This is a genomic window from Shigella flexneri 2a str. 301 (genome assembly GCF_000006925.2).
Classification (GTDB): domain Bacteria; phylum Pseudomonadota; class Gammaproteobacteria; order Enterobacterales; family Enterobacteriaceae; genus ECMA0423.
Genome location: NC_004337.2, coordinates 2,273,822 through 2,331,492 on the forward strand (window position 1 = coordinate 2,273,822; position 57,671 = coordinate 2,331,492).

A 57,671-nucleotide genomic window follows, 5' to 3' on the forward strand; every position below is an offset into this window, starting at 1 on the left:
GGAAGATAAATCCCGCGTCGGCGTCTGCATTGATACCTGCCATGCTTTCGCTGCCGGGTATGATTTGCGTACTCCAGCCGAATGCGAAAAAACGTTCGCTGATTTTGCCCGTATTGTCGGCTTTAAGTATTTGCGCGGGATGCACCTTAACGATGCGAAAAGTACCTTTGGCAGCCGCGTTGACCGCCATCATAGCCTCGGTGAAGGCAATATCGGTCATGATGCGTTCCGCTGGATTATGCAGAACGACCGTTTCGACGGCATTCCGCTGATCCTTGAAACCATCAACCCGGATATCTGGGCAGAAGAGATCGCCTGGCTGAAAGCGCAACAAACTGAAAAAGCGGTAGCCTGAAGATGAATAACCGGGAAAAGGAGATCCTTGCAATTTTACGGCGTAACCCGCTGATTCAGCAGAACGAAATTGCGGACATGCTGCAAATCAGTCGTTCGCGCGTTGCGGCGCATATTATGGATTTAATGCGCAAAGGCCGGATTAAAGACAAAGGTTACATTCTCACCGAGCAGGAATACTGCGTAGTGGTGGGGACAATCAATATGGATATTCGCGGGATGGCGGATATCCATTACCCGCAAGCGGCTTCTCATCCCGGTACAATTCATTGTTCGGCAGGCGGCGTTGGACGCAATATCGCCCACAATCTGGCGCTGTTAGGCCGTGACGTCCATTTGCTTTCAGTGATTGGCGATGACTTTTATGGCGAAATGCTCCTGGAAGAAACGCGCCGTGCCGGCGTGAATGTCTCCGGCTGCGTTCGTTTGCATGGTCAAAGCACATCGACGTATCTGGCAATTGCCAATCGAGACGATCAAACCGTGCTGGCAATTAACGATACCCATCTGCTGGAACAGTTGACACCGCAACTACTGAACGGGTCGCGCGATTTACTTCGTCATGCGGGCGTGGTACTGGCTGATTGCAACCTGACAGCCGAGGCGCTGGAATGGGTCTTTACCCTCGCTGATGAGATCCCGGTGTTTGTCGATACCGTTTCAGAATTCAAAGCGGGCAAAATCAAACACTGGCTGGCGCATATTCACACCCTGAAACCCACTTTACCGGAGCTGGAAATTTTATGGGGACAGGCGATCACCAGCGATGCTGACCGTAATGCCGCAGTGAATGCATTGCATCAGCAAGGTGTTCAGCAACTGTTTGTTTATTTGCCCGATGAGTCAGTTTATTGCAGCGAAAAGGATGGTGAACAATTTTTGCTGACTGTGCCAGCGCATACGACGGTAGACAGTTTTGGTGCTGACGATGGTTTTATGGCGGGTCTGGTATATAGCTTTCTGGAGGGAAACAATTTCCGTGACAGCGCCCGTTTTGCGATGGCCTGCGCGGCAATTTCACGCGCCAGCGGCAGCTTAAACAACCCTACCCTGTCTGCCGATAACGCGCTGTCATTAGTGCCAATGGTGTAACAATGTTGCCGGATTCGACGCTTGACCGCATCTAATCCGGCTCATAAATTGCACACTACGCTAAACCAATAAAGAACCCGGCAATGGTGGCACTCATCAGATTAGAAAGTGTCGCCGCCGCCAGCGCGCGTAAACCAAGCTGGGCGATTTCCGGCGCACGGTGTGGCGCAACCGCAGAAAACGCCCCCACCACCACCCCGATAGAACCAAAGTTAGCGAAACCGCACAACGCGAAGGAAATAATCGCCACGGTTTTAGCATCCAGAGTGCCAGCCGTTTGCAGATAGGGTGAGAAATTGAGATAAGCGACAAATTCATTTATTGCCAGTTTCTGTCCAATCAAACTCCCGGCAAGATTTGCATCACTCCAGTCAACACCCATTACCCACGCAAGTGGGGCCAGCAGGTAACCTAAAATGGACTCCAGCGAGGCATGTTCAAAACCAAACCAGCCGCCAACGCCGCCGATAATACCGTTAATTAACGCAATGATGGCGACAAATGCCATAACAACTGTCGCTACACCGGCGGCGATTTTCAGCCCGGTCATTGCCCCTGTCGCATCGGCTTCAATAATGCTTTTTGGCGGTGTTTCGGTGAAAGAGAGGTTATTAAAAGAAACCTGCGAAGATTCCGTAGCCGGGCTTAACAGGCGGGCAAACAAGATCCCGCCAGGGATCGCCATTAACGATGCCGCCAGCAAATATTCCACAGGTACGCCCAGTGCGGCGTAACCAATCATTGTCGAACCAGCAATCGAGGCCATGCCACTACAAATCGCTGTAAATAATTCATTGCGATTCAGACGATCGATAAAGGGTTTGACGATCGCCGGAATTTCGTTTTGCCCGAGGAAAATGGTGGTGACCGCGACGAATGACTCGATCTTGCTGATATTTAAAGCTTTCTGGAAGATACCGCCGAGAATGCGAATTAAGATCCCCATCACACCGATGTAGTAGAGAATACTCACCAGTGCAGTGACGAAGATAATTGCCGGTAATACCCTGAAACCAAAGATAAATCCTGCGCCATCAAATAAGGTATCCATTTTCGGTCCGACCAGAGAACCGAAGATAAATGCGCTACCTGCGTCGCTGTACGCCATCACTTTGTGGACGCCAAAAGCGACTTTTTCTGCGACCCAACGCCCTGGCGGTAACCAAAGCATAATCCCGCCAATCACGACCTGTAACACTAACGCCGCGCCAACGGTACGCAGGCTGATCTTCTTCTTGTTTACTGACAGTAAAAACGCAATTGCCAGCAGTACCACCATTCCCAGAACACTTCTCATGACATCCATAGTGATTATCTCTTCATGTCATTTTGGGCGACGGCTTTCTGCCCATCAGAAATAGCCGGGCCTGCATCTTGCGATACTGTCCCGGCTTGTTATCAACACTTAATGGGTTTTGATGTAGCCGCGCACGCACTCTTCGACTAAGCCCCAGAACCAGTCGGTATCAATAGTGATGCCGACTTTGGTATTAGCGGGCTTGCCAAGAACGCCCAGTTCGTCGCAGACCGTACGCCCGTAGCAAGGGCCGCTGTTGACGTCCACTTCGACGTACATATCCTGGGTTTTAATGCCATCAGGGTTGATCAGATAACCAATGCAGGTGGCGTCATGCACCGGGCCGCCAGCCAGGCCGTAGTATTCGAACTGCGTTTTGAGAGTGAAGTTCATGATGTCGCTGAACAGCTCTCCGGCAGGGCCGCCTACCCTTTCCATCCGAGCAATTACATCCGGGGTGCAAACGGTCTGGTTGGTAAGATCGAGGCCCATCATCACTAATGGAACGCCGGAGGTGAACACCACGCGGGCGGCTTCCGGGTCGGCAAAGATATTGAACTCGGCAGATGGGGTGAAGTTGCCTGTACCGTAAGCGCCGCCCATTAGCACAATTTCACGGATTTTGGGCAGGATTGCGGGTTGCATACGCATTGCCACCGCGATATTTGAAAGCGGACCAACCGGCACCAGAGTGATATCGCCATCGCTTGCCATCAGGGTATCGATGATATATTTCACCGCATGGGTACTTTCTGCCTGGCGGGTCAGCGGCTCGAATACCGGGCCATCCAGTCCGGTTTCACCGTGAATATTATCGGCAACGATTTGTTTACGCATAATGGGTTGCGGCATCCCCGCATAAACCGGAACATTAATCTCCAGTTTCTGGCAAACATTCAGGCCATTAATTAATGTTTTATCAAGCGTCTGATTACCCGCTACAATAGTGATGCCTAATAAATCTATTGCCGGATGTTTCGCTGCCATCATCATTGCAATAGCATCATCATGACCCGGCTCACAATCCAGAATAATTTTTCTCTTTTCCATTGTTTATTTCCTCTGTTTCCAGTTGCGTTATTTTTTTCTACAGCAAAGAAAATTCGACCGGGCCAATGATTGAATCTTAACAACAGCGTACGTATGCTAAATATGAGAAATCTCATAGCGGATAAACATCGTGAAAGAAATCCACAATAATGACCTTAAGCAGCAATTGATGAGTGAATCTGCGTTTAAGGATTGCTTTTCAACGGATGTTTCAGCCGATACGCGGCTGTTTCATTTTTTAGCGCGTGACTACATTGTGCAGGAAGGGCAACAGCCGTCATGGCTGTTTTATCTGACGCGAGGCCGCGCCAGGCTTTACGCCACGCTTGCCAATGGTCGCGTGTCGCTGATCGATTTCTTTGCCGCTCCCTGTTTTATTGGCGAGATTGAGTTAATCGACAAAGACCATGAACCGCGTGCGGTGCAGGCTATTGAAGAGTGTTGGTGCCTTGCGCTCCCTATGAAACATTACCGTCCGCTGTTATTAAACGACACCCTATTTTTACGAAAACTTTGCGTCACCTTAAGTCATAAAAATTATCGTAATATTGTTTCTTTAACTCAGAATCAATCATTTCCGTTAGTGAATCGCCTGGCAGCATTTATATTACTCTCACAAGAAGGTGATCTTTATCACGAAAAGCATACGCAAGCGGCAGAGTATTTAGGCGTTTCTTATCGACATCTTTTATATGTTCTCGCGCAATTCATTCACGACGGTTTATTAATTAAAAGAAAGGATATCTAATTAAAAACAGAAAGCAGTTGTCAGGACTGGCGCTGGAGATGGACCCGGAGAATAAATTCTCCGGGATGATGCAGTAAAAATTATTTGCAATAGCGCGATTGCCGGATGCAACGCTTAATACGTTTTATCCGGTCTACAAATCGAGCATTACGCCAGACCAATAAAGAACCCGGCAATAGTCGCACTCATCAGGTTGGAAAGCGTTGCTGCTGCCAGCGCCCGTAAACCAAGCTGGGCGATTTCTGGAGCACGTTTTGGCGAAATAGCCGAAAATGCGCCAACGACAACACCGATAGAACCAAAGTTAGCAAAACCACAAAGCGCAAAGGATATAATCGCCACGGTTTTCACTTCCAGCGTGCCGCCCGTTTGCAGGTATGGGGAGAAACTCAGGTAAGCGACGAATTCGTTAATCGCCAGTTTCTGCCCAATCAGGCTACCAGCAAGGTTGGCATCACTCCAGTCCACACCCATGATCCACGCCAGCGGTGCCAGCACATAGCCAAAAATACTTTCCAGAGAGGCATTGGCGAAACCAAACCAGCCGCCAATTCCGCCGATAATGCCGTTGATCAGCGCAATAATTGCGACAAACGCCATTACCACCGTCGCTACACCAGCGGCGATTTTCAGCCCGGTCATCGCACCGCTCGCCGCCGCTTCGATAAAGCTTTTTGGCGGCGTTTCGCTGAACGACAGATTTTCAAATGTGACCTGCGAAGGCTCGGTTGCCGGGCTAAGAATACGTGCAAACAAAATACCGCCGGGGATCGCCATCAGCGATGCCGCTAACAGGTAGTCAATTGGTACGCCCATTCCGGCATAACCAATCATCACCGAACCAGCAATGGACGCCATCCCGCTACAAATTGCGGTAAACAACTCGTTGCGATTCACGCGATCGATAAACGGTTTAACGATCGCCGGGATCTCATTTTGCCCGAGGAAAATAGTGGTAACCGCAACAAAAGATTCGATTTTGCTGATGTTGAGGGCTTTCTGGAAAATGCTGCCAAGGATGCGAATCAGCAGCCCCATCACGCCAATGTAGTACAGCAGACTGATGAGCGCAGTAACGAAAATAATCGCCGGAAGTACGCGAAAGGCGAAGATAAAACCCGCACCGTCAAACAGGACATCCATTTTCGGCCCAACCAGCGAACCAAAAATGAAGGCGCTACCGGCATCACTGTAAGACATCACTTTATGAACGCCTAATGCCGCCTGTTCTACTGCCCATTTTCCCGGTGGGAAGTAGAGCATGATGCCACCAATAGCGATTTGCAGCAGCAGTGCGGCTCCAACCGTGCGCAAACTGATGCTCTTTTTATTCACTGACAACAGAAATGCTATTGCCAGTAACACCACCATCCCCACAACACTTCTCATTATATCCATAATGATTTTCCCTTCATGCCAGTAAACCCGGCGTCAGCGCCAGGTTTTGGTATGCTTGATGAGTACGGGCGACGGCTTTCTGCCCGTCAGAAATTAACCCGCGAGACGCTGGTATTCTTTGGCAATTTCACTCGCCAGAATGGCGTTGTTGAACACCAGCTGGATATTGGATTTCAGGCTGTCACCGCTGGTCAGCTCAGCAACGCGCGCCAGCAGGAACGGTGTACTTTCTTTACCAATAACGCCCTGCTCTTCGGCTTCGGCGACGGCTTGATCTATGGCTGCATTGATAGATTCCTCCGGCATCGCAAACTGTTCCGGGATCGGGTTCGCTACCACGAGGCCACCGTTCAGCCCGCTTTGCCATTTCACCGCCATTGCACGGGCAATTTCACTGGCGCTGTCGAGACGAATGCTGACGTCAAACGAGCTGGTACGGCAGAAAAACGCAGGCAGCGCTTTAGTCTGATAGCCAATTAACGGCACACCGAAGGTTTCTAAATACTCAGTGGTTAATCCTAAATCGAGAATAGATTTCGCCCCGGCACAAACAACGGTGACATTAGTATTTGCCAGTTCTTGCAAATCGGCAGAAATATCGAAGGTATGTTCCGCCCCGCGATGCACACCACCAATTCCCCCGGTGGCAAATACTTTAATTCCGGCAAGCGCCGCAATAATCATCGTTGAAGCCACAGTGGTTGCGCCATTTTTTCCGGCGGCAACAACAAAAGGTAAATCGCGACGACTAACTTTGGTCACGTTATGCCCTTCACGACCCAGTAATTCAATTTTTTCTTTGCTTAAACCCACTTTCATCACGCCGCCAATAATGGCGATAGTGGCAGGTACTGCGCCCTGTTTACGAATAGTTTCTTCTACTTCAATTGCGGTCTGGGCATTTTGTGGGAACGGCATCCCGTGAGAAATAATGGTCGATTCCAGCGCCACAACCGGTTTTTTGTTTTTTAAAGCGTCCTGCACTTCCGGAGAAATTTGTAATAATTCAGGGGAAATTTTTAATTCAGACATTCTGCGTTCTCCACTAACGATATAACGTTGGCAATCGATAAATCGGGGTTATTGGTGTATTCACAGGAGAGCGCCATTGACGAACATCCCTGTGCGAAACGAACAGATTCGGCAAACGGCATTCCGTCTACCCAACACGAAGCAAGTCCCGCCATCATGGCATCGCCCGCTCCGGTAACATTAATAACATTGGTTTTGATCGGCGCAGACCAGCCATTTTCACCGCTGATATCGCTGTAATAAACGCCGTCGCCGCCCATGCTCAATACCAGTCGGTTCAGGCCATGTTGATGGAACCAGGCAGCAACTTTTGCCACATCGTCACGCCCTGACAGCGCAATCCCACTCAGGGTTTCCGCTTCAAGGCGGTTTGGCTTCAGAGTGTGGTTCTGATTTAGACGGTCGCGCACTTTGACACATTTCCACGCTGAAACCGGATCGACAAATACGGGTACGTTGGCGGCATTATCCAGAATCCATGCCAGTGCCTCTTCACTGATATTACAGTCCGCGACAATGACCTTTGCCCTCTGAATAAATTCACGGTGCTGTGCGAGATATTCAGCTGTAATAGCGTTGCTAATATTCATGTCATTTATAGCAACCAGCATTTCACCGGTATTATCGAGTAATGATAAATAACTCGACGTATTTTCTCCCGGCACAATCAGGCATTTATCGACATAAACACCAGATTGATTGGTTTGCGTTAGCAGCGATTGACCATAAAAATCACTGCCTACGGCGCTCAGTAGCCAGGCTTTGTTACCCAGCAACGCCAGGTTTTGTGCAATATTGCGCCCTACTCCACCAGGCGTAAATTTTATTTTACCTGGATTTGAATCCGCATAATTTAATGATTCATGTGAATATCCGGCGACATCAATATTCGCCGAACCTATAATTACGACATAATCCTTTTCGCGCATAGCACGTCCTCTGGTAAAAAATTACCAACCCTGTCAATCCACAAGAATATAGATACTGCAAAGACGGTTTAAACATGTGTTCATATTTAAACATGTGCTCATAGTATGCATGTTTTACGTAAAGTAAATTACCGCCAGAGAGGCAAAATGGGCAGATTTGAGCAGGCTCACAAAATGCGATTAAATGCCTGAATTACAAAAGCGAGGAATTTGTGACGGGATGCACAGAACAGGAACACTAAAAAAGGGCAGAAAATAATCTGCCCTTGAGGAAATAACCTTAGTGTTTGATGAACGTTTGAAGTTTCTACTGAAAGATAAAACCATTTAAATTCATAAAATTACATTCACAAGCTGGTCATTCTCTTTGCGCTCATCAAATGTTACAGGGCAGGAAATTTCTGCCCTGTAACACACCTTTTATTACGCTGCTTTCGCTACTGCGTCCACTTCCGGACGTTTCAGGAAGGCATAGGCCAAACCCGCCACCAGCGTACCGGCAATAATTGCTACCAGGTAACCCAATACCGGCGTAATAGCGCCAGGGATCAGCAGAACAAACAGACCACCGTGCGGTGCCATCAGTTTCGCACCAATCGCCATTGAGATTGCGCCAGTCAGCGCCCCACCCACGATACAGCACGGCAGCACACGCATCGGATCACGAGCAGCAAACGGAATTGCACCTTCCGAAATGAAGCACAGTCCCAATACCAGAGCGGCTTTGCCACCTTCCTGCTGCGCTTTGTCGAATTTGCGACGCGCCACCATTGTTGCCAGGCCCATTGCCAGCGGTGGCACCATACCTGCCGCCATAATCGCCGCCATCGGGCCATAGGTTTGAGTACTCAGCAGACCCACACCGAATGCGTACGCTGCTTTGTTTACCGGACCGCCCATGTCAGTACACATCATGCCACCGAGGATCGCCCCCAGCAGAACCGCATTCGCAGTCCCCATGGTCTGCAGCCAGTGAGTCAGCCCTTCGAGAATGCCAGCAACTGGTTTACCGATCAGGTAGATCATCGCCAGACCGACCACCAGACTGGAAATTAGCGGAATGATCAGGATCGGTTTCAGCGCCTCCATACTCTGCGGCAGTTTCAGTTGCGTACTGATTAACTTCGCAATGTAACCAGCCAGGAAGCCCGCAATAATACCGCCAATGAAGCCAGAACCGGTGCTGACCGCCAGCATACCGCCAATCAGACCCGGCGTGAGGCCCGGACGATCGGCAATGGAGAAGGCAATATAACCTGCCAGTACCGGCACCATCAGCGCAAAGGCTGAACCACCACCAATCTGCATCAGCGCCGCTGCCAACGTACCCGGCTCTTTAAACGCTTCGATACCAAAAGCAAAAGAAAGCGCGATACACAGACCACCAGCAACGACCATCGGCAGCATGTAAGAGACGCCCGTTAGCAAGTGACGATAAGCGCCTGCACTCTCTTTCTTACCTTCAGTGGTCGCCGTTTGAGCTTTGCCCGCCGGTTCATACGGCGTTGCTTCAGCAACCGCTTTATCCAGTTCCTGCGAGGTTTTCTTCAGCGCCAGACCGGTAGAGGTACGATACATCGGTTTACCAGCAAATTTCGCCAGATCCACTTCGATATCTGCCGCCACAATCACCAGATCCGCTGCGGCTACTTCCTCGGGAGTGATTGCATTACCCGCGCCAACAGAACCACGGGTTTCAACTTTCACCCACCAGCCACGTTTTTTCGCTTCGGTTTCAATGGCTTCAGCCGCCATAAAGGTGTGTGCTACGCCAGTCGGGCAAGCAGTCACCGCAACTACGCGTTTCGGACCGCTGGCGGCAACCGGTGCTGTCGCAGTGACCGGCGCAGTGTAAGGTTTCGCATGGCCTTTGGCTTCACTCAGGAACAGCTCAGGGTGCGCAACTGCCCGGGAAATATCACCCAGCCAGACATTTTTACCGTTCAGCGCGCTGTCATTCGGGATGGAATCACCGAGAACAATCGCCATTTCTGCGTCGTTCGGATTGTCGATGATTTCCAGTTTTGCTTTTCGCGCCGCCGCGCCCAGCAGGGTCTTCGCCATATAGGCGCGTGCCTGACCGAGATTAGCGTCAATAATCAGCAGCGTTTTCATTATGCCTCTCCTGCTGTCAGTTAAAAGGTTGTAAGTCGACGCGCGCCATCATTGCGGCCAACTGCGGACGATCGGTAATACCCACATTGCTTTGACTTACCGCCAGGGCTGCAACAGCTGTCGCCAGACGCAGTGTGTGTTCACTGGATTCACGCATCAGCAAGCCATAAATCAGGCCACCAACCATAGAATCCCCTGCGCCAACGGTGCTTACGACATCGACTGACGGTGGTTTAGCGATCCATTCGCCGGAGGCATTAACCCAAAGCGCGCCTTCGGCACCCAGTGAAATAACAACATGCGCAATACCTTGTTCACGTAGCGCATGTGCAGCTTCAATCACATCTTTCATTTCAGGCAGTTTACGGCCTGCCCAGATTTCCAACTCGCGGCGGTTAGGTTTCACCAGCCACGGTGCCGCTTTCAAACCTGCTACTAACGCTTCACGGCTACTATCAAAGATAATGCAAGGACACTGACTACGCAGGCGAGTCATCCAGTCGGTGAACGCTTCCGGGCTGACGCCTGACGGTAAGCTTCCGCTGACACAGACCATATCGAACTGACCGAGCCAGCTCAGAGAATCAGTCACAAAGCGTTCCCAGTCGGCGGGGGTGACTTCGAAACCCGAGAAGTTGAAGTCGGTCACTTCGCCGTCTTTTTCCGTCAGCTTAACGTTAATTCGGGTGCGCCCCTGTACAACCTGGAAACGGTTGGCAATGCCCAGCTCGCTGAACAGTTGCTGAAAACCATCCTGATTGTCTTTACCCAGGAAGCCGCCAACGGTGACATCAATTCCCAGGTCTTTTAATACTTTGGCCACGTTGATGCCTTTACCCGCCGCATGCAGACCGGTGGTTTTCACCAGGTTCACTTCGCCGCGTTCAATTTCCGGGCAGAAACCAACAAGGTCATAAGCCGGATTAAGGGTGATCGTAGCAACACGTCTGCTCATTATGCGCCCTCCCCAAGACCAGCAGCGATAGCGTCGCCAATGGCTTTCAGCGCCTGTTCAGCATCTGCACCCTGGGCGGTAAAGCGTAGGCGATGACCTTTCTTAACGCCAAGTGCCACAACTTTCATCAGACTACGTCCGTTTGCCGGTTTGCCGGTGCCATCAAGGTTTGTCACGGTAATATCACTGTTAAATTGTTTAATGGTATTGACCAGCATGGTACCTGGACGAGCATGCAGGCCGTGTTCATTGCGCACCACAAACTCCGCGCTTAACACGTCGTCGGTCGGCGCATCATCGCTGGTCAGCAGCGCCAGCAACGTTGCCGCATCCGCTTTCAGCAAGCGGTCAGCTTTATTGTCGAGCAACAAATCAGCGAGACGCTTAAGAACCGCGATGGGCTGATCGTCATTCATCGCCACACTCACCAGCATGGCTGCCGTTTCGCCGTCCACATCAAAAGCATTTGCCGCACGGCTTACCGCAATCGCACTACGCAGATTGCCTTCGGCGCTATCGCTCAGCCAGATACCCTGTCCGAGATTCAGCGGTTGTTCATTGATGGCTTTGGTGACGAAAGTGGCGTCAACTGCCCTCGCCTCTTTCAGACGCGCAGCGTTCAGCGCCTGAAGAGTCAGCAGATCGCTGGCGACGATATCCAGCGTCAGCATTTCGTTGTCGAGCTTCAGCTGCTCACTCTGCTTTTCGCCCATCAGTAATGCGCGAAGTTCTTCTGCTGTTGTTGCTGACTTCAGTTGTTCAGCAACGGAATCATCGCTCAGTACGTGGGTCAGCTGGCGTAGCAGGCCCAGATGTTTATCCGAGCTGGCAGCAATACCGATTGCCACGTACGCTACCTGACCGTCACCCCAGGTGACGCCTTCCGGGAACTGAAATACCTGAACGCCGGTTTTCAGCACCTGATCGCGGGTGTCGGTAGTGCCGTGTGGAATAGCAATACCATTGCCGAGGAACGTTGAGGTTTGCTGTTCGCGCGCCAGCATGCCATTGACGTAGCCTTCTGCTACATTACCGGCCTGCACCAGCGCCGCAGCGACCTGGCGAATCGCCTCTTCTTTGTCTCCGGCCTTTTCGCCCGGATGGATGTCCTGTACGGATAACTGGAACATAGTTCTCCTCTCTTGCTGAATTGAAACGATTCAGCCTCTATGAGAAAAAAAGCGCCAACCTAGCTTAGGGTTAAAGACAAGATCGCGCTGAAACGTTTCAAGAAAGCATAATACTTCTGTTTCAGCACGCAAGGAAAGCCGTAAAGTTATGAGCAAAAGTTTGATGTGCTGCACAATTTTTTGTCATTTTTCCTAATTGCTGATGGGAAAATCCGTTATCAGCAATTTCATTTCAGCAGCGTCAGCAGCCAATCAGCAACAGTGAAATGGCATTTTGATTATTCGTGGCGCTTTTGATTTCGCTGTCTGTTTATTTTCTGACAAGCAGCGTAAACTCCGCGTCTTCCTCTTCCAGTGATCGACCAGCATGCATAACTCCCCCGCAGTCTCCAGCGCGAAATCGTTTGACCTGACCTCGACGGCGTTTTTAATCGTTGCCTTTCTCACCGGTATTGCGGGTGCTCTGCAAACCCCGACACTCAGTATTTTCCTTACCGATGAAGTACATGCCCGTCCGGCGATGGTGGGATTCTTCTTTACCGGCAGCGCTGTCATTGGGATTCTGGTAAGTCAGTTTCTCGCTGGGCGCTCTGATAAGCGCGGCGATCGCAAATCGCTGATTGTCTTTTGCTGCCTGTTAGGCGTGCTGGCCTGCACCCTTTTTGCTTGGAATCGCAACTACTTTGTTTTGCTATTCGTTGGCGTCTTTCTTAGCAGCTTTGGCTCGACCGCTAACCCGCAAATGTTTGCCCTTGCCCGTGAACATGCCGACAAAACCGGACGTGAGGCGGTGATGTTCAGCTCTTTTTTACGCGCTCAGGTTTCACTGGCATGGGTCATTGGCCCACCGCTGGCTTATGCGTTAGCGATGGGTTTCAGCTTTACGGTAATGTATCTGAGCGCAGCGGTAGCGTTTATTGTTTGCGGCGTGATGGTGTGGCTGTTTTTACCGTCGATGCAAAAAGAGCTTCCGCTGGCGACCGGCACGGTTGAAGCGCCGCGCCGTAACCGTCGCGATACGCTACTGCTGTTTGTCATTTGTACATTGATGTGGGGCTCGAACAGCCTGTACATCATCAACATGCCGCTATTTATTATCAACGAACTGCATCTTCCCGAGAAACTGGCCGGTGTGATGATGGGGACCGCCGCCGGGCTGGAAATCCCGACGATGTTGATTGCCGGATATTTCGCCAAACGTCTGGGTAAGCGTTTCTTAATGCGCGTTGCTGCCGTGGGTGGCGTCTGTTTTTACGCAGGAATGCTGATGGCGCATTCACCTGCCATTCTGTTGGGCTTGCAGCTGCTAAATGCTATTTTTATTGGCATTCTGGGCGGCATCGGGATGCTCTATTTTCAGGATTTGATGCCCGGTCAGGCAGGTTCAGCCACCACGCTCTATACCAACACGTCGCGCGTGGGCTGGATCATCGCAGGATCAGTGGCGGGCATCGTCGCCGAGATCTGGAATTATCACGCTGTGTTCTGGTTTGCGATGGTGATGATTATCGCCACTCTGTTTTGGGTAATGACTCCAACTTACTGATAGTGTTTTATGTTCAGATAATGCCCGATGACCTTGTCATGCAGCTCCACCGATTTTGAGAACGACAGTGACTTCCGTCCCAGCCTTGCCAGATGTTGTCTCAGATTCAGATTATGTCGTTCAATGCGCTGAGTGTAACGCTTGCTGATAACGTGCAGCTTTCCCTTCAGGCGTGATTCATACAGCGGACAGCCATCCGTCATCCATACCACGACCTCAAAGGCCGACAGCAGGCTCAGAAGACGCTCCAGTGTGGCCAGAGTGCGTTCACCGAAGACGTGCGCCACAACCGTCCTCCGTATCCTGTCATACGCGTAAAACAGCCAGCGCTGACGTGATTTAGCACCGACGTAGCCCCAATGTTCGTCCATTTCAGCGCAGACAATCACATCACTGCCCGGTTGTATGCGCGAGGTTACCGACTGCGGCCTGAGTTTTTTAAGTGACGTAAAACCGTGTTGAGGCCAACGCCCATAATGCGTGCACTGGCGCGACATCCGACGCCATTCATGACCATATCAATGATTTTCTGGTGCGTACCGGGCTGAGAGGCGGTGTAAGTGAACTGTAGTTGCCATGTTTTACGGCAATGAGAGCAGAGATAGCGCTGATGTCCGGCAGTGCTTTTGCCGTTACGCACCACGCCTTCAGTAGCGGAGCAGGAAGGACATCTGATGGAAATGGAAGCCACGCAAGCACCTTAAAATCACCATCATACACTAAATCAGTAAGTTGGCAGCATTACCCTGTTTTGCTTACTGCGGATTAAAGATGTTTAAGGCGCGGTCAGCATTTCCAGATCGATAAGCCAGGTCATGGCCTGCTGACGCGAGTTACCGCACATTTCAGCGCTGGCTTGTAAGCCTGCACAGACTTTCGGTCGCAGTGGCGAGGTGAAAATTTTACAGCGTTGCTGTTCATCAAGCTGAATGCAGGGCGTATTGGCGGGCTTGCCATCTGGCATACCGGGAATAGGGCTGGAAATTGAAGGGGCAGTGCAACACGCCCCGCAACCCGGACGGCATTCCATACGTTGTTCTCTTAAGGTTAACCACCGGATTGATGAGCGCGCACAGTACCACCTTTTTTGCACCAGCAAAAGTGCGAATACCACTTGCCCGAAAGGCCCGTCGCGAGTACTTTGTCGCGATATTTTTGACATTTTCGACTACAGGAATTTTTCGATGCCAAGAGCGAACGAAATTAAAAAAGGTATGGTACTGAATTACAACGGCAAACTGCTGCTGGCTAAGGATATTGATATTCAGTCGCCCACTGCCCGCGGTGCCGCTACGCTGTACAAAATGCGTTTTTCTGATGTCCGTACCGGGCTGAAAGTAGAAGAGCGTTTCAAAGGTGATGATATCGTTGACACCGTGACGCTGACCCGCCGTTACGTTGACTTCTCCTATGTCGATGGCAACGAATATGTCTTTATGGATAAAGAAGACTATACCCCGTATACCTTCACCAAAGATCAGATTGAAGAAGAGTTGCTGTTTATGCCAGAGGGCGGCATGCCGGACATGCAGGTGCTGACCTGGGACGGTCAACTGCTGGCGCTTGAGCTGCCGCAGACCGTTGATCTGGAAATCGTTGAAACCGCACCAGGCATCAAAGGGGCATCTGCCAGCGCCCGTAACAAACCGGCGACATTGAGCACTGGTCTGGTGATTCAGGTACCAGAATACTTAAGCCCGGGCGAAAAAATTCGTATCCATATCGAAGAACGCCGTTATATGGGGCGTGCTGACTAACTTCAGCCGCATGCAGAAAAGGGATAGCTCAGGCTGTCCCTTTTTTAATTTATTATACCAATCTTCTATTTTGCGCTTCCTGAACACCTTACGCCCTCAATTTTCACTCGTTGATTGATCGCCCTCACACTTCATCGCATTAACAATCCAGACCAATTTCAATTGCTGTCATATAACTTTACACTGTCATTGTTAATTTATCGTTACTAAGACGTGACTCCTATGAAGACAATTGCCTCCGTTACGCTCCCGCATCATGTACACGCTCCACGCTACGATCGCCAGCAGTTGCAATCACGTATCGTTCATTTTGGCTTTGGCGCCTTTCACCGCGCTCATCAGGCGTTACTGACCGATCGTGTGCTGAATGCCCAGGGCGGCGACTGGGGGATCTGTGAAATCAGCTTGTTCAGCGGTGATCAACTGATGAGCCAGCTCCGCGCACAGAACCATTTATATACCGTGCTGGAGAAAGGTGCGGACGGCAATCAGGTGATAATTGTCGGTGCCGTTCACGAATGCCTTAATGCAAAACTGGATTCCTTAGCGGCAATTATTGAGAAATTTTGCGAGCCACAGGTGGCAATTGTTTCCCTGACGATTACCGAAAAAGGCTATTGTATTGACCCGGCCACCGGTGCACTCGACACCAGTAATCCGCGGATTATTCACGATCTACAAACCCCTGAAGAACCTCACTCCGCACCGGGTATTCTCGTCGAAGCACTGAAACGCCGCCGTGAGCGCAGCCTTACACCGTTTACCGTGCTCTCCTGCGACAATATTCCCGACAATGGCCATGTGGTGAAAAACGCGGTGCTGAGAATGGCAGAAAAACGTTCGCCAGAACTCGCCGGGTGGATAAAAGAACACGTCAGTTTTCCGGGAACCATGGTCGACCGCATTGTTCCGGCTGCAACCGACGAATCACTGGCAGAAATCAGCCAGCATCTGGGGGTAAATGATCCCTGCGCGATTAGCTGCGAACCGTTTATCCAGTGGGTGGTTGAAGATAACTTCATCGCTGGGCGTCCTGCCTGGGAAGTCGCAGGTGTACAAATGGTGAATGATGTCCTGCCATGGGAAGAGATGAAACTGCGTATGCTTAATGGCAGCCACTCTTTTCTCGCTTATCTGGGTTACCTCTCAGGATTCGCCTATATCAGTGATTGCATGCAGGATCGCGTATTTCGCTATGCTGCCAGAACATTAATGCTGGATGAGCAAGCGCCGACACTGCAAATTAAAGATGTCGATTTAACACAATATGCGGATAAGTTAATTGCACGTTTTGCTAATCCGTCGCTGAAACATAAGACCTGGCAAATCGCGATGGATGGCAGCCAGAAATTACCGCAACGTATGCTGGCAGGTATTCGCATACATCTGGGGCGTGAAACGGACTGGTCGTTGCTGGCATTAGGCGTTGCTGGCTGGATGCGTTACGTCAGCGGCGTTGATGATGCCGGAAATGCCATTGATGTTCGCGATCCGCTTAGCGATAAAATTCGCGAACTTGTTGCGGGCAGCAGCAGTGAACAACGCGTAACCGCCCTGCTTTCCCTGCGTGAAGTTTTCGGTGATGATCTGCCAGATAACCCGCATTTTGTGCAGGCCATCGAACAAGCCTGGCAACAAATCGTACAATTCGGCGCACATCAGGCGCTATTAAACACCCTCAAAATTTAACGATTTCTGCGGTTAAAGCGGATGAAGCTCACCTTCGTCCGCTCTCCCCTTCTCTTTTCTGCCTTTTTTAGCCAGGATTAACGCTCAGTTAACTTACCAGAGTATTGCGGAGCCGTTGTGACCAGGACCAACCTCATCACCGGTTTTCTCGGCAGCGGGAAAACCACGTCGATTCTTCATCTGTTAGCCCATAAAGATCCCAACGAAAAATGGGCGGTACTGGTTAATGAATTTGGGGAAGTCGGAATTGATGGTGCTTTGCTCGCCGATAGCGGCGCATTGCTGAAAGAGATCCCCGGCGGCTGCATGTGCTGCGTTAATGGTTTACCCATGCAGGTAGGGTTGAATACCTTACTGCGTCAGGGAAAACCAGACCGCTTGTTGATAGAGCCGACCGGGCTGGGCCATCCGAAACAGATCCTCGATCTGTTAACCGCACCAGTCTATGAACCGTGGATAGATCTGCGCGCCACCTTGTGCATTCTCGATCCACGCCTGCTGCTGGACGAAAAAAGCGCCAGCAATGAAAACTTCCGTGACCAGCTGGCTGCCGCAGACATCATTGTCGCCAATAAATCCGACCGTGCGACGCCCGAAAGTGAGCAAGCGCTACAGCGTTGGTGGCAGCAAAATGGTGGCGATCGACAATTAATTCACAGTGAGCATGGGAAAGTTGACGGTCATCTTCTGGATTTGCCGCGTCGCAATTTAGCCGAGTTGCCCGCCAGCGCCGCGCATTCTCATCAGCATGTCGTGAAAAAAGGGTTAGCAGCGTTAAGCCTGCCAGAGCATCAACGCTGGCGTCGCAGTCTGAACAGCGGGCAAGGATATCAGGCCTGCGGCTGGATATTCGACGCTGATACGGTATTCGACACCATTGGCATTCTGGAATGGGCGCGACTTGCACCGGTGGAACGCGTCAAAGGCGTGCTGCGTATTCCCGAAGGGCTGGTACGAATCAACCGTCAGGGCGATGACCTGCACATTGAAACGCAAAACGTTGCGCCACCGGACAGCCGTATTGAGCTGATTTCCAGCAGCGAAGCTGACTGGAATGCCTTGCAGAGCGCGCTGTTGAAGCTTCGTTTAGCGACTACCGCGTAAGGTTGCCTGCGTTTTTCAGTAAGATAATTAGAGAAAATATGATTAAAAATTTGCCGCAAATAGTGTTGTTGAATATTGTCGGCCCCGCGCTGTTTCTTTCCTGGTATATTCCCGTTAATCATGGATTCTGGTTGCCGATTGATGCGGATATTTTTTATTTCTTTAATCAGAAACTGGTCGAAAGTAAGGCCTTTTTATGGCTGGTTGCATTGACTAACAATCGCGCCTTCGACGGTTGTTCACTGCTGGCGATGGGTATGTTGATGCTGAGTTTCTGGCTGAAAGAAAACGCCCCTGGCAGACGACGTATCGTGATTATGGGTCTGGTCATGCTATTAACTGCAGTGGTATTAAACCAGCTGGGTCAGGCATTAATTCCTGTAAAACGGGCCAGCCCAACATTGACTTTTACCGATATTAACCGCGTCAGCGAACTGCTCTCTGTTCCCACGAAAGATGCCTCACGAGATAGCTTTCCCGGCGATCACGGCATGATGCTGCTTATTTTTTCGGCATTCATGTGGCGTTATTTCGGCAAAGTTGCAGGCCTTATCGCCCTTATTATTTTTATGGTTTTTGCATTTCCCAGAGTAATGATTGGCGCACACTGGTTTACTGACATCATTGTCGGTTCGATGACCGTGATATTGATCGGTTTGCCCTGGGTGTTGCTGACGCCATTAAGTGATCGATTAATCACCTTTTTTGACAAATCACTACCAGGAAAAAACAAACATTTCCAAAACAAATAACTCACAGTAATTAACATCATCAGGGTTATTTTTATAGTGAGGATAATCCTGATGATGCGCACCGTGCTTTCATCTATCGAACGCAAAAATCATTCTCTAAGTAAATGAATGGATTGCATGCGTTTCACTCAATTGTACTTTAATTGACCAACCCCGCTTATTAACTTTCTGTATCACTTTTTCTTATAAAAAATCATGTAAAACCGCTCGCCAAGACCGCACCAATCGGGTAATCTCGAACTCGTTTTGCCTCGGCGGTAGATTATCCTCACAGCATATAATTTTGTGCGTTAGTCCACAGATTTGGCCTTAAGGAATTGTTTCAACATGCCCAGGTAATTAGTCTCGTGTCGCTTGGCATTTTTTTATAACGATATTTGTCGTTAAGGACTTCAAGGGAAAACAAACAACATGGTCAAATCTCAACCGATTTTGAGATATATCTTGCGCGGGATTCCCGCGATTGCAGTAGCGGTTCTGCTTTCTGCATGTAGTGCAAATAACACCGCAAAGAATATGCATCCTGAGACACGTGCAGTGGGTAGTGAAACATCATCACTGCAAGCTTCTCAGGATGAATTTGAAAACCTGGTTCGTAATGTCGACGTAAAATCGCGAATTATGGATCAGTATGCTGACTGGAAAGGCGTACGTTATCGTCTGGGCGGCAGCACTAAAAAAGGTATCGATTGTTCTGGTTTCGTACAGCGTACATTCCGTGAGCAATTTGGCTTAGAACTTCCGCGTTCGACTTACGAACAGCAGGAAATGGGTAAATCTGTTTCCCGCAGTAATTTGCGTACGGGTGATTTAGTTCTGTTCCGTGCCGGTTCAACGGGACGCCATGTCGGTATTTATATCGGCAACAATCAGTTTGTCCATGCTTCCACCAGCAGTGGTGTTATTATTTCCAGCATGAATGAACCGTACTGGAAGAAGCGTTACAACGAAGCACGCCGGGTTCTCAGCCGCAGCTAATAAACCGTTTGGATGCAATCCCTTGGCTATCCTGACGAGTTAACTGAAAGCACTGCTTAGGCAGTGCTTTTTTGTTTTCATTCATCAGAGAAAATGATGTTTCCGCGTCTTGATCCAGGCTATAGTCCGGTCATTGTTATCTTTTAAATGTTGTCGTAATTTCAGGAAATTAACGGAATCATGTTCATACGCGCTCCCAATTCTGGACGTAAGCTCCTGCTTACCTGCATTGTAGCAGGCGTGATGATTGCGATACTGGTTAGCTGCCTTCAGTTTTTAGTGGCCTGGCATAAGCACGAAGTCAAATACGACACACTGATTATCGACGTACAAAAGTATCTCGATACCTATTTTGCCGACCTGAAATCCACTACTGACCGGCTTCAGCCGCTGACCTTAGATACCTGCCAGCAGGCTAACCCCGAACTGACCGCTCGCGCGGCGTTTAGCATGAATGTCCGTACGTTTGTGCTGGTGAAAGATAAAAAAACATTCTGTTCATCTGCGACTGGTGAGATGGACATTCCACTCAATGAATTGATTCCGGCGCTCGACATTAATAAAAACGTCGATATGGCGATCTTACCCGGCACGCCGATGGTGCCGAACAAACCCGCAATCGTCATCTGGTATCGCAACCCTTTGCTGAAAAATAGCGGTGTGTTTGCCGCTCTGAATCTCAACCTGACGCCTTCTCTCTTTTATAGTTCACGGCAGGAAGATTACGATGGCGTCGCCCTCATTATTGGCAATACTGCGCTATCTACCTTTTCTTCACGTTTGATGAACGTTAATGAATTAACCGACATGCCGGTCCGTGAAACTAAAATTGCGGGCATTCCTCTGACCGTTCGGCTTTATGCGGATGACTGGACATGGAACGATGTGTGGTACGCATTTTTACTGGGCGGCATGAGTGGAACTGTCGTTGGCCTGCTTTGCTATTACCTGATGAGCGTACGTATGCGCCCCGACAGAGAAATCATGACCGCCATCAAGCGCGAACAATTTTACGTGGCGTATCAACCGGTGGTGGATACACAAGCTTTGCGGGTAACGGGCCTGGAAGTACTGCTACGCTGGCGGCATCCTGTAGCGGGAGAAATTCCCCCGGATGCCTTCATTAACTTTGCCGAATCGCAAAAGATGATTGTGCCGCTGACTCAGCACCTGTTTGAGTTAATTGCCCGCGATGCCGCAGAATTAGAAAAAGTACTGCCGGTAGGCGTCAAATTTGGCATTAACATTGCGCCGGACCATCTGCACAGCGAAAGCTTTAAAGCAGATATCCAGAAACTGCTCACTTCCCTGCCCGCACACCATTTCCAGATTGTGCTGGAAATTACCGAGCGCGATATGCTGAAAGAGCAAGAAGCCACACAACTCTTCGCCTGGCTGCACTCGGTCGGCGTAGAAATTGCTATTGATGACTTCGGCACCGGGCACAGCGCGCTTATCTATCTTGAGCGTTTTACGCTCGATTATCTGAAAATTGACCGTGGATTTATCAACGCCATCGGTACGGAAACGATCACTTCACCCGTACTTGACGCGGTGCTGACGCTGGCGAAACGTCTCAATATGCTGACAGTTACTGAAGGGGTCGAAACGCCGGAACAAGCGCGATGGCTAAGCGAACGCGGCGTTAATTTCATGCAAGGCTACTGGATTAGTCACCCGTTACCGCTGGACGATTTTGTTCGCTGGCTGAAGAAACCGTATACGCCGCAGTGGTAAGGTGTGCTTACGTCCCTTATTATTCATAGTGAAAGCATGCCGGATTGCGGCTAATGATGAGTAAAAGGAAATCCGTTGCAGATGATTGTGCGCATACTGCTGCTGTTTATCGCTCTGTTCACCTTCGGTGCGCAGGCGCAGGCTATCAAGGAAAGCTATACCTTTGCCGTGCTGGGCGAACCCCGGTACGCGTTTAATTTCAACCATTTTGATTATGTGAACCCCGCCGCGCCAAAAGGTGGGCAGATAACGTTGTCAGCCCTCGGTACCTTCGATAATTTCAACCGCTATGCACTGCGCGGCAACCCGGGCGCACGCACCGAGCAGCTGTACGACACGTTATTTACGACTTCCGATGACGAACCAGGCAGTTATTACCCGCTGATTGCTGAAAGTGCACGCTATGCTGACGATTATTCCTGGGTGGAGGTCGCTATTAATCCGCGCGCCCGTTTTCATGATGGTTCTCCCATTACTGCCCGCGATGTAGAGTTTACTTTTCAAAAATTTCTGACCGAAGGCGTGCCGCAATTTCGTCTGGTCTACAAAGGCACCACCGTCAAAGCCATTGCGCCGTTAACCGTGCGCATTGAGTTAGCTAAACCCGGCAAAGAAGATATGTTGAGTCTGTTTTCGCTGCCGGTATTTCCAGAAAAGTACTGGAAGGATCACAAACTTAGCGACCCGCTCGCCACGCCTCCGCTTGCCAGTGGTCCGTACCACGTTACGTCCTGGAAAATGGGGCAAAATATTGTCTATTCCCGCGTGAAAGATTACTGGGCAGCAAACTTACCGGTAAACCGTGGACGCTGGAATTTCGACACCATTCGCTACGATTATTACCTCGATGATAATGTCGCCTTTGAAGCGTTTAAAGCAGGTGCCTTTGATTTGCGTATGGAAAACGACGCTAAAAACTGGGCCACGCGTTATACCGGTAAAAATTTCGATAAAAAATACATCATCAAAGATGAGCAAAAGAACGAATCAGCCCAGGATACGCGCTGGCTGGCGTTTAATATCCAACGTGCGGTATTCAGCGATCGCCGGGTGCGGGAAGCAATCACTCTCGCCTTTGACTTTGAATGGATGAACAAGGCGTTGTTTTACAACGCCTGGAGTCGCACGAACAGTTATTTTCAAAATACCGAATACGCGGCCAGAAATTACCCCGACGCCGCGGAGCTGGTGCTTCTGGCACCAATGAAAAAAGATCTACCGCCAGAAGTCTTCACACAAATCTACCAGCCGCCGGTATCTAAAGGCGATGGCTACGATCGTGACAACCTGTTAAAAGCCGACAAACTTCTCAACGAAGCGGGCTGGGTGCTGAAGGGTCAGCAACGCGTTAATGCCACAACGGGTCAGCCGCTCAGCTTTGAATTATTGCTTCCCGCAAGCAGCAATAGTCAGTGGGTATTGCCGTTCCAGCACAGCCTGCAACGGCTGGGTATCAATATGGACATTCGCAAGGTGGATAACTCGCAAATCACTAACCGCATGCGCAATCGCGACTATGACATGATGCCGCGACTATGGCGGGCGATGCCGTGGCCCAGTTCCGATTTACAGATTTCCTGGTCATCGGAATATATCAATTCCACTTATAATGCCCCCGGCGTGCAAAGCCCGGTTATCGACTCACTGATCAACCAAATTATTGCCGCGCAGGGAAATAAAGAAAAATTACTGCCGTTGGGGCGAGCACTGGATCGCGTATTAACGTGGAATTATTACATGCTGCCAATGTGGTACATGGCGGAAGACCGTCTCGCCTGGTGGGATAAATTCTCCCAACCCGCTGTACGCCCTGTTTACAGCCTGGGTATCGATACCTGGTGGTATGACGTTAATAAAGCGGCCAAACTGCCGTCAGCCAGACAACAGGGAGAGTAGATGGGCGCTTACCTGATTCGCCGTCTGTTGCTGGTGATCCCAACGTTATGGGCTATTATCACTATCAACTTTTTCATCGTGCAAATTGCGCCTGGCGGTCCGGTCGATCAGGCCATCGCCGCCATTGAGTTTGGTAATGCCGGAGTATTACCCGGCGCAGGCGGTGAAGGTGTTCGTGCCAGCCATGCGCAAACGGGTGTCGGCAATATCAGCGACAGTAATTACCGTGGCGGACGCGGATTAGATCCAGAAGTGATCGCTGAGATCACTCATCGCTACGGTTTCGATAAGCCGATCCACGAACGTTACTTCAAAATGCTCTGGGACTACATCCGCTTTGATTTTGGTGATAGCCTGTTTCGCAGCGCCTCGGTGCTGACGCTGATTAAAGACAGTCTGCCGGTTTCCATCACCCTCGGATTGTGGAGCACGCTGATTATCTATCTGGTGTCGATTCCGTTAGGCATTCGCAAAGCTGTTTATAATGGGAGTCGCTTTGACGTCTGGAGTAGCGCATTTATCATCATCGGCTACGCCATTCCGGCCTTTTTGTTTGCCATCCTGCTGATTGTCTTCTTCGCGGGCGGCAGCTATTTCGACCTGTTCCCTCTACGCGGCCTGGTTTCCGCTAACTTTGATTCGCTGCCGTGGTATCAGAAAATCACCGATTATCTGTGGCATATCACGCTACCGGTGCTGGCGACAGTGATTGGTGGCTTTGCGGCGCTGACCATGCTGACCAAAAACTCATTCCTTGATGAAGTGCGCAAGCAATACGTGGTGACCGCGCGTGCGAAAGGGGTAAGTGAGAAAAACATTCTCTGGAAACATATGTTCCGCAACGCCATGCTGCTGGTGATTGCCGGTTTTCCGGCGACGTTTATCAGCATGTTTTTTACCGGCTCGCTGCTGATTGAGGTGATGTTTTCACTCAATGGTCTTGGCTTACTGGGCTACGAAGCGACCGTCTCGCGCGATTATCCTGTAATGTTTGGTACCTTGTATATTTTCACCCTGATTGGCCTGCTGCTGAATATTGTCAGTGATATCAGCTATACGCTGGTTGATCCGCGTATAGATTTTGAGGGACGTTAATGTCGCGACTCAGCCCCGTCAATCAGGCCCGTTGGGCGCGTTTTCGTCATAACCGTCGCGGCTACTGGTCGTTATGGATTTTCCTCGTTTTGTTTGGTTTGAGTTTGTGTTCTGAACTTATCGCTAACGATAAACCGTTGCTGGTGCGTTATGACGGCAGTTGGTATTTCCCGTTGTTGAAAAACTACAGCGAAAGCGATTTTGGCGGCCCGCTGGCAAGTCAGGCTGATTATCAGGACCCGTGGCTGAAACAACGGCTGGAAAATAACGGCTGGGTACTGTGGGCACCGATTCGCTTTGGTGCTACCAGTATCAACTTTGCTACCGATAAGCCCTTCCCTTCTCCACCCTCCCGGCAAAACTGGCTGGGAACGGATGCAAACGGCGGCGATGTGCTGGCACGCATTCTCTATGGCACGCGGATCTCGGTTCTGTTTGGCCTGATGCTGACTCTCTGTTCCAGCGTGATGGGCGTGCTGGCGGGGGCGCTACAAGGCTATTACGGCGGTAAAGTCGATCTCTGGGGGCAACGCTTTATTGAAGTATGGTCGGGGATGCCGACGCTGTTTTTGATTATTTTACTTTCCAGCGTCGTACAGCCTAACTTCTGGTGGCTGCTGGCAATTACTGTCTTGTTTGGCTGGATGAGTCTGGTCGGCGTGGTGCGGGCGGAGTTTTTACGTACTCGTAATTTCGACTACATTCGTGCGGCACAGGCGCTTGGCGTCAGCGATCGCAGTATCATCCTGCGTCATATGTTGCCTAATGCCATGGTCGCGACCCTCACCTTTTTACCGTTTATTTTATGTAGTTCGATAACCACCCTGACCTCGCTCGATTTCCTCGGCTTCGGTCTACCGCTCGGTTCACCGTCACTCGGTGAACTGCTGTTACAAGGGAAAAATAACCTTCAGGCCCCGTGGCTTGGGATCACCGCCTTCTTGTCGGTGGCGATATTATTGTCTTTGCTGATCTTTATTGGTGAAGCCGTCCGCGACGCATTTGATCCTAATAAGGCGGTGTAGCATGACGCAAACTCTGTTAGCGATTGAAAATTTGTCGGTGGGTTTTCGCCATCAGCAAACCGTACGTACAGTAGTCAATGATGTTTCACTACAGATTGAGGCTGGCGAAACGCTGGCGCTGGTGGGTGAGTCAGGTTCAGGCAAAAGCGTTACCGCGCTGTCAATTTTACGCCTGCTCCCTTCCCCGCCGGTTGAATATCTCTCCGGCGATATTCGTTTTCATGGCGAATCGCTGCTTCATGCCAGCGATCAAACGTTGCGCGGTGTACGCGGTAATAAGATCGCCATGATTTTTCAGGAACCGATGGTGTCGTTAAATCCATTGCATACCCTGGAAAAACAGCTTTATGAAGTGCTTTCACTCCACCGCGGGATGCGTCGGGAAGCGGCTCGTGGCGAAATTCTTAACTGCCTTGATCGCGTCGGTATCCGCCAGGCGGCAAAACGGCTGACAGATTATCCGCATCAGCTCTCCGGCGGCGAACGCCAGCGGGTGATGATTGCGATGGCGCTGTTAACGCGACCGGAATTATTAATTGCCGATGAACCGACCACCGCACTGGACGTCTCTGTCCAGGCGCAGATTTTACAGCTGTTGCGCGAACTGCAAGGCGAGCTGAATATGGGCATGCTGTTTATTACTCATAACCTCAGCATTGTCAGAAAACTGGCCCACCGCGTGGCGGTAATGCAAAACGGTCGCTGTGTCGAGCAAAATAACGCCGCTACGCTATTTGCCTCACCCACTCATCCTTACACACAAAAGCTACTCAACAGTGAACCGTCAGGCGATCCGGTACCGTTGCCAGAACCTGCCTCAACGTTGCTGGATGTTGAACAGCTTCAGGTTGCCTTCCCCATTCGCAAAGGGATTTTGAAGCGCATTGTGGATCATAATGTGGTGGTGAAAAACATCAGTTTTACGCTACGGGCGGGTGAAACACTGGGTTTAGTGGGCGAGTCTGGTTCCGGGAAAAGCACGACGGGACTGGCGCTGCTGCGACTGATTACCTCTCAGGGCAGCATCGTCTTTGACGGTCAGCCACTGCAAGATTTAAATCGCCGCCAGCTGTTACCTACTCGTCATCGTATTCAGGTGGTATTTCAGGATCCAAACTCCTCGCTCAACCCACGACTCAACGTTTTGCAGATTATTGAGGAAGGCTTACGGGTTCACCAGCCGACGCTTTCTGCCGCACAACGCGAACAACAAGTGATAGCCGTGATGCATGAAGTGGGATTAGATCCTGAAACACGCCACCGTTATCCGGCGGAGTTCTCTGGTGGTCAGCGACAACGTATTGCGATTGCCAGGGCATTAATTCTTAAGCCCTCGCTGATCATACTTGATGAACCGACATCATCACTCGACAAAACGGTACAGGCGCAAATATTGACGCTTTTGAAATCATTGCAACAAAAGCATCAACTGGCCTATTTGTTTATCAGCCACGATTTGCACGTTGTCCGCGCGTTATGTCATCAGGTTATCGTACTGCGACAAGGGGAAGTAGTGGAACAAGGACCGTGCGCGCGCGTGTTTGCCACACCGCAGCAGGAGTATACGCGTCAGTTACTGGCGTTGAGCTGACGCTTAAAAAGGATTGTAGTTTGAAAAGGGTTCGGCAATTGCCACACCAAAATTTTTCAATCGGCATGTTGCAGCAAACTCGTCCTGGCGATTTACAAACAGGCACGGCTCACCTTCACACTCCAACACCGAACATGGAACTTCGATGTCGCTTAACGCCTGGCTTAGTTTATACATCACCGACCATGCATTATCACCATCCGGGCTAAGCAATTTAAGCGCCACCAGGCTGTTGTCACCGCACGGTCCATTTTGCGGAATCGGTTCAACCTTCGAACCTGCGAAACCAGCAGACCAGCGATAGTTCTGCGGCAGTCGATGGACGATTGAGAGTTGTAATGAAGTCACTTATTTTCCCCGGAAGTACATTCACTTCACAATTTGTTTACATCAATTTTAACACATCATCAACAATCCGTCTTTATACAGATCGTAAAGATTGATGCCTCGCCTGCGTGGCCTCTATGGCTCTGATTTAAGTAATATCTGCGGGCGTGGTCACGTTTGCGGGGCTATATGTACCCGTTTCTGCGATCTAACTCAACCTTTTTAACTACAATGATGTGACTTTTTACATAAATTGATTTTACATAAAATAAACATATATCGGGGAAATGATAGATTTGTGGTTGACATGCATCAACAAAGGAAGCCTTTTACCTTCCTCGTTGTGCAATAGATCACCGTTTTTTCGGCCGACTGGCGTACAGACAGAAGAGAATGGAGCTGGTTGCGCAGAATGCAATTGACCAAATCATCGGCCATGCAGAGTTAAAGGTCGCAAGAGAAAGCAATGCGCCAACAATTGCCCCTATGCCAAAACGGAAGGTTCCTGCCAGCGAAGATGCCGTTCCCGCCATATGGGGAAACTCATCAAGAATGACCGCCATCGCATTGGATGACACCATCGACACGCAGCCCACAAACGCCGCAACGCCAACCACCAGCGACCAGAATCCCAGCCCCAGCGGCGCACTGATGACCATCCACGCAGCCATAATAAATTGTATCCACAACCCCGAGCGGAACATATTTAACGCGCCAATGCGGCGGACGAAGCGGCTGTTAAAGATGGTCATCACGAACAGAAAAACAATGTTTAGCGCAAAGTAATAACCAAAGTTTTCCGGCGCGACGTGGTTAATTTCAATATAAACAAACGGTCCGGCGCTTAAGAATGAGAACATCCCGGCAAAGCTGAAACCACTGGCAAGCATGTAGCTCAGGACACGTTTATGGCGGAACAGCGCCGCAAAGTTACCAATAGTGGTACGAATGTGAAATGGCTGACGACGCTCCGGTGGTAAGGTTTCTTTAATCAGGAAGAAAATCATTGCCGAAGCCAGAATCGCCGCTAATGCCAGGATCCAGAAGATGTAATGCCAGCTCAGCCACACCAGCACCCAGCCGCCAACTATCGGTGCCATCAGCAGTGCAATGGTCGTCACCAGCATGACAAACGACATCATCCGCGAGAACTCTTCTTTCGGGTAAATATCACGCATCAAAGCGTTGATAACCACGCTGGCCGCAGCCGCAGCCAGCCCGTGGAAGAAACGCATCACAATCAGCTGATCGATGGTTTGTGCCAACGCACACGCCACCGCGGCGGCGGCAAACACCAGCGTCCCGCCAAGAACCACCGGCTTACGCCCGAAGCTGTCTGCCATCGGCCCGTAGATTAACTGCCCCAACGCAAAGCCCAGAATATAAGTACTGAGGGTCATCTGCGTACTGCCCGCCGATACGCCAAACTGCGCTGAAATTACCGGTAGCGCGGGCAGATACATATCAATCGACAGCGGCATCAACATGGCCAGCAGGCCAAGGATAAAAACAATAGCAAACGACGAATGCTGTCGGGTGGTCACAACGGGCTCCTGAAAGTCATTGAAAAGTTAGACGACGCTGGCAATTTCTTCTTCAGTTAACGGACGATATTCACCGGGGGCTAAATCAGCATCCAGCGTAATACCGCCAATACGTTCACGATGCAGCTCAACCACGTGGTTACCCACGGCGGCGAACATGCGTTTCACCTGATGATAACGCCCTTCGCTGATGGTCAGACGAACCTGCGTTGGGGTAATCACTTCAAGCACCGCCGGCTTAGTGAGATCTTTTTCGTTATGCAGCTGCACGCCTTTAGCAAATTGCTCTGCCGTATCGTCAGCTACAGGTGATTCCAGTGTCACCAGATAGGTCTTCTCGCAATGATGGCGCGGAGAAGTAATGCGGTGCGACCACTGACCATCATCAGTCATCAGCACCAGACCGGTGGTATCGATATCCAGACGTCCTGCGGCGTGCAGTTTCCACGCTACCGGTTCATCCAGAAAATAGAGCACCGTCGGGTGATCCGGGTCGTCCGTGGAGCAAACATAGCCCTGAGGCTTATTGAGCATGAAGTAACGTGGACCGTGTTGCTGCGCCAGCGGGTTGCCATCGTAAGCGACATCATGTTCAGGGAGCAGTTTGAACGCTGCATTACGAACGATTTCGCCATCGACGGTGACACGATTGCCGCGGATTTCACGCCCGGCAATAGCACGGCTAACGCCGAGTTGCTGTGCGATAAATTTATCAAGTCGCATGTGTGTGATTTTGCCTGTAAAAAACGGAGGTCGGGTAATGACCCGAAAATCTGAACTGTTGTCTGCCCAGTATAGCGGTCTAATAACTTCCCTCAAGGGAAAAAGAACCGTGGCATACTATTAGCAGAATAATCTACCTACGCGAAACCATGATTTTTACACTCCGCCCATATCAGCAAGAAGCCGTGGATGCCACGCTCAACCATTTTCGTCGTCATAAAACCCCTGCCGTTATCGTGCTGCCCACCGGCGCAGGTAAAAGCCTGGTGATAGCGGAACTGGCACGGCTGGCGCGTGGTCGCGTACTGGTGCTGGCACACGTTAAAGAACTGGTGGCGCAAAACCATGCAAAGTATCAGGCGCTGGGGCTGGAAGCCGATATTTTTGCCGCCGGGCTAAAGCGCAAAGAGAGCCACGGTAAAGTGGTATTTGGCAGCGTTCAGTCGGTCGCCCGTAATCTTGATGCCTTTCAGGGTGAATTTTCGCTGTTGATTGTCGATGAATGCCACCGTATTGGTGACGATGAAGAGAGCCAGTATCAGCAAATCCTCACTCACCTGACTAAAGTGAATCCCCACTTACGCCTGCTGGGGCTGACTGCCACGCCTTTTCGATTGGGCAAAGGCTGGATCTACCAGTTCCATTATCACGGCATGGTACGCGGCGATGAGAAAGCCCTTTTCCGTGACTGCATTTATGAGCTGCCGCTGCGTTATATGATTAAACACGGCTATCTGACGCCGCCAGAACGACTGGATATGCCAGTAGTGCAATACGATTTCAGCCGCTTGCAGGCACAGAGTAACGGGCTGTTCAGCGAAGCTGATCTCAACCGTGAGCTGAAAAAACAGCAACGCATTACGCCACATATCATCAGCCAGATCATGGAGTTCGCCGAAAAGCGCAAAGGGGTAATGATTTTCGCCGCCACCGTTGAACACGCAAAAGAGATTGTGGGATTACTGCCTGCCGAAGATGCTGCACTGATTACTGGCGACAACCCCGGCGCTGAGCGCGATGTGTTAATTGAAGATTTTAAAGCCCAGCGTTTTCGCTATCTGGTCAACGTCGCAGTACTGACCACCGGATTTGACGCCCCGCACGTCGATCTTATCGCCATTCTGCGCCCTACCGAATCAGTGAGTCTTTACCAACAAATTGTCGGGCGCGGTCTGCGTCTCGCTCCGGGCAAGACTGATTGTTTAATTCTTGATTATGCGGGTAATCCTCACGATCTCTACGCGCCGGAAGTTGGTACACCGAAAGGCAAAAGTGACAACGTTCCGGTACAGGTTTTCTGCCCTGCCTGCGGTTTTGCCAACACCTTTTGGGGGAAAACGACCGCCGACGGGACATTGATTGAACACTTTGGTCGCCGCTGTCAGGGATGGTTTGAAGATGACGACGGTCATCGCGAACAGTGTGACTTCCGTTTCCGTTTTAAAAATTGCCCGCAATGTAACGCAGAAAATGATATTGCCGCTCGCCGCTGCCGCGAATGTGACACGGTACTGGTTGATCCGGATGATATGTTAAAAGCGGCGCTACGACTGAAAGATGCGCTGGTATTACGCTGTAGCGGCATGTCTTTGCAGCATGGGCACGACGAGAAAGGCGAATGGTTGAAAATCACCTATTACGATGAAGACGGCGCGGATGTGAGTGAGCGTTTCCGTCTGCAAACGCCCGCCCAGCGTACCGCCTTCGAGCAGCTTTTTATCCGCCCGCATACGCGCACACCGGGCATCCCTCTGCGCTGGATCACCGCCGCCGATATCCTCGCCCAGCAAGCCTTACTGCGACATCCGGATTTTGTCGTCGCCCGCATGAAAGGTCAGTACTGGCAAGTGCGTGAAAAAGTGTTCGATTACGAAGGTCGTTTTCGTCGGGCGCACGAATTACGCGGTTAATGGTAGTTTTGATTGATGTATAAGGCGATTGAGTATAGAATCTCGCCCGCTTTTGCATACGCAAAGCAGATCACTTACCTGTTGCTGGGTCGCCTGTAGCAGGATTAATTTAAGAGAGAAAGAAATGTTTACTATCAACGCAGAAGTACGTAAAGAGCAGGGTAAGGGTGCGAGCCGCCGCCTGCGTGCCGCTAACAAGTTCCCGGCAATCATCTACGGTGGCAAAGAAGCACCGCTGGCTATCGAGCTGGATCACGACAAAGTCATGAACATGCAAGCTAAAGCTGAATTCTACAGCGAAGTTCTAACCATCGTTGTTGACGGTAAAGAAATCAAAGTTAAAGCTCAGGACGTACAGCGTCACCCGTACAAACCGAAGCTGCAGCACATCGACTTCGTTCGCGCTTAATTGCTGAATAAGTTGTAAAAAACCCCGCTCCGGCGGGGTTTTTTGTATCTGCAGATTATGCCTGATTACGGTATTGCTATTTTTTGCAGGCCAGATAAGGCGTTCACGCCGCATCTGGCATTCAGAACACAAAACCGATTAATTGCCGCCAGACGTCCGGCGCTGCAATTGGTCGCGCAAATTCGGCGGCGTGCCTTTAATGGTCAAGGTATCGGTTGCTGGATCCCAGAAGATGCGTTCACCTAACAGCATCGCATCAAAGTTAATAGTCAAGCCACCGCCGCTACCGGCAAACTTCGTCAACTGACGCAGTGTGCTACGGTCTGCCGGGAAGCTCTCTTCCAGTTCGTAGCCTTTTTCAGCCGCAAACTCCGTGAAGCTCACTTCGCTTACGCCTGCCAGCTCTTTCGACAGCGATTCCAGTTCGATCTCTTCGCCTGCCTGCAGCTGCTCATTACAGTAGCTATAAACCTGCTGGCGCACGTTCTGTCGCTCTGCTTTATCCAGTTGTGCTTCGGCAGTGAAATCATCAACCGCTTGCAACAGCCCACGGTTTTGCGCTTTCGCGTTCAATCCTTCGCTGGCCCCGAGGAAATCCATAAAGAAATCCGCCACTTTGCGCCCTACTCGCCCTTTCAGGAAAGTGAGATAGCGGGTGGACTCTGGATTGGTTTCCCATTCGGTTAAATCGATACGCGCAACAATATCCGCATGATTGATATCAAGATAATGGGTTGGGTTGATGTCGAGATTTTCGTTAACGCGCATACTGCTCAGGTTGCTCAGAACTGCCACCAGCAAATACTCCACCGCCAGATAACGGTAGTGGCAAAACAGCACGAATCCACCGTCAGCAAAAGGATATTTCGCTAATTCGTCACGCAGGCGACCGGTTGCCGCGCGGCTAAATGCCAGAAAGTCCTCTTCGCCCTGACGCTGTAAGCGCAGCGTCTGCGCCAGTTCACTCTCTTCGCTAAACAAGCCGTAAGCTTTATTTTTGGCGCTATAGACCCGATGCAGTTCTGCCACCATCTCAACGACGGTTTCTGTCGGTTCCAGCAATGAATCGCGCAACACCAGCTCAAGGTTCTGCTCATCACGCTTGATAAGCTGGTGCAGAGCAATGTGGTTGATATCCAGACTCATGATAAACTCTCCTTTAAGACCGGGCGGTATTCAACCACCGCCAGTTAAGCGACGCAATAAAAGATGGCGGTCATTTTACAGAAGGCAGCGTAACGAGAATGATTTAACGCATAAAAAAGCAGAAAAAAAACCGTTGCTACGGTAATATGTTGCCCTTTCATCAACTAACTGATTTCGATTTATGCCACAAATTTCCCGCTACAGTAATGAACAGGTTGAACAATTGCTCGCAGAGCTGCTCAACGTACTGGAAAAACATAAGGCTCCGACCGACCTTTCCCTGATGGTGTTAGGCAACATGGTCACTAACCTTATCAACACCAGCATTGCCCCGGCCCAACGCCAGGCAATTGCCAACTCTTTTGCCAGCGCCTTACAGTCCTCTATCAACGAAGACAAAGCGCACTAAGGGAAACAGATAACAGGTTATGGTAACTCATCGTCAGCGCTACCGTGAAAAAGTCTCCCAGATGGTCAGTTGGGGGCACTGGTTTGCACTGTTCAATATTCTGCTTTCGCTCGTCATTGGCAGCCGTTACCTGTTTATCGCCGACTGGCCGACAACGCTTGCTGGTCGCATTTATTCCTACGTAAGCATTATCGGCCATTTCAGCTTCCTAGTGTTCGCCACCTACTTGCTGATCCTCTTCCCGCTGACCTTTATCGTCGGCTCCCAGAGGCTGATGAGGTTTTTGTCCGTCATTCTGGCGACGGCGGGAATGACGCTATTACTGATCGATAGCGAAGTCTTTACTCGTTTCCATCTCCATCTTAATCCCATCGTCTGGCAGTTGGTTATCAACCCAGACGAAAATGAGATGGCGCGCGACTGGCAGCTGATGTTCATCAGCGTGCCGGTTATTTTATTGCTTGAACTGGTGTTTGCGACGTGGAGCTGGCAAAAGCTGCGCAGCCTGACGCGTCGTCGACGCTTCGCGCGCCCGCTGGCCGCATTCTTATTTATCGCCTTTATCGCCTCGCATGTGGTGTATATCTGGGCCGATGCCAACTTCTATCGCCCGATCACCATGCAGCGCGCTAACCTGCCGCTTTCGTACCCGATGACGGCGCGACGTTTCCTTGAGAAGCATGGCCTGCTTGATGCGCAGGAGTATCAACGCCGTCTTATTGAGCAAGGTAATCCAGACGCCGTTTCCGTACAGTATCCGTTAAGCGAACTGCGCTATCGCGATATGGGCACCGGGCAGAATGTGCTGTTGATTACTGTCGATGGCCTGAACTACTCACGCTTCGAGAAGCAGATGCCTGCGCTGGCAGGTTTTGCTGAGCAAAATATTTCGTTCACGCGCCATATGAGCTCCGGCAACACTACAGACAACGGCATCTTTGGCCTGTTCTATGGCATCTCGCCGAGCTATATGGACGGCATTCTGTCGACCCGTACGCCTGCGGCATTAATTACTGCGCTTAATCAGCAAGGCTATCAGCTGGGGTTATTCTCATCAGATGGCTTTACCAGCCCGCTGTATCGCCAGGCATTGTTGTCAGATTTCTCGATGCCGAGCGTACGCACCCAATCTGACGATCAGACCGCCACGCAGTGGATCAACTGGCTGGGCCGCTACGCACAAGAAGATAACCGCTGGTTCTCGTGGGTTTCTTTCAATGGCACTAACATTGACGACAGCAATCAGCAGGCATTTGCACGGAAATATAGCCGGGCGGCAGGCAATGTCGATGACCAGATCAAACGCGTGCTCAATGCACTGCGTGATTCTGGCAAACTGGACAATACGGTGGTGATTATCACTGCCGGTCGGGGTATTCCACTGAGCGAAGAGGAAGAAACCTTTGACTGGTCCCACGGTCATCTGCAGGTGCCATTAGTGATTCACTGGCCAGGCACGCCGGCGCAGCGTATTAATGCTCTGACTGATCATACCGATCTGATGACGACGCTGATGCAACGCCTGCTGCATGTCAGCACACCTGCCAGCGAATATTCGCAAGGTCAGGATTTGTTCAACCCTCAACGCCGTCATTACTGGGTTACTGCTGCGGATAACGATACGCTGGCAATTACCACCCCGAAAAAGACGCTGGTGCTGAACAATAACGGTAAATACCGCACTTACAACTTACGTGGTGAAAGAGTGAAAGATGAAAAACCACAGTTAAGTTTGTTATTGCAAGTGCTGACAGACGAGAAGCGTTTTATCGCTAACTGATTAATTATAAATCAGTTAGCGAAATATCTTACTTGCAATCGGTGTGGAAAACGGTAGTATTAGCAGCCACGAGTCGGCACGTAGCGCAGCCTGGTAGCGCACCGTCATGGGGTGTCGGGGGGTCGGAGGTTCAAATCCTCTCGTGCCGACCAAAAATCCCAAGAAAAAACCAACCCTTACGGTTGGTTTTTTTATATCTGCAATTAATTCGATAAACAGACCGTGACACATCACATTTATTTTCTGTTATCAGAACGTCCAGACCACACCCGCCTGAGTATTCCACGGCGATTCTACCCCTGCGCCATTGCCATAGCTGACTGACAAATGACCGCTTAACGTCGGGGTAAACGATGACCTTATCCCAGCCTGATAAACGCCACTGGTTCCAGCCACATCATTATTAAATTTGCCATCGTCATTAACTTTCACCTGGTTAGAATCGGCGTATTCCTGACGCACGGCGGCTTTCAGCCAGGGTTCCAGCGTCGTACCGTTTTGCAGGTCCATGTGATAGCTTACCGCCGTTCCCGCTTCAGCGCGTAATATCCGGGTATTTCCCACATCCGCGCGCATGCCGTTTGATAACGTGTAGTCCTGACCATCTGTGGTAAAGCCGGTAAAGGCCAGATAGGGTCTAACACTCCACAATCCGTCAACCCAACGGAACCCGCTCTCAACATGAGCACCCGCGCCGTTACTATTGTAATCGCCAAACGCTGTTGCCCCATTACTCATCTTGCCATGGATGGTGTTGGCAAAACGGTCAACTTTCACCACCCCATCAACATAGGCACCGTTCTGATGCTCCCAACCGGCATAAGCCCCCAGGGTATAGCTATCGATATTACCTTTTCCGCCGCGATCAAAACCAATATCAGAATGAGAGTAACCAAAGAACAAGCCGCGAATTGTACTGCTTTCTTCACGGGAGAAACGGCTATCGATACCGAGCGTCAGGCCCGTCAATGTTTGCTCAAAACCAGCTCCCGCATCAGTGGTCACGTTGTTGCGGGTGTTAATTGCCGAACTCCACATCACCGTATCGTAACTAACGCCTTTTACGCTACCAAGACGCTCACGCACGGTGTCCAGTTCTGCATCAAATACCAGCGGTTGTGCGGCTGCCATGTTCAGCACATCAGTGGTTGAAGGGGTAATTTGCGCGCGATTCTCTGCGAGGCTCCAGCTATGGTTGCCATTATCCAGCAAGGTATATTCATACGTACCGATATCAACAACGCCTCCGGCATTGCCCAACGTAAATGCAGCATCACCGCCGCCCGTTGTTACCAGTGTAAGGCTATCTCCTGCTGCCGGGCTGGCACCGGTGTCCGTCACGAATATTTTGAAATCACCTGTTGCCTGACCGGTGACGTTGAGCTGATCGCTCTGATGATTGGCCATATCGGTACGCATATAAAAATTGCCGTTTCCCGACAGGGTATTGGTGGTCAACGTAATGAAATTTTCCGCACTTGCCGTCACAGATGAACGAGTCACTGGCTCAGCCATCATAATCACATTTGCGCCGGACATCGCAAGGTTGGCTAAGTTGAGGCGAGTGTTTTGGTTCGTCGTAGTGATATCGGCAATGATGGTCCATGCGCTATTTTCGAGCGAAACGTCCGCTTTGCTGGTATCCACGGCACCATGCGTTCTAAAAGAAGCGCCCTCAGAAACCACTACCTTACCCACCAACATAGCGGGTGCATAATTTATTTGCGGCTTCATGACCTCAAGAATGCCATCATTCCCTCTGACTGACACGTTAACCATTGTGCCAGCCCAGACATTAGCGCGGCCATTGTTGATTACCATATTTTCAGAGATGGCTTTTGAGGAATACGTGATACTTCCATTCTGGTCTGATCGACCGAGATCATATACCGCATTTGCCTGCACTTTCGTACCAGTATCCTTTCCCAGCGATTGCATAGTGGCATGCTCATCAAGGATAGTGTCAATGGCCTGCGTGTCCTCCATAACAATGAGCCCGGAACCATCATCCAGTTCATAATTTTTTGACACACCATCCTTTATACTAAATTGGCCTTTACTGTTTGTACCACTCACTTCCAGCGCATTCGTTGAGACAATTAATTTCCCGCCTGCTTTTTTATCAACGCCAGTTGCAGTCCCGCCATCCATAACCTCCAGTAAGCCGCCACTATCCACAGTAGTATTATAAGCGAAGTCATTTTCTTCAACTCGCAAACTTCCGCCGTTTTCCAACAACATATTATTAGCAATACCATTCTTGATATCGAACTGACCGAGACGGTTTGTTCCGAATACCTCCATGGCCCGCGTGGTTGTTTTAATAGCACCGCCTGTTTTCTGATCTACCGCAAGCGCAAATCCCCCCTCTTTAACCTCCAGTAGTCCTCCCTTTTCGATAGCGGCAAAAACGGCCCCCCCATCTTTTTCAACGATTAAGCGCCCGCCTTTAATCGTGGTATCATTCGCTGGGCCATAAACCTGTAGCACACCATTATTGAGGGTAGTCTGGTTTGCCGCGCCACCCATTTGAACAATTTGATAACCATCATTTAATACTGAGTATTCTGCGGTACCATTCATTTCAATGTATTGATACCCTCCGTTAATTTCAGTATTACTACTTACACCAAATTCTTTTATATGCTGTTCTCCGCCAGGATTGATTTTCGTATTATTGGCGGTCCCATAAACCAGCTGGATATCTTTTTCCAGGATAACACCATCAACTGTCTCACCATACTCAACTGTTGATGCCAATGCTATGGGTGAATATAACGCTGTAGCCACCAGAACAGATATTGCGGAACGACAAAGAGAAACAGAACCAGATTGATGCATTGAGCTTTCATCCTATGAAATTAATTGCAGTTAAAAGCATTGGGTACAGAAAATACCCATAGCTCCATACCCGGAGTCAGTTTTTAAAAACTGTTTAAAGAAATGCACAAGTATTGTGATTGATTTTTTAGTTGTTTTTCTTGATGAGAAGCTGATGCAAAATTCCGTCTTTATAATAAAAATGATGCCAAAGCGAACGACAAGGTTGTAGTTTTCACTACATGTCCATACATAAAATGGGGTAACATTCACGCGCCTGGTAGCGTTACCAACGCTACGCTCAAACATAATGATTCTAATAAAACCTCAGGAGACTACTATGCCTGAAGCAACGCCTTTTCAGGTGATGATTGTGGATGATCATCCACTTATGCGACGCGGTGTTCGTCAGTTACTGGAGCTTGATCCTGGCTTTGAAGTGGTCGCCGAAGCGGGCGAAGGCGCGAGCGCGATCGATCTGGCGAATAGACTGGATATCGACGTGATCTTGCTGGATCTCAATATGAAAGGTATGAGTGGCCTGGATACCCTCAATGCCTTGCGCAGGGATGGCGTTACCGCGCAAATTATTATCCTGACCGTATCCGATGCCTCCAGCGATGTCTTTGCGCTGATAGACGCAGGCGCAGACGGTTATCTGTTGAAAGACAGCGACCCGGAAGTATTGCTGGAAGCGATTCGTACCGGAGCGAAAGGCAGCAAAGTCTTTAGCGAACGCGTCAATCAGTACTTACGTGAACGTGAAATGTTTGGCGCGGAAGAAGATCCCTTCAGCGTGCTGACGGAGCGCGAGCTGGATGTTCTGCACGAGCTGGCACAGGGGCTGTCAAATAAACAGATTGCATCGGTGTTGAATATTTCCGAGCAGACAGTAAAAGTACATATTCGCAATCTGCTGCGTAAACTCAATGTCCGCTCACGCGTGGCGGCCACCATTCTGTTCCTGCAACAACGCGGGGCACAATAAAAATAGCCCGATGGATTTATCATCGGGCTGAGATTTATGACAAACGCAAAACTGCCTGATGCGCTACGCTTATCAGGCCTACGTGGATCGATCAATTTATTGAATTTACACAATTTTGTAGGCCGGATAAGGCGTTCACGCCGCATCCGGCATAAACTAAGCGCACTTTGTCATCAGTCTAGCCCGATGGCATCACCATCGGGCCTCTTTTTATTTACTCTCCTGCGGCGACAAATGTTGCATCGCCTGCGCGATACTACGTTCAATCACCGCACGGCGAGTATCGTTGGCAGGTAAGAGTTTCAACATCATCTCCCACGCGGCAACGGCTTCGCCAAATCGCTGCTGCTCAAAGGCATTAAACGCATACATGCTTAGCACACGGATATTGCTATGGTCCGTTCTCACCAGCTGACGTAGCAGTTCACCGCCGAGGCGGTTGTCGTTGGGATCAGATGAACGAGTCAACGCTTCAGCGTATCCCAGTGCGGCATCGCTGTTCTTCGGATCGAGGCGATACGCAGTAGCGTATGCATCGGTGGCGATACTGGCGTTACCCAGCGCCATGCCAACGCGGCCCAACATAATCCAGCCTTCTATATCTCCCGGATTTTTTTGCAGTTGAGTACGCATCCCCAGCGCAAGGCGCGACATCTCTTCTTCGTTGAGCGGATCGGCTTTCGGGTCCAGCGCCCTGTCCAGCAACGCCGGAGCCTGTGCCGTGGCCTGCTGCCAGATTTTCACCTGCTGATAATTGCCAGTCTGGTAGTAGCTGACGCCAGCCACAATTAACGCCACCACAATACCCGGCAGATAAACAACATATCCGGCACGCTTACCTTCCGGCACGCTTTGTTCAGGAAACGCTTCCGGCACCACGCGTACCCGACGCCGCGAGCGGGCGTATATGACCCAACCGCCAATGCCAATAGCCACTACTGGCAGCACCCACAGCAGCACGGTCAGCGGCGTTAACGGCGGATCGTAAGTGACGAAGTTGCCGTAACGCGCCACCATATAATCGACAATCTCTTTTTTACTTTTACCTTCCTGCATCAGTTCATACACTTTCTGACGCAGGTCGGTGGCAATCATCGAGTTGGAATCGGCAATGCTGTTGTTCTGGCATTTCGGGCAGCGCAGTTCTTCAGTGAGCTGACGGAACTGTTGTTCCTGTGCTTCATCTTTAAACTGCAACACGTCGATGGTCGCCAGCGCTGAGCCGGAGATCATCAGCATCAGCACGCCCAATAAAAACCTCATTGTGCGGCCTCCTTACTGTATTTCTCCCACAGCGGCTTGATCTCTTCTTCCCAGACGCGAGGATTGAGATCGCCCGCATGGCGATAGCGAATGATACCGTTGCCGTCAATAAGGAAGGTTTCTGGCGCGCCATAGACACCGAGATCCAGCCCTAACATGCCGTCGCCATCAAACAGGCTTAGCGCGTAAGGATTGCCCAGCTCTTTCAGCCAGCTGATTGCCTTCTGGCGATCGTCTTTATAGTTCATGCCGACCACGCGAATGCCCTGCGCTGAAAGCTGATTCAGATATTGATGTTCCGCACGGCAGGTCGGACACCAAGTCGCCCAGACGTTAAGCAGTACTGGTTTGCCCTGAGTCAGCACATCCGCCTGATAAAACTGCCCCGGATTGTCCAGTGATTCGAGACGAAACTTCGGCACAGGCTTGCCAATGAGCGCCGATTCCAGATTGGTCGGATCATCCCCTTCGGCATTACGCGCCAGCTGCCACAGCAGCGCCGCGGCAATCGCCAGGAAGATAATCAACGGAATTAACAATACTTTGCGCTTCATACGGCCTCCGGCGCAGTTTTTTGCGGACTCACGCGCTTACGATAGCGAGGATCAAACAGACACAGCAGTCCGCCCAACGCCATCATCAGCCCGCCCGCCCAAATCCAGCGAACAAATGGTTTGTAGTAAAGACGCACGGCCCACGCGCCGTTTTCCAGCTCTTCACCGAGCGCGGCGTACAGGTCACGCGTGATGCCGCCGTCAATTGCCGCTTCGGTCATCATCGACCCGGCAGTGTTGTAATAACGTTTTTCCGCATACAGCACCGTTTCCGGTTTACCCTCTCGCGTTACGCCAATAGTCGCCACACCGCCGCGCCAGTTCGGGCCAGTCACCTCTTTGACATCACGGAAGGTGAAGCGATATTCATGAATATCGACGCTATCGCCGGACTTCATGCGCACATCACGCTCAACGCTATAATTCTGGCTAAAGGCAATGCCAACAATTGTCACTGCCAGCCCCAGGTGAGCCGCCACCATCCCCCAATAACTGAAGGTGGTTTTCGTGCCGCGTGAAATACGCAGCGCAGCTTCCGCAGTTGCCAGCACCGCAATCCAGCAGGCCATTGCCAGGCCGAGCACCGTCATCGCCACAACTTTGCTTTCGAACAGCCACGGCAACAGCAGAGACAGCACCAGCGTAGAGATGAAGGCGATAATCAATAAATTGCGGATTTTACGTGGGCGATCGCGCCCCCAGCGCACCAGAGGACCGACACCAAGCAGTAGCGCAAACGGCACCATCAGCCAGGTAAACATGGTGTTGAAGAACGGTTCGCCAATCGAAATACTGCCCAGTCCAAGTTGCTTGTGCACCAGCGGCAGCAGCGTCCCCAGCAACACCACCAGCATCGCGGCGACCAGCAAAACGTTGTTCGCTAACAGCAAAGATTCCCGCGACCACAGCGCATTGTTTACGCGTGAGCGAACTTTGTGTCCACGCGCGGCAAACAGCAGCAGCGAACCGCCAATCACCAGCACCATAAAGGCGAGGATAAACATACCGCGCGCCGGATCAGACGCAAACGCGTGTACCGATACCAGCACGCCGGAACGCACGAGGAAAGTCCCCAACAGACACAACGAGAAGGCACTGATTGCCAGCAGTAATGTCCACGCTTTGAAGCTGGCGCGTTGTTCAGTGACCGCCAGTGAGTGCATCAGTGCAGTCCCCACCAGCCACGGCATAAACGAGGCGTTTTCTACCGGATCCCAGAACCACCAGCCACCCCAGCCGAGTTCGTAATAGGCCCATGCGGAACCGAGCACAATGCCGAGCGTTAGGAAAATCCACGCCGCCAGCGTCCACGGGCGAGTAAAACGCGCATAAGTGCTGTCCAGACGCCCGCTCAGCAAAGAAGCAATGGCAAAAGCAAACGCCACCGAGAAACCCACGTACCCCATATAAAGCAGAGGCGGATGGAAGATCAGCCCCGGATCCTGTAACAGCGGGTTAAGATCGCGCCCTTCAATCGGGAAGTTCGGCAGCGTGCGTGAGAACGGGTTAGAGGTAAAGAGAATGAACAGCAAAAAGCCGACGCTGACCATCCCCATTATCGCCAGTACACGGGCCACAATATCCAGCGGAATACGCTGACTAAAAATCGCCACCGCAAAGGTCCAGCCGCTCATCAGCAGCACCCACAGCAGAAGCGAACCTTCATGCGCGCCCCAAGTAGCCGCCACGCGATACCACACCGGAAGCTGGGTATTGGAGTTGCTGGCAACATAGGTGACGGTAAAGTCGTTGACCACGAAAGCATTGACCAGCACCAGAAATGCGCCAGCCACAGACATAAACAGCAGCCAGGCAAACAAGCGGGAAGACGCCATCATGCGCGCATCTCCGCGCGCCACGCCCCATAGCGGATACACGGACAGCAGCAGCGCAATCCCTAACGCCAAGCACAGCAGCCCGTTTCCAATTTCCGGCATCATGATGCTGGGTCCTTATAAACACTCGCCGGGCGACGGTGGTTAGCTTCCATCGCTTTCTCAACTTCTGGCGGCGTGTAGTTTTCGTCGTGTTTCGCCAGCACTTCTTTCGCGAGGATATGATTGCCTTTTTCCAGCTCGCCCTGCACCACAACGCCCTGCCCTTCACGGAACAGATCCGGCAAAATGCCTTCGTAAGAGACATCCACTGAGCCTTCAGCATCGTAAATGGTGAAGGTCACTTTCAGCGAATTGGGATCGCGCTGCACGCTACCCGGCATCACCATCCCGCCAACGCGCAGACGCTGACCGACTTCCGGCATCTGCTGAGTTTCACGCTTGCCGTAGAGAATTTCCCCCGGCGTATAAAAGAGATCGATATTCGAGCGCAGCGCATATAGCACCAGACCGATAGTCAGCGCTAGCCCTGCCAACACGGCACAGGCAATCCACAAGCGGTTTTTACGGCGAATATTCATGCAGCCTCCTGCTGTTGCGCAGCACGTAAACGCGCCTCACGCGCCCGCTGTTGCGCCACACCACGCAGAATTGCGCGATGTTGCATCACCGAGTGCACGACCAAAACCACCAGCGGAATAACGGTCATCACCACCGCCAGCCAGACAAAAAAGGCGTAACCGCCCATTGCGAAAAATTCATTCCAGGAAGCAAATGCAGGGGTCATTTACGGCCTCTTTTCAGTATCAGTTCACTCACCCACGGACGGCGTTTTTCCATCAGCAAAATCAAATTACGCATCCGCATCAGCGTCAGCGTGGCAGACAGGAGCAGGAAGCCAAAAATCGACCAGCGCAGCGGCGAACGCATCGCCGGATCGATACTTTGCTGCATCCGCGTTGATCCCTGATGCAGGGTGTTCCACCACTCCACGGAGTAATGAATAATCGGCAGATTCACCACGCCAATCAGCACCAGGATACCTGCCGCACGGCCCGCCAGACGGCGGTCGTCGAAGGCGTGCCACAGGGCAATCACACCCACATACAAAAACAGCAGCACCAGTTCAGAAGTCAGACGTGCATCCCATACCCACCAGGTGCCCCACATCGGTTTTCCCCATGCAGAGCCGGTAACCAGGGCAATAAAGGTAAACACGGCACCAATGGGGGCCATCGCCGCCACCGCCAGGTTGGCCATTTTCATCTGCCAGACAAGGCCAATAAACGCCGCCACCGCCATTGATGCATAAATGCCCATCGACCAGATCGCCGCAGGCACATGCAGGTAGATAATGCGGTAGCTATTTCCCTGCTGATAATCAGCCGGAGCAAAGCCGAATCCCCAGATCCAGCCGACGGTAAGCACGACCACACTGGCAATTGCCAGCCACGGTATAAACCAGCCACAGATTTGATACAGCCGTGGTGGGATCGCCAGTTGATGCAGTGTTTTCCACATAGTTTCGATACCAGACTCGAACAAAAATCAGTAATCCAGCGTTATTGAATGCTGATTCGTAACGCTGCCGCCGTCGCAAAAGGACTTAATGTCGCGGTGCCTGCCAGCAACGCGCCTAAAATTGCCAGATACCCTTCAACGGGCAAATGCATAGAAGCCGCGTCCATCGCGGCGGTGGCAAAGATGAGTAATGGGATAGTCAGCGGTAACACCAGTATGCTGAGCAGCACACCACCGCGCTTAAGTCCCACTGTCAGCGCCACGCCCGGTGCACCGAGAAAGCCAAGCGTAGGCGTTCCCAGCAGCAGCGTCAGCGCCATCACTTGCCAGCCATAAACATCCATTCCCAGTAGCATTGCTACCAGTGGCGAAAGGATGAGTAACGGCAGACCGGTTACCATCCAGTGCGCCATCACCTTCGCCAGCACAACGGCGGGCAAGGGTAACGGCAACAACATCAATTGTTCAAGACTGCCGTCCTGCAAATCGTCACGGAACAGTCGTTCCAGCGCCAGCAAGGATGAAAGCAGCGCAGCAACCCAGATAATGCCCGGTGCAATACGCGCCAGCAGTTGCGGCTCCGGACCGATACTGAGCGGAAAAAGGGTAATTACAATCAGGAAGAACCACAGCGGGTTGGCGATTTCGGCGCTATGGCGAAACGCTACGCGCAGTTCAAGACGGAAAATACGCCAGAACATCATGCGGCCCTCGTTTGCGTCAGTGAAATGCGGCGAATTTTACTTTCAGCAACGTTGAGCGGCTGGTGGGTAGTCAGAATCACAATCCCCCCCTGCTCCGTATGCTGCGCCATACGCTGGGTCAGACGATCGACGCCGTTAACGTCAATCGCGGTAAAAGGCTCGTCGAGGATCCATAATGTGGCACGGGTCAACCACAGACGCGCTAAAGCGACGCGGCGTTGTTGCCCGGCAGAAAGTTGATTTACCGGAATATCTTCGAATCCGGCAAGCCCGGCCTGCGCCAAGGCTTCCAGACATTGTGCGGCATCGCCATCGCGATGATAAAAGTGCAGATTTTCTAACGCCGTCAGCCGGGTTTTGATCCCCGGCTGATGGCCTATCCATAACAGGGTTTGATGGTAGCTGTCGCGTACCTGATGCAAGGGCTGCCCTTGCCAGAGAACCTCGCCAGCGTCAGGGCGAGACAACCCCGTCAGCAAACGGAGAAGCGTTGTCTTCCCCGCGCCGTTGCTACCGGTGATTTGTACCCACTCTCCTGCGTTCAGCGTAAATGACAAGCCACTAAATAAGGTTCGTTCATCCCGCTCACAAAGTAACTCTCTGGCTTCAAGCATACCCACGCAATAACCCTGTTAAAAACCTGGCTCGACTTCACGCATATCGGGCAGCTTGTGCGCGATCCCTTTATGGCAATCAATACAGGTTTGCCCATCTTTCACCGCCTGGTCATGCATCTTCGCGGCAACCGATTTCTGGGCGGTTGTATCCATATACTCGAAGTTGTGACAGTTACGGCACTCCTGCGAGTTATTGTCCTTCATGCGCCGCCACTCATTCTGTGCCATCGTCAGACGATGAGCTTCAAATTTCTGCGGCGTGTCAATAACGCCAAAAATTTTACCATACAGCTCTTTACTTGCTTTGAGCTTGCGTATCATCTTCGGCACAAACTCGTGCGGAACGTGACAATCCGGACAGGTCGCACGGACGCCGCTACGGTTGTTGTAGTGCACGGAATCCATGTATTCCTGATACACCGTGTTGCGCATTTCGTGGCAGCTAATGCAGAACTCTTCGGTATTGGCTTTTTCCATCCCGGTGTTAAAGCCCCCCCAGAAGACGATGCCGCCAACAAAACCGATCAACAGCAGCGTCCCCAGCGCCAGATGGCTGGGGGTACGCCACCATTTCCACAGGCGCTTAATCAGACCAGGCTTACGGTCAGAATTTCCCATAATAACCTCTTATTTCCCGTAACCTTTTGATGGGGTAAAGGTATTCCCCACGATTGGCGCGGTATCGGCCTGCGGTACGTGACATTGCAGACAGAAATAACGACGCGGAGCCACTTCCGCGCCCACTTTGCCGTCGCTGTCCATAAAGTGAGTAGGACTGATACGCGGCGCGCCAGTGGTGCGATAGCTTTCGACACCGTGGCACTGCAAGCAGCGATTGGTATTGGTCGTTACCTGATAACCTTCAACGCTATGCGGGATCATTGGCGGCTGATTCACATAGTTCAGCGGCATCCGATCCTGCTCTTTTGGCATCCGAATGGCCCCTTCCTGCGTCCCGGATACTTCCGGCGACTGGCTAAAATCGACGCCATTAGCCGCCCAAACCGCGCCGCTTACCACCAGGGCCAGCATCGCCGTCCATTGACACAGCGCTTTCTTCAGGTCATGGCTTTTCATGATTTCGCTCCCGAACTCCATCGTGTAGTTATTGTAAATACATCCTCAGAACAGACATCCACGCAGCGACCGCACGTCATGCAATCGCGGCTGGTGACCTGCACCGGGCTTTGTTCATCCAGCACCGGGGCACGTAGCACATGCGGTTCCGGGCAAACATGAAAACAATCCATACAGCGGTTACATTTCTGCCGATCGCTGGCCGCAACGGTAATCACACCTTTGCTACCCAGCACGCCATACAGCGCGCCAACCGGACAAATGTGCCCGCACCAGCCGTGTTCAACGACCAGTAGATCAAATAAAAACAGCGCGAGAATAAGCAGCGCGCCGCTGCCGAAGCCCATTACCAGGCTACGCCCCATCAGAGAAACGGGGTTGATCCATTCCCAAATGAGCGTGCCAGTTAAGGCTGATCCCACCAGAATGACCACCAACAGCACGTAGCGAATGTGGCGAGGGATCGTCGCAGACTGATTGAGGTCAAAGCGCCTGCGTAACCAGTTCGCTAAGTCGGTAATCGGGTTCAGCGGGCAGACCCAGCTGCAAAATAATCGCTTTCCCGCCAGGGCGTAGAGCACGGTGATAATCACCGCACCGGTCAACGCCACCGTGGCAGGCAGATGACCACTGGCAAGACTTTGCAGCGTCATCAGCGGATCGGTCAGCGGAACGGTGTCGAATAACAGGCTACTGCTGTAGTTGCCGTGCAAGATCCACACACCAAACCATGGACCGCTCAAAAACATCCCCAGCACGAAGAACTGACAAAGGCGACGTAACACCAGCCAACGGTGACTGCGCCACCAGCCTTTTTTCTCCAGCGCCTCGCGCCCGGCGTCACGTTTACGATTTGCCATTGTTCCCCTCCAGCCAGCCGAAGCGGTAATGGTGACCTAACTCCCCTTTCGCCAGTGACAGCGGTAACACCTTGATTGCCGGTTGTTCCAGCACGCATACTTTTTCGCACTTACCGCAACCGGTACAGGCGTCGCTGTGAACCGTCGGCAGAAAGCGGGCGTGCTTACCGGTACGCGTGTTGCGCTCCAGCTCCAAGGTGATGGCCTCATCAATTTTCGGGCATTCGCGATAACAAACATCGCAGCGCAGCCCCTGAAAGTTGAGACAGTTTTCCTGGTCCACCAGTACCGCCAGCCCCATCCGCGCGTCGTCGATCGATTCAATCTCACGATCCAGCGCACCGCTTGGGCACACTTTGGCGCACGGAATGTCCTCACACATTTCGCAAGGAATATCCCGTGCGACAAAATATGGCGTGCCCGCCGACAGACCAGAGGCCAGCGTCGCCAGTTTTAAGGTGTCGTAAGGGCAAGCCTGAACACACTGACCGCAACGCACACAGGCACTGGCAAAGGCGTTCTCGTTTATGGCTCCGGGCGGGCGCAACCGCACGCCAGATGCGCGTGCGGTTTGCTGTTGTAACCCCAGCGCCACACCCACGGCAGCCAGCCCGCCTGCTGTGCGAACGACATCGCGCAGAAAGCGGCGGCGACCATTTTGAGGTTTCGCTGACCGGGACATAATGGCTTACACCTTCTCCAGTTTGACCGCGCACTTCTTGAAGTCCGTCTCTTTCGAGAGCGGATCGGTCGCATCCAGCGTCAGTTTGTTAACCAGCTGTGCGGCGTCGAAGAACGGCATGTACACCAGGCCCTGTGGCGGACGGTTACGACCGCGCGTTTCAACAATCGAGATCACTTCGCCACGGCGAGAAACCACTTTCACTTTGTCGCCACGGCGCAGATCGCGCGCTTTCGCATCCAGCGGGTGAATAAACAAGACCGCTTCCGGGAAGGCGCGGTGCAGTTCCGGCACACGGCGAGTCATACTGCCGGTGTGCCAGTGCTCCAGAACGCGTCCGGTAGAGAGCCACAGGTCGTACTCTTCATCCGGTGCTTCCGCCGCCGGTTCGAACGGCAGTGCGAAGATCACCGCTTTGCCATCCGGTTTACCGTAGAACTTATAGCCTTCGCCCGCTTTCACGTACGGGTCGTTACCTTCGCTGTAACGCCACTGTGTTTCTTTACCATTCACCACCGGCCAGCGCAGACCGCGCGCTTTGTGGTAGTCATCGAACGGTGCCAGATCGTGACCGTGACCGCGACCAAACCATGCGTACTCTTCGAACAGCCCTTTTTGCAGATAGAAGCCCAGCTCGCGGGATTCATCGTTCAGCTGATCTTCCGCCAGTTCGGATACCGGGAATTTGCTCACTTCGGGGGTGGCATACAGAACTTCGTACAGCGTTTTGCCACGCAGTTCCGGTTTCTTCGCCAGCAGCTCTTCCGGCCATACTTCTTCAGTTTTGAAGCGGCGGGAGAACTGGACTAACTGCCAGAGATCCGATTTCGCTTCGCCTGGCGCCTGTACCTGCTGACGCCAGAACTGAGTACGGCGTTCGGCGTTACCGTAAGCGCCCTCTTTCTCTACCCACATTGCGGTCGGCAGGATCAAGTCGGCGGCCAGCGCACTGACTGTCGGATACGGATCGGAGACGATGATGAAGTTGCGCGGATCGCGCCAGCCCGGCATACGCTCTTCATTGATGTTCGGCCCGGCCTGCATGTTGTTGGTACACATGGTCCAGTAAACATTCAGCTTGCCGTCTTTCAGCGCACGGTCTTGTGCCACCGCATGAAGACCGATTTTCGCCGGAATGGTGCCGCTCGGGATATTCCACTTCTTCTCACAGATATCACGATGTTTCTCGTTAGTTACCACCATGTCCGCAGGCAGACGGTGAGCAAAGGTGCCCACTTCACGCGCAGTACCACACGCAGAAGGTTGCCCGGTCAGGGAGAACGGACCGCAACCCGGCTGGGAAATTTTGCCGGTCAGCAGGTGCAGGTTGTAGACCAGGTTGTTAGCCCACACACCACGGGTATGCTGGTTGAAGCCCATCGTCCAGTAGGAGATGACTTTCTTGTTCGGATCGGCATACAGCTGCGCCAGTTGTTCTAACTGGTCTTTCGGCACGCCGGTCATTTCAGCGGTTTTTTCCAGCGTATACTCAGCAACGAAGGCTTTGTAATCTTCAAAGCTCATCGGTTCGGAGGCGTCAGAACCCGGATTCTTCGCTGCTTTTTCCAGCGGATGGGTCGGACGTAAACCGTAGCCGATGTCCGTCGCCCCTTTGCGCAGGTTAACGTGCTTGCTGAAGAAGTCCTGATTTATCGCATTGTTTTGAATGATATAGTTGGCGATGTAGTTCAGGATCACCAGGTCAGATTGCGGCGTAAAGATGATGCCGTTATCCGCCAGCTCGAAGCTACGATGCTGGTAGGTAGAAAGCACCGCCACGGTGACGTTCTGGTTAGAGAGACGACTGTTAGTGATGCGTGACCAGAGGATCGGGTGCATCTCCGCCATGTTAGCGCCCCACAGCACAAACGCGTCAGCCTGCTCGATGTCGTCATAGCAGCCCATCGGCTCATCCATACCAAAGGTACGCATAAAGCCAACTACTGCCGACGCCATACAGTGACGTGCGTTCGGGTCGATGTTGTTCGAACGGAAGCCCGCTTTGAACAGCTTGGACGCGGCATAACCTTCCCAGATAGTCCACTGACCAGAACCGAACATACCGATCGATTCCGGCCCTTTTTCTTTCAGGGCGGTTTTGAATTTCTCTTCCATCACATCGAAGGCCTGATCCCAGGTGATTGGGGTAAATTCGCCTTCTTTGTCATATTTACCGTTTTTCATACGCAGCAGCGGCTGCGTCAAACGGTCTTTACCGTACATGATCTTGGGCAGGAAATAGCCCTTAATGCAGTTCAGGCCACGGTTAACCGGTGCGTCCGGGTCGCCCTGACAGGCCACCACACGCCCCTGCTGCGTTCCGACCAGAACGCCGCAACCAGTACCGCAGAAACGGCACGGCGCTTTATCCCATTTAATGGCTTCCTGCTGACCAACAACGGCGCGGGCAACGCCCGGCACGCTGAGACCGGCAGCCGCCGCAGCGGCCGCAACGGCGTTAGCTTTCATAAAGCTACGACGACTGAGTTTCATGGTGTTTCCTCACCTTGCTCTTCCTGCTGGTGATAAACCAGCGACACCGCCAGCACGCCCTCTACGTTGCGTACTGACTCAATGGTTTGGATCAGCGTTTCGCTGTCTTCTGCTTCCACCACCACAATCAACTGACCGCTCGGCGCGTCGCTGACAGCAACTTCACAGCCGGGAAAGGCGTTCAGTTGGGTGCTGATGTCTGAAATTCGTTCGCTTTTGGCCTGCACGACCAGGCTGCAAACTTGCCAGTTAGTGTGCATGGAGATACTCCGCAGTTATGGCTGATACCGGACAGCTGGCTGCACATGCTCCACATCCGTTGCAAAGTTGGCTATTAAGTTGCGCCTGGTAGATCCCGGAGAGCGTCGGGCGAAAGATAATTGCCATTGGCTCACAGCTATCCTGACAGCGGCGGCATTCAACTGACTGATACGCCAGGCACGCGTCCCCGATGGTGAACTGCAAATCCCAGGCCCTGGTGTGGCGCGGAGAAAATAGCGATTCGGGGCAAGCCTGCGCGCAGGCGTAACAGAAGCTGCACTCGTTATTTTTGAAATTAACGCTCGGATAGCCACCCGTGCCGCGTTGCAGAATGTTGTTTTCACAAGCATTAATACAGGCGTCGCAGCGGGTGCAATGGGTCAGAAAATGAGATTCATCACCGGACCAGGGCGGACGGATACCGTTACTGGCTTTGCGCCAGCAACCAGTGAGTATGCCCCGACGGGATGCATCAATCTTCACATTGACCTTCCATCATTAACGCGCTCTGAAAATTGAGAGCGACCAAATAGACCGCATAATTAATAAGCCATTTTTATAGCCGCTAAGATATTAAAGGATGTGTCAAAGATGCATACCCCGATCGGGGTAAAACCTGTAGCAGGATCAAAAGAGTGGCGGGAAGCGTGGCAAAAACGGGCTTTTGCTCACATTTCAAATGGTTATAAACATATTTATATAGCGATTAATTCACCAGAGATATTTCTGCTGGTTTGCTCCCTCATCAGAATTTAACACTAAAAGAGCAGGTAAAATTGTCTGAATGTTCTTTAAGTTATTCATAAAGCAAATTAATAAATCTGATGAATATGTTAACCTTCAGCGACATCATCGGTGAAAACCTATAAATGAAGAAGGAAAGCAAAAAAATGAAGACCATTCTACCTGAAGTATTGTTTGCCGCTTTCGCTACCACTTCCGCCTGGGCGGCAGAAAGCGTCCAGCCACTGGAAAAAATCGCGCCTTATCCACAAGCTGAAACAGGCATGAAGCGTCAGGTGATTCAGTTAACCCCGCAAGAAGATGAATCTACCCTGAAAGTAGAACTGTTAATCGGTCAGACGCTGGAAGTCGATTGCAATTTGCATCGTCTCGGCGGGAAGCTGGAAAGCAAAACGCTGGAAGGCTGGGGCTATGATTATTATGTCTTTGATAAAGTTAGCTCGCCGGTTTCCACGATGATGGCCTGCCCGGATGGCAAGAAAGAGAAGAAATTTGTCACCGCGTATCTGGGCGATGCTGGAATGCTGCGTTACAACAGCAAGCTGCCGATCGTGGTGTATACGCCAGACAATGTAGATGTGAAATACCGCGTCTGGAAGGCGGAAGAGAAAATTGACAACGCGGAAGTTCGCTAAACTGTTGTGAAGTACGGCACCCCGTTGGTTGGATAAGGCGGTTACGCCGCATCCAACATCTAACGCCCGAGCCGGTTGCCTGATGCGACGCTGGCGCGTCTTATCAGTATACGCCACATCATTACAACGCAATATCCGCCACTTCTTTTTGAACGGGTTGCGGTTTCAACTGCGGTTTCGGCGTACTATCTGCTGCTTGCGGTTTGTCGTATTTCAGCCCCAGCACTTCGCTGGTGTACTGCAACTCGCGTTCTGTTGCCGCTACATCACCGTTCAGCTTGCGTCCATAAGACGGAACGATCGCTTTCAACGTAGCCTGCCATTGCGGGCTGGAAACGCGATCGCCAAATACTTTTTCCAGTAGATTCAACATAATCGGCGCGGCGGTTGACGCCCCTGGCGATGCCCCCAGCAGCGCCGCAATGGTCCCTTGCTGGTCACTGACCACTTCGGTACCCAGACGCAGTACGCCACCTTTCTCGGCATCACGCTTGATAATCTGCACACGCTGCCCCGCTTGCCACAAACGCCAGTCCTCTTTTTTCGCTTGCGGATAGTACTCTTTCAACGCTTCAAAACGATCCTCTTCACTCAACATCACCTGACTCACCAGATATTTCACCAGATCGAAATTATCCAGCCCGACGTGCATCATCGGCATCACGTTAGAGGTGGTGGTGGAACTCATCAGATCCCACAATGAACCGTTTTTGAGGAATTTGGTTGAGAAGGTGGCAAATGGCCCAAACAGCACTACGCGTTTACCGTCCAGAACACGGGTATCGATATGCGGAACCGACATCGGTGGTGCGCCAACGGATGCTTTACCGTAAACTTTCGCCAGATGGCGATTAACCACGTCTGGATTTTCCGAAACAAGGAACTGTCCGCCCACCGGGAAACCGGCGTAGTCTTTCGCTTCCGGAATCCCCGATTCCTGTAACAGCTTCAGCGCCGCACCGCCCGCGCCGATAAAGACAAATTTGGCGCGGATGTTCTGTGCAGTGCCGTTTTTCAGATCGGCAACGGTAACGGTCCAGGTGTTATCGTCATTACGCTTTAGGGCGCGGACTTCGCTGCTGAGTTGCAGCGAGAAGTTAGATTTCTTCTGTAAGGAAGCAATTAACTGGCGGGTGATCTCACCATAGTTCACATCAGTGCCAATTTCTGTTGCGGATCGCGCCCTTCCATCACTAACGGTGCCCACTCTTTGATCTGCGCGTGATCTTCAGAGTAACGCATACCGCGAAACAGCGAGCTTTGTTGCAACGCGGCGTAACGGGCGCGCAGGAAATTAACGTTATCCTCGCCCCAGACAAAGCTCATATGCGGAACGGTATTGATAAATGAACGCGGAGTACGCAGCACGCCGCGCTCGACCTGGTGCGCCCAGAACTGGCGGGAAATCTGAAATGCTTCGTTAATGGCGACTGCTTTTTCAATACTGATGCTGCCATCGGCGTTTTGCGGGGTGTAGTTCAGTTCCATCAGTGCAGAATGCCCGGTTCCGGCGTTGTTCTAGCCGTTCGAACTCTCCTGCGCGCCCCCCTCCAGGCGCTCCACCATGGTCATCGACCATTCAGGCTCCAGCTCGCGTCAATAGGTCCCCAACGTGGCGCTCATAATGCCGCCGCCAATCAACAGTACATCAGTTTCCTGCTCCTCGGACGCTTTCGCTTTTGCCGCCATCGAAACGGCATTAAGCCCCACGGCCATCGAGAAGAGCATGGCAGTCACTTTTTTCATCTTGTTAATGCCTTACTTTTAGTCGCTTTATTGCAGGTGAGATTTGCGCGGCATCAACGGTAACACTTAAGTAACAACATTTAAATAATGTTTATAAATTATATTCTAATTTTAGAAACATTATAATTTCGTTGATTAATTATAGGGTTATTAGAAATGAAGGGATTTTTAGCATATTGACCTGACGGCAGCAGTCCGCCAGGTCAGCGTCGTAATATTATGCCGTCCGGGCAACGGCATCACGCGAAGCGGCATCGCGCTCTTCGCCCGTCAGCTCGCTAAGTTGCCCATTGCGCATTTCCAGCAGGCGGTCGGCGTGGATAAAGTAATGATCATCATGACTGATAGCGAAAATAGTTTTACCCATCTCCTGCATCAGCGGCAGCAACACCTGATAAAACTCACGACGGAAGTGTGGATCCTGATCCACCGCCCATTCATCCAGCAGGATAATATCGCGTTCTTCTGCCAGCGCCAGCAACAGCGCCACGCGTTTTTTCTGCCCTTTTGATAACTTCAGGTTAACAATACGCCCGTTGCTTAACTCAAGCTTATGAGCCATTTTCAGCTGCGCCAGCCACTTCTCAACCAGTTGCGGGTTAGCGGGTTGCCCCTCCGGCCCCAGCAGTTGATCAAACAGCCAGACATCGGTAAACACTGCCGAAAACAGTTTGCGATAATCTTCCGGTTGTTCGCCGCTGACAGGTTTGCCATCCAGCAAGATTTCGCCGCTTTGTGGCTGATACAAGCCCGTCAACAACATCGCCAGCGTCGATTTTCCGCTACCGTTACCGCCAATCAGAAACAGCAGCTCGCCACGTTTGATGGTGAGATTAATCGGACCAACGGAAAACGCGTTATCCTGATAAGCAAACGTCACGTTACGCAGCTCCAGCGTTTGCCAGTTGGGAAACGCCTGCGGGCGCGGAAACTCAGCTTTGAAAGGCGCGAGCGCGAATTTGTTCAGCTTGTTAAACGCCACCTGCGCCGTCAGCAGCGTCGGCAATGCGCCAACCGCCGAAAGCAGCGGCGTACGCAGGAATAACAGCGTCAACGAATAGGTCGCAGCAACGTTGGTATCAGCCCAACCGAGACTGTTCGCCATCCAGAACACCAGGCCGATAGCGCCCAGCATCATGATGTTTGACCAGTTCACGGCACTAAGATGGAAGGTGTCTGCGCGAATAATATGATGGCGATACTCTTGCGCATCGGGGATGTAGAGGTTGTTAAACACATACTCGGCGCGTTCCCGGTTCAGAGTCAGCTCTTTGCGCCCTTCAAGTACAGTTTGAAAATCCGTGTACAGCTTGTCTTCGGTTTCACGTAGGGTCGCCATATGTTTGTACACCCGCGCCACCAGCACAAAACCGCCCCAGATGGTGATCGCCATCCAGATAGCCGTTACCAGCAACATTTTGCCCGACAGCATCCACAGATACGCCGATGAACCGATAGTGAGAATGATCCCCTGCCCCAGTTCCGGCAGACGCACAAAAGCAATGGTGATATTGCGCACATCGCTGGTTAATCCCGCCAGCAACGAGGCGCTACCGAGTTGTTCAATGCGCTCGACGTGGGTATCCAGAATCCGCTTGATAAATTCACTACGCAGTCGGTAAACGAAGTGATGCCCCAAAGTGGTGAGCGCCAGTTGCGATCCGAGAGTGACTGCCATCAACAGCAGCAATAATCCCAGAAACTCCGGTAACACCAGCAGACTGGTATCCGCCGTTTCGATAAGGCGCTGATTGATAAAAGCAATTAAGCCAATGCCTAATGCCGCACTGGCGAGGCTTAGCGCCATCACACTGATAAATGGCCAGCGATACTGCCGCCAGACAAGTACAAGAAGTTCCATGCAGAAAACCCGGACAATGAATTACAGCCCGCAGTTTAAACATCTTCGCGCGCACAGCAATAATAATTCTTATTTTTATTCTTTTTTACCTGCCTGACGGAATGTCAGGTTGTAGCGGCAGTCGGTGGTGAGTGGATGAAACCCCGCTTTCAACGGTTGAATACCGTGATAAAACAGCCGCGATTCACCGCCCCATACCACCACATCGCCATGTTCCAACAACAAACGTTTGAGCGGATCATTACGTTTCAGGCCACCAAATTGAAAAATCGCGGGTAAGCCCAGAGAAACAGAAACAATTGGCGCGCGCAGATCCGGTTCGTCTTTATCCTGATGCAGCGACAGTTTCGCGCCAGGAGCGTAGCGGTTGATAAGACAAGCATCTGGCTGGAAATCTGGATAGCCCGCCGCCGTAGCCGCACGTTGACATAAATCATGAAAGCTTTGTGGCATGGCGGGCCACGGTTTATTTGTTTGCGGATCAATGGGCGAATAGAGATAACCTTGCCGATGGGTCGTCCAGCCCAGATGCCCACAGTTGGTCATCGCCACCGACATGGTATATCCGCCTGGAGCGACCATCTGGCGAAACGGCGACTGGCTGGCAACGTCATTAATATCGCGGATTAGTTGCTCCGCAGCATTAAAAGCAAAACGCCGTAAAATTACCGCACCAGCCGCCAGTGGCTCTTGCCACGGTTCAGCATCGGCAAACAGATCCAACATTACCTCTCCTCATTTTCAGCTTCGCGGCGCAGCAGTTGCGCTTTACGCGACACGCCCCAGCGGTAACCGGAAAGTGTGCCATCACCACGGACCACCCGATGACAGGGTATTACGATAGCCAGCTTGTTGGCGGCACAGGCGCTGGCAACGGCCCGTACCGCTTTCGGTTTGCCGATGGCGTTAGCCAGTTGCTGATAACTGACGGTTTCACCACAAGGTATCGTGCGCAGTGCCTGCCAGACTTGTTGCTGAAAAGCAGTGCCGCGAATATCCAGCGGTAACGTCAGCGGCGTATCGCGTTGATTGAGGCTGGCGATCACTTCACGCACATGTTGCTGAAACGTCAGATCGGCAGGCGCGTTGTCGGCAGCGGGAAACATCTGCTGCAACTCGCTGATTAATGTCGCGTCATCATCGCCCAGCAATATCGCGCAAATCCCCCGCTCGCTTTCTGCCACCAGGCAACGACCCAGCTCACAATCAGCCAGCGCGTAACGCACCGCCAGATTTTCGCCACCGTGACGGAATTGTTTAGCCGTCATGCCCAGCGTTTCATCGGCTTTGCGGTAGTAACTGCTGCTGTCGGGGAATCCGGCGTTAAGAATAGACGTCGTCACGCTCTCCCCTTTCGCCAGCGATTCGCGCAAACGGCGAGCGCGCCAGGCCTGTTGCCAGGCTTTAGGCGTCATTCCGGTAGTAGCTTTAAACAACCGATGTAGATGAAATGGACTCATCGCCACCTGGTCGGCTAAGGCTTCCAGCGTTA

At 51.6% G+C, this 57,671-nt stretch carries 53 protein-coding genes, 1 tRNA gene, 1 pseudogene and 2 other annotated features (2 of these 57 running past the window's edge); of the genes and pseudogenes, 21 read left to right on the forward strand and 34 right to left on the reverse strand.

The features are described 5' to 3' along the window. Both nfo and yeiI read left to right on the forward strand, forming a co-directional pair. Window positions 1-355, forward strand: partial view of an endonuclease IV gene (gene nfo / locus SF2244; RefSeq protein NP_708056.1) — the 3' end only. It extends 503 nt beyond the left edge of the window; the window shows 355 of its 858 coding nt (coding positions 504-858); its start codon lies off the left edge, out of view; its stop codon occupies window positions 353-355. Between the two features lie 2 nt (window positions 356-357). Further along, window positions 358-1,446, forward strand: a complete 1,089-nt coding sequence (gene yeiI / locus SF2245; protein NP_708057.1) for a kinase — start codon at window positions 358-360, stop codon at window positions 1,444-1,446. Window positions 1,447-1,501: 55 nt separating this feature from the next. Here yeiI and yeiJ read toward each other — a convergent pair whose 3' ends face one another. Together yeiJ and rihB are read right to left on the reverse strand one after the other, a co-directional pair. Next, window positions 1,502-2,752 carry a transport system permease gene (gene yeiJ, locus SF2246; RefSeq protein ID NP_708058.1) on the reverse strand — a complete coding sequence of 417 codons (1,251 nt, stop codon included), beginning with the start codon at window positions 2,750-2,752 and terminating at the stop codon, window positions 1,502-1,504. A 99-nt stretch (window positions 2,753-2,851) separates the two neighbouring features. Then, a complete protein-coding gene (gene rihB, locus SF2247) occupies window positions 2,852-3,793 on the reverse strand; it encodes a ribonucleoside hydrolase 2 (protein NP_708059.1) in 942 nt (313 codons plus the stop codon). A gap of 169 nt (window positions 3,794-3,962) precedes the next feature. Between rihB and yeiL the strand changes: the two genes are divergently transcribed. Next, window positions 3,963-4,541 (forward strand): DNA-binding transcriptional activator YeiL, encoded by a 579-nt coding sequence (yeiL, locus tag SF2248; protein NP_708060.2) that lies wholly within the window; start codon window positions 3,963-3,965, stop codon window positions 4,539-4,541. Between the two features lie 147 nt (window positions 4,542-4,688). Here the strand turns inward: yeiL and yeiM are convergent, their stop codons facing one another. From yeiM to fruB, 6 genes are all read right to left on the reverse strand, one after another. Then, window positions 4,689-5,939, reverse strand: coding sequence for a transport system permease (gene yeiM, locus SF2249; protein NP_708061.1), 1,251 nt, complete (start codon window positions 5,937-5,939; stop codon window positions 4,689-4,691). A gap of 93 nt (window positions 5,940-6,032) precedes the next feature. Continuing rightward, window positions 6,033-6,971, reverse strand: coding sequence for a hypothetical protein (gene yeiN / locus SF2250; RefSeq protein ID NP_708062.1), 939 nt, complete (start codon window positions 6,969-6,971; stop codon window positions 6,033-6,035). Continuing rightward, window positions 6,959-7,900 (reverse strand): pseudouridine kinase, encoded by a 942-nt coding sequence (yeiC, locus tag SF2251; protein NP_708063.1) that lies wholly within the window; start codon window positions 7,898-7,900, stop codon window positions 6,959-6,961. Before yeiC ends, yeiN begins: the two co-directional genes overlap by 13 nt. Before the next feature lie 423 nt (window positions 7,901-8,323). After that, entirely contained in the window at window positions 8,324-10,015 is a 1,692-nt protein-coding gene (fruA, locus tag SF2252) for a PTS system fructose-specific transporter subunit IIBC (RefSeq protein NP_708064.1), read from the reverse strand. A 16-nt stretch (window positions 10,016-10,031) separates the two neighbouring features. Further along, the gene (gene fruK / locus SF2253) at window positions 10,032-10,970 is read right to left on the reverse strand and encodes a 1-phosphofructokinase (RefSeq protein NP_708065.1); all 939 of its coding nucleotides are present in this window, start codon (window positions 10,968-10,970) and stop codon (window positions 10,032-10,034) included. Next, window positions 10,970-12,100: a bifunctional PTS system fructose-specific transporter subunit IIA/HPr protein gene (fruB, locus tag SF2254; RefSeq protein NP_708066.1), complete on the reverse strand. Its 1,131-nt coding sequence runs from the start codon at window positions 12,098-12,100 to the stop codon at window positions 10,970-10,972. The genes fruK and fruB overlap by 1 nt, the downstream gene beginning before the upstream one ends. A gap of 367 nt (window positions 12,101-12,467) precedes the next feature. Here fruB and yeiO point away from each other — a divergent pair, with 367 nt between their 5' ends. Beyond that, window positions 12,468-13,646: a sugar efflux transporter B gene (gene yeiO / locus SF2255; RefSeq protein NP_708067.1), complete on the forward strand. Its 1,179-nt coding sequence runs from the start codon at window positions 12,468-12,470 to the stop codon at window positions 13,644-13,646. Further along, window positions 13,625-14,392 (reverse strand) — a mobile genetic element. Its footprint overlaps the gene before it by 22 nt. Here yeiO and insB read toward each other — a convergent pair. Next, complete coding sequence (gene insB / locus SF2256; RefSeq protein NP_708068.1) at window positions 13,640-14,035, reverse strand: insertion element IS1 protein InsB; 396 nt, start codon at window positions 14,033-14,035, stop codon at window positions 13,640-13,642. (Overlaps the previous feature by 396 nt.) The genes yeiO and insB overlap by 7 nt on opposite strands. Continuing rightward, a complete protein-coding gene (insA, locus tag SF2257) occupies window positions 14,062-14,337 on the reverse strand; it encodes an insertion element IS1 protein InsA (RefSeq protein NP_708069.1) in 276 nt (91 codons plus the stop codon). It lies within the feature at window positions 13,625-14,392. 438 nt (window positions 14,393-14,830) lie before the next feature. Between insA and yeiP the strand changes: the two genes are divergently transcribed. The 10 genes from yeiP to yejF all read left to right on the forward strand — a co-directional run bounded on the left by yeiP (window position 14,831) and on the right by yejF (window position 27,270). Continuing rightward, complete coding sequence (yeiP, locus tag SF2258; RefSeq protein NP_708070.5) at window positions 14,831-15,403, forward strand: elongation factor; 573 nt, start codon at window positions 14,831-14,833, stop codon at window positions 15,401-15,403. Between the two features lie 222 nt (window positions 15,404-15,625). Next, on the forward strand, window positions 15,626-17,092 hold the full coding sequence (gene yeiQ, locus SF2259) for an oxidoreductase (protein ID NP_708071.2): 1,467 nt from the start codon (window positions 15,626-15,628) through the stop codon (window positions 17,090-17,092). A gap of 117 nt (window positions 17,093-17,209) precedes the next feature. After that, window positions 17,210-18,196, forward strand: a complete 987-nt coding sequence (gene yeiR / locus SF2260; protein NP_708072.1) for a hypothetical protein — start codon at window positions 17,210-17,212, stop codon at window positions 18,194-18,196. Between the two features lie 38 nt (window positions 18,197-18,234). Beyond that, window positions 18,235-18,948 (forward strand): hypothetical protein, encoded by a 714-nt coding sequence (locus SF2261; protein NP_708073.2) that lies wholly within the window; start codon window positions 18,235-18,237, stop codon window positions 18,946-18,948. A gap of 411 nt (window positions 18,949-19,359) precedes the next feature. Next, window positions 19,360-19,926 carry an outer membrane lipoprotein gene (gene spr / locus SF2262; protein ID NP_708074.1) on the forward strand — a complete coding sequence of 189 codons (567 nt, stop codon included), beginning with the start codon at window positions 19,360-19,362 and terminating at the stop codon, window positions 19,924-19,926. Between the two features lie 180 nt (window positions 19,927-20,106). Next, window positions 20,107-21,663 carry a phage resistance protein gene (gene rtn, locus SF2263; RefSeq protein NP_708075.1) on the forward strand — a complete coding sequence of 519 codons (1,557 nt, stop codon included), beginning with the start codon at window positions 20,107-20,109 and terminating at the stop codon, window positions 21,661-21,663. A gap of 81 nt (window positions 21,664-21,744) precedes the next feature. Then, on the forward strand, window positions 21,745-23,559 hold the full coding sequence (yejA, locus tag SF2264) for a hypothetical protein (protein NP_708076.2): 1,815 nt from the start codon (window positions 21,745-21,747) through the stop codon (window positions 23,557-23,559). Continuing rightward, the gene (yejB, locus tag SF2265; protein NP_708077.1) at window positions 23,560-24,654 is read left to right on the forward strand and encodes a microcin C ABC transporter permease YejB; all 1,095 of its coding nucleotides are present in this window, start codon (window positions 23,560-23,562) and stop codon (window positions 24,652-24,654) included. Continuing rightward, window positions 24,654-25,679, forward strand: a complete 1,026-nt coding sequence (yejE, locus tag SF2266; protein ID NP_708078.1) for a microcin C ABC transporter permease — start codon at window positions 24,654-24,656, stop codon at window positions 25,677-25,679. Before yejB ends, yejE begins: the two co-directional genes overlap by 1 nt. 1 nt (window position 25,680) lies before the next feature. Beyond that, window positions 25,681-27,270, forward strand: coding sequence for a microcin C ABC transporter ATP-binding protein YejF (gene yejF, locus SF2267; protein ID NP_708079.2), 1,590 nt, complete (start codon window positions 25,681-25,683; stop codon window positions 27,268-27,270). A 3-nt stretch (window positions 27,271-27,273) separates the two neighbouring features. On the opposite strand, the gene yejG is transcribed toward yejF, so the two are convergent. The 3 genes from yejG to rsuA all read right to left on the reverse strand — a co-directional run bounded on the left by yejG (window position 27,274) and on the right by rsuA (window position 29,864). Further along, the gene (yejG, locus tag SF2268) at window positions 27,274-27,618 is read right to left on the reverse strand and encodes a hypothetical protein (protein ID NP_708080.1); all 345 of its coding nucleotides are present in this window, start codon (window positions 27,616-27,618) and stop codon (window positions 27,274-27,276) included. Between the two features lie 332 nt (window positions 27,619-27,950). Beyond that, window positions 27,951-29,141: a bicyclomycin/multidrug efflux system gene (gene bcr / locus SF2269; RefSeq protein NP_708081.1), complete on the reverse strand. Its 1,191-nt coding sequence runs from the start codon at window positions 29,139-29,141 to the stop codon at window positions 27,951-27,953. A 27-nt stretch (window positions 29,142-29,168) separates the two neighbouring features. Then, a complete protein-coding gene (gene rsuA, locus SF2270) occupies window positions 29,169-29,864 on the reverse strand; it encodes a 16S rRNA pseudouridine(516) synthase (RefSeq protein ID NP_708082.1) in 696 nt (231 codons plus the stop codon). A 149-nt stretch (window positions 29,865-30,013) separates the two neighbouring features. Here rsuA and yejH point away from each other — a divergent pair, with 149 nt between their 5' ends. Together yejH and rplY are read left to right on the forward strand one after the other, a co-directional pair. Next, window positions 30,014-31,774, forward strand: a complete 1,761-nt coding sequence (gene yejH, locus SF2271) for an ATP-dependent helicase (RefSeq protein NP_708083.1) — start codon at window positions 30,014-30,016, stop codon at window positions 31,772-31,774. A gap of 124 nt (window positions 31,775-31,898) precedes the next feature. Continuing rightward, a complete protein-coding gene (gene rplY, locus SF2272; protein ID NP_708084.2) occupies window positions 31,899-32,183 on the forward strand; it encodes a 50S ribosomal protein L25 in 285 nt (94 codons plus the stop codon). Between the two features lie 138 nt (window positions 32,184-32,321). Here rplY and yejK read toward each other — a convergent pair whose 3' ends face one another. After that, window positions 32,322-33,329, reverse strand: a complete 1,008-nt coding sequence (yejK, locus tag SF2273; protein ID NP_708085.1) for a nucleoid-associated protein NdpA — start codon at window positions 33,327-33,329, stop codon at window positions 32,322-32,324. Window positions 33,330-33,510: 181 nt separating this feature from the next. Here yejK and yejL point away from each other — a divergent pair, with 181 nt between their 5' ends. From yejL to SF4486, 3 genes are all read left to right on the forward strand, one after another. Further along, a complete protein-coding gene (yejL, locus tag SF2274; RefSeq protein NP_708086.1) occupies window positions 33,511-33,738 on the forward strand; it encodes a hypothetical protein in 228 nt (75 codons plus the stop codon). A gap of 19 nt (window positions 33,739-33,757) precedes the next feature. Continuing rightward, window positions 33,758-35,518, forward strand: coding sequence for a sulfatase (gene yejM, locus SF2275; RefSeq protein NP_708087.1), 1,761 nt, complete (start codon window positions 33,758-33,760; stop codon window positions 35,516-35,518). 74 nt (window positions 35,519-35,592) lie between these two features. After that, a tRNA-Pro gene (locus tag SF4486) sits at window positions 35,593-35,670 on the forward strand. A gap of 97 nt (window positions 35,671-35,767) precedes the next feature. On the opposite strand, the gene yejO is transcribed toward SF4486, so the two are convergent. Next, window positions 35,768-38,278, reverse strand: a complete 2,511-nt coding sequence (yejO, locus tag SF2276) for an ABC transporter ATP-binding protein (RefSeq protein ID NP_708088.2) — start codon at window positions 38,276-38,278, stop codon at window positions 35,768-35,770. 400 nt (window positions 38,279-38,678) lie between these two features. Here yejO and narP point away from each other — a divergent pair, with 400 nt between their 5' ends. Beyond that, the gene (narP, locus tag SF2277) at window positions 38,679-39,326 is read left to right on the forward strand and encodes a transcriptional regulator NarP (RefSeq protein NP_708089.2); all 648 of its coding nucleotides are present in this window, start codon (window positions 38,679-38,681) and stop codon (window positions 39,324-39,326) included. A 210-nt stretch (window positions 39,327-39,536) separates the two neighbouring features. Here narP and ccmH read toward each other — a convergent pair whose 3' ends face one another. Genes ccmH through napF form a run of 15 tightly spaced genes read right to left on the reverse strand, consistent with a single transcriptional unit; the run spans window position 39,537 to window position 51,676 of the window. Then, entirely contained in the window at window positions 39,537-40,589 is a 1,053-nt protein-coding gene (ccmH, locus tag SF2278; protein NP_708090.1) for a heme lyase subunit, read from the reverse strand. Beyond that, window positions 40,586-41,143, reverse strand: a complete 558-nt coding sequence (dsbE, locus tag SF2279) for a thiol:disulfide interchange protein DsbE (protein NP_708091.1) — start codon at window positions 41,141-41,143, stop codon at window positions 40,586-40,588. The genes ccmH and dsbE overlap by 4 nt, the downstream gene beginning before the upstream one ends. Further along, entirely contained in the window at window positions 41,140-43,083 is a 1,944-nt protein-coding gene (gene ccmF, locus SF2280) for a cytochrome c-type biogenesis protein (protein NP_708092.1), read from the reverse strand. Before ccmF ends, dsbE begins: the two co-directional genes overlap by 4 nt. Beyond that, window positions 43,080-43,559 carry a cytochrome c-type biogenesis protein CcmE gene (gene ccmE, locus SF2281; protein ID NP_708093.1) on the reverse strand — a complete coding sequence of 160 codons (480 nt, stop codon included), beginning with the start codon at window positions 43,557-43,559 and terminating at the stop codon, window positions 43,080-43,082. The genes ccmF and ccmE overlap by 4 nt, the downstream gene beginning before the upstream one ends. Beyond that, window positions 43,556-43,765, reverse strand: coding sequence for a heme exporter protein C (ccmD, locus tag SF2282; RefSeq protein NP_708094.1), 210 nt, complete (start codon window positions 43,763-43,765; stop codon window positions 43,556-43,558). Before ccmD ends, ccmE begins: the two co-directional genes overlap by 4 nt. Next, window positions 43,762-44,499 (reverse strand): heme exporter protein C, encoded by a 738-nt coding sequence (gene ccmC, locus SF2283; RefSeq protein ID NP_708095.2) that lies wholly within the window; start codon window positions 44,497-44,499, stop codon window positions 43,762-43,764. The genes ccmD and ccmC overlap by 4 nt, the downstream gene beginning before the upstream one ends. 41 nt (window positions 44,500-44,540) lie before the next feature. Further along, window positions 44,541-45,203 (reverse strand): heme exporter protein B, encoded by a 663-nt coding sequence (ccmB, locus tag SF2284; protein NP_708096.1) that lies wholly within the window; start codon window positions 45,201-45,203, stop codon window positions 44,541-44,543. Further along, the gene (gene ccmA, locus SF2285) at window positions 45,200-45,823 is read right to left on the reverse strand and encodes a cytochrome c biogenesis protein CcmA (RefSeq protein ID NP_708097.1); all 624 of its coding nucleotides are present in this window, start codon (window positions 45,821-45,823) and stop codon (window positions 45,200-45,202) included. Before ccmA ends, ccmB begins: the two co-directional genes overlap by 4 nt. A 12-nt stretch (window positions 45,824-45,835) precedes the next feature. After that, window positions 45,836-46,438, reverse strand: a complete 603-nt coding sequence (gene napC, locus SF2286) for a cytochrome c-type protein NapC (protein NP_708098.1) — start codon at window positions 46,436-46,438, stop codon at window positions 45,836-45,838. 9 nt (window positions 46,439-46,447) lie between these two features. Then, the gene (gene napB, locus SF2287; RefSeq protein ID NP_708099.2) at window positions 46,448-46,897 is read right to left on the reverse strand and encodes a nitrate reductase cytochrome C550 subunit; all 450 of its coding nucleotides are present in this window, start codon (window positions 46,895-46,897) and stop codon (window positions 46,448-46,450) included. Continuing rightward, window positions 46,894-47,757 carry a quinol dehydrogenase membrane protein gene (gene napH, locus SF2288; protein NP_708100.1) on the reverse strand — a complete coding sequence of 288 codons (864 nt, stop codon included), beginning with the start codon at window positions 47,755-47,757 and terminating at the stop codon, window positions 46,894-46,896. The genes napB and napH overlap by 4 nt, the downstream gene beginning before the upstream one ends. Continuing rightward, window positions 47,744-48,439, reverse strand: coding sequence for a quinol dehydrogenase periplasmic protein (gene napG, locus SF2289; RefSeq protein NP_708101.1), 696 nt, complete (start codon window positions 48,437-48,439; stop codon window positions 47,744-47,746). Before napG ends, napH begins: the two co-directional genes overlap by 14 nt. A 6-nt stretch (window positions 48,440-48,445) precedes the next feature. Next, complete coding sequence (napA, locus tag SF2290; protein NP_708102.1) at window positions 48,446-50,932, reverse strand: nitrate reductase catalytic subunit; 2,487 nt, start codon at window positions 50,930-50,932, stop codon at window positions 48,446-48,448. Continuing rightward, window positions 50,929-51,192, reverse strand: coding sequence for an assembly protein for periplasmic nitrate reductase (gene napD, locus SF2291; protein ID NP_708103.1), 264 nt, complete (start codon window positions 51,190-51,192; stop codon window positions 50,929-50,931). Before napD ends, napA begins: the two co-directional genes overlap by 4 nt. Then, entirely contained in the window at window positions 51,182-51,676 is a 495-nt protein-coding gene (gene napF / locus SF2292; protein ID NP_708104.1) for a ferredoxin-type protein, read from the reverse strand. The genes napD and napF overlap by 11 nt, the downstream gene beginning before the upstream one ends. A 407-nt stretch (window positions 51,677-52,083) precedes the next feature. On the opposite strand from napF, the gene eco reads away from it, so the two are divergent. Continuing rightward, complete coding sequence (gene eco / locus SF2293; RefSeq protein ID NP_708105.2) at window positions 52,084-52,572, forward strand: ecotin; 489 nt, start codon at window positions 52,084-52,086, stop codon at window positions 52,570-52,572. Window positions 52,573-52,693: 121 nt separating this feature from the next. Then, window positions 52,694-54,318: a sequence feature (Similar to Escherichia coli K12 conserved hypothetical protein gi: 1788539 (549 aa). BLAST with identity of 97% in 541 aa. This CDS contains an in-frame stop codon. The sequence has been checked and is believed to be correct.), on the reverse strand. Here the strand turns inward: eco and yojH are convergent. The 4 genes and pseudogenes from yojH to ada form a co-directional block, all read right to left on the reverse strand. Next, window positions 52,694-54,318: pseudogene (gene yojH / locus SF2294) on the reverse strand. (Overlaps the previous feature by 1,625 nt.) 217 nt (window positions 54,319-54,535) lie before the next feature. Then, window positions 54,536-56,179 (reverse strand): multidrug transporter membrane protein-binding protein, encoded by a 1,644-nt coding sequence (yojI, locus tag SF2295; RefSeq protein ID NP_708106.1) that lies wholly within the window; start codon window positions 56,177-56,179, stop codon window positions 54,536-54,538. Between the two features lie 75 nt (window positions 56,180-56,254). Continuing rightward, on the reverse strand, window positions 56,255-56,905 hold the full coding sequence (gene alkB, locus SF2296) for an alpha-ketoglutarate-dependent dioxygenase AlkB (RefSeq protein NP_708107.1): 651 nt from the start codon (window positions 56,903-56,905) through the stop codon (window positions 56,255-56,257). After that, on the reverse strand, window positions 56,905-57,671 hold the 3' portion of the coding sequence (gene ada / locus SF2297) for a bifunctional DNA-binding transcriptional dual regulator/O6-methylguanine-DNA methyltransferase (RefSeq protein ID NP_708108.1). It continues 298 nt past the right edge of the window; only the last 767 of its 1,065 coding nucleotides appear in the window; its start codon lies beyond the right edge, outside the window; it ends in the stop codon at window positions 56,905-56,907. The genes alkB and ada overlap by 1 nt, the downstream gene beginning before the upstream one ends.

What these genes read in the sequence shown, in the direction of transcription:
- yeiI (NP_708057.1), top strand. Translation starts at nt 358, where the DNA reads ATGAATAACCGGGAAAAGGAGATCCTTGCAATTTTACGGCGTAACCCG.
- yeiJ (NP_708058.1), bottom strand. Translation starts at nt 2,752, where the DNA reads ATGGATGTCATGAGAAGTGTTCTGGGAATGGTGGTACTGCTGGCAATT.
- rihB (NP_708059.1), bottom strand. Translation starts at nt 3,793, where the DNA reads ATGGAAAAGAGAAAAATTATTCTGGATTGTGAGCCGGGTCATGATGAT.
- yeiL (NP_708060.2), top strand. Translation starts at nt 3,963, where the DNA reads ATGAGTGAATCTGCGTTTAAGGATTGCTTTTCAACGGATGTTTCAGCC.
- yeiM (NP_708061.1), bottom strand. Translation starts at nt 5,939, where the DNA reads ATGGATATAATGAGAAGTGTTGTGGGGATGGTGGTGTTACTGGCAATA.
- yeiN (NP_708062.1), bottom strand. Translation starts at nt 6,971, where the DNA reads ATGTCTGAATTAAAAATTTCCCCTGAATTATTACAAATTTCTCCGGAA.
- yeiC (NP_708063.1), bottom strand. Translation starts at nt 7,900, where the DNA reads ATGCGCGAAAAGGATTATGTCGTAATTATAGGTTCGGCGAATATTGAT.
- fruA (NP_708064.1), bottom strand. Translation starts at nt 10,015, where the DNA reads ATGAAAACGCTGCTGATTATTGACGCTAATCTCGGTCAGGCACGCGCC.
- fruK (NP_708065.1), bottom strand. Translation starts at nt 10,970, where the DNA reads ATGAGCAGACGTGTTGCTACGATCACCCTTAATCCGGCTTATGACCTT.
- fruB (NP_708066.1), bottom strand. Translation starts at nt 12,100, where the DNA reads ATGTTCCAGTTATCCGTACAGGACATCCATCCGGGCGAAAAGGCCGGA.
- yeiO (NP_708067.1), top strand. Translation starts at nt 12,468, where the DNA reads ATGCATAACTCCCCCGCAGTCTCCAGCGCGAAATCGTTTGACCTGACC.
- yeiP (NP_708070.5), top strand. Translation starts at nt 14,831, where the DNA reads ATGCCAAGAGCGAACGAAATTAAAAAAGGTATGGTACTGAATTACAAC.
- yeiQ (NP_708071.2), top strand. Translation starts at nt 15,626, where the DNA reads ATGAAGACAATTGCCTCCGTTACGCTCCCGCATCATGTACACGCTCCA.
- SF2261 (NP_708073.2), top strand. Translation starts at nt 18,235, where the DNA reads ATGATTAAAAATTTGCCGCAAATAGTGTTGTTGAATATTGTCGGCCCC.
- spr (NP_708074.1), top strand. Translation starts at nt 19,360, where the DNA reads ATGGTCAAATCTCAACCGATTTTGAGATATATCTTGCGCGGGATTCCC.
- rtn (NP_708075.1), top strand. Translation starts at nt 20,107, where the DNA reads ATGTTCATACGCGCTCCCAATTCTGGACGTAAGCTCCTGCTTACCTGC.
- yejA (NP_708076.2), top strand. Translation starts at nt 21,745, where the DNA reads ATGATTGTGCGCATACTGCTGCTGTTTATCGCTCTGTTCACCTTCGGT.
- yejB (NP_708077.1), top strand. Translation starts at nt 23,560, where the DNA reads ATGGGCGCTTACCTGATTCGCCGTCTGTTGCTGGTGATCCCAACGTTA.
- yejE (NP_708078.1), top strand. Translation starts at nt 24,654, where the DNA reads ATGTCGCGACTCAGCCCCGTCAATCAGGCCCGTTGGGCGCGTTTTCGT.
- yejF (NP_708079.2), top strand. Translation starts at nt 25,681, where the DNA reads ATGACGCAAACTCTGTTAGCGATTGAAAATTTGTCGGTGGGTTTTCGC.
- rsuA (NP_708082.1), bottom strand. Translation starts at nt 29,864, where the DNA reads ATGCGACTTGATAAATTTATCGCACAGCAACTCGGCGTTAGCCGTGCT.
- yejH (NP_708083.1), top strand. Translation starts at nt 30,014, where the DNA reads ATGATTTTTACACTCCGCCCATATCAGCAAGAAGCCGTGGATGCCACG.
- rplY (NP_708084.2), top strand. Translation starts at nt 31,899, where the DNA reads ATGTTTACTATCAACGCAGAAGTACGTAAAGAGCAGGGTAAGGGTGCG.
- yejK (NP_708085.1), bottom strand. Translation starts at nt 33,329, where the DNA reads ATGAGTCTGGATATCAACCACATTGCTCTGCACCAGCTTATCAAGCGT.
- yejL (NP_708086.1), top strand. Translation starts at nt 33,511, where the DNA reads ATGCCACAAATTTCCCGCTACAGTAATGAACAGGTTGAACAATTGCTC.
- yejM (NP_708087.1), top strand. Translation starts at nt 33,758, where the DNA reads ATGGTAACTCATCGTCAGCGCTACCGTGAAAAAGTCTCCCAGATGGTC.
- narP (NP_708089.2), top strand. Translation starts at nt 38,679, where the DNA reads ATGCCTGAAGCAACGCCTTTTCAGGTGATGATTGTGGATGATCATCCA.
- ccmH (NP_708090.1), bottom strand. Translation starts at nt 40,589, where the DNA reads ATGAGGTTTTTATTGGGCGTGCTGATGCTGATGATCTCCGGCTCAGCG.
- dsbE (NP_708091.1), bottom strand. Translation starts at nt 41,143, where the DNA reads ATGAAGCGCAAAGTATTGTTAATTCCGTTGATTATCTTCCTGGCGATT.
- ccmF (NP_708092.1), bottom strand. Translation starts at nt 43,083, where the DNA reads ATGATGCCGGAAATTGGAAACGGGCTGCTGTGCTTGGCGTTAGGGATT.
- ccmE (NP_708093.1), bottom strand. Translation starts at nt 43,559, where the DNA reads ATGAATATTCGCCGTAAAAACCGCTTGTGGATTGCCTGTGCCGTGTTG.
- ccmD (NP_708094.1), bottom strand. Translation starts at nt 43,765, where the DNA reads ATGACCCCTGCATTTGCTTCCTGGAATGAATTTTTCGCAATGGGCGGT.
- ccmC (NP_708095.2), bottom strand. Translation starts at nt 44,499, where the DNA reads ATGTGGAAAACACTGCATCAACTGGCGATCCCACCACGGCTGTATCAA.
- ccmB (NP_708096.1), bottom strand. Translation starts at nt 45,203, where the DNA reads ATGATGTTCTGGCGTATTTTCCGTCTTGAACTGCGCGTAGCGTTTCGC.
- napC (NP_708098.1), bottom strand. Translation starts at nt 46,438, where the DNA reads ATGGGAAATTCTGACCGTAAGCCTGGTCTGATTAAGCGCCTGTGGAAA.
- napB (NP_708099.2), bottom strand. Translation starts at nt 46,897, where the DNA reads ATGAAAAGCCATGACCTGAAGAAAGCGCTGTGTCAATGGACGGCGATG.
- napH (NP_708100.1), bottom strand. Translation starts at nt 47,757, where the DNA reads ATGGCAAATCGTAAACGTGACGCCGGGCGCGAGGCGCTGGAGAAAAAA.
- napG (NP_708101.1), bottom strand. Translation starts at nt 48,439, where the DNA reads ATGTCCCGGTCAGCGAAACCTCAAAATGGTCGCCGCCGCTTTCTGCGC.
- napA (NP_708102.1), bottom strand. Translation starts at nt 50,932, where the DNA reads ATGAAACTCAGTCGTCGTAGCTTTATGAAAGCTAACGCCGTTGCGGCC.
- napD (NP_708103.1), bottom strand. Translation starts at nt 51,192, where the DNA reads ATGCACACTAACTGGCAAGTTTGCAGCCTGGTCGTGCAGGCCAAAAGC.
- eco (NP_708105.2), top strand. Translation starts at nt 52,084, where the DNA reads ATGAAGACCATTCTACCTGAAGTATTGTTTGCCGCTTTCGCTACCACT.
- yojI (NP_708106.1), bottom strand. Translation starts at nt 56,179, where the DNA reads ATGGAACTTCTTGTACTTGTCTGGCGGCAGTATCGCTGGCCATTTATC.
- alkB (NP_708107.1), bottom strand. Translation starts at nt 56,905, where the DNA reads ATGTTGGATCTGTTTGCCGATGCTGAACCGTGGCAAGAGCCACTGGCG.